Annotated in this window: 52 protein-coding genes (2 of these 52 cut by a window edge); 35 read left to right on the top strand and 17 right to left on the bottom strand. The window is 67.2% G+C overall.

Annotated features, from left to right (window positions below; translation table 11 throughout):
• The 6 genes from ABIE57_RS05080 to ABIE57_RS05055 all read left to right on the top strand — a co-directional run.
• On the top strand, window positions 1-697 hold the 3' portion of the coding sequence (locus ABIE57_RS05080) for a PDZ domain-containing protein (RefSeq protein ID WP_354537927.1). Its footprint begins 110 nt before the window's first position; the window shows 697 of its 807 coding nt (coding positions 111-807); its start codon lies beyond the left edge, outside the window; it ends in the stop codon at window positions 695-697.
• A 552-nt stretch (window positions 698-1,249) separates the two neighbouring features.
• A complete protein-coding gene (locus ABIE57_RS05075) occupies window positions 1,250-3,142 on the top strand; it encodes a multicopper oxidase family protein (RefSeq protein ID WP_354537926.1) in 1,893 nt (630 codons plus the stop codon).
• 40 nt (window positions 3,143-3,182) lie between these two features.
• Complete coding sequence (locus tag ABIE57_RS05070) at window positions 3,183-3,971, top strand: SCO family protein (RefSeq protein WP_354537925.1); 789 nt, start codon at window positions 3,183-3,185, stop codon at window positions 3,969-3,971.
• Window positions 3,972-4,041: 70 nt separating this feature from the next.
• Window positions 4,042-6,147: a hypothetical protein gene (locus tag ABIE57_RS05065; protein ID WP_354537924.1), complete on the top strand. Its 2,106-nt coding sequence runs from the start codon at window positions 4,042-4,044 to the stop codon at window positions 6,145-6,147.
• Window positions 6,148-6,225: 78 nt separating this feature from the next.
• The gene (locus tag ABIE57_RS05060) at window positions 6,226-7,026 is read left to right on the top strand and encodes an SCO family protein (RefSeq protein ID WP_354537923.1); all 801 of its coding nucleotides are present in this window, start codon (window positions 6,226-6,228) and stop codon (window positions 7,024-7,026) included.
• Window positions 7,026-8,699: a c-type cytochrome gene (locus ABIE57_RS05055; protein WP_354537922.1), complete on the top strand. Its 1,674-nt coding sequence runs from the start codon at window positions 7,026-7,028 to the stop codon at window positions 8,697-8,699. The genes ABIE57_RS05060 and ABIE57_RS05055 overlap by 1 nt, the downstream gene beginning before the upstream one ends.
• A gap of 77 nt (window positions 8,700-8,776) precedes the next feature.
• Here ABIE57_RS05055 and ABIE57_RS05050 read toward each other — a convergent pair whose 3' ends face one another.
• The gene (locus ABIE57_RS05050; protein ID WP_354537921.1) at window positions 8,777-9,535 is read right to left on the bottom strand and encodes a prepilin peptidase; all 759 of its coding nucleotides are present in this window, start codon (window positions 9,533-9,535) and stop codon (window positions 8,777-8,779) included.
• 101 nt (window positions 9,536-9,636) lie between these two features.
• On the opposite strand from ABIE57_RS05050, the gene gspG reads away from it, so the two are divergent.
• From gspG to ABIE57_RS05015, 7 genes are read left to right on the top strand one after another with little or no spacing between them, the layout of a single operon-like run.
• Window positions 9,637-10,101 carry a type II secretion system major pseudopilin GspG gene (gspG, locus tag ABIE57_RS05045; RefSeq protein WP_354537920.1) on the top strand — a complete coding sequence of 155 codons (465 nt, stop codon included), beginning with the start codon at window positions 9,637-9,639 and terminating at the stop codon, window positions 10,099-10,101.
• Window positions 10,089-10,565 carry a prepilin-type N-terminal cleavage/methylation domain-containing protein gene (locus ABIE57_RS05040; protein ID WP_354537919.1) on the top strand — a complete coding sequence of 159 codons (477 nt, stop codon included), beginning with the start codon at window positions 10,089-10,091 and terminating at the stop codon, window positions 10,563-10,565. Before gspG ends, ABIE57_RS05040 begins: the two co-directional genes overlap by 13 nt.
• On the top strand, window positions 10,562-10,918 hold the full coding sequence (locus ABIE57_RS05035) for a hypothetical protein (RefSeq protein ID WP_354537918.1): 357 nt from the start codon (window positions 10,562-10,564) through the stop codon (window positions 10,916-10,918). Before ABIE57_RS05040 ends, ABIE57_RS05035 begins: the two co-directional genes overlap by 4 nt.
• Window positions 10,915-11,523: a type II secretion system protein GspJ gene (locus tag ABIE57_RS05030; RefSeq protein WP_354537917.1), complete on the top strand. Its 609-nt coding sequence runs from the start codon at window positions 10,915-10,917 to the stop codon at window positions 11,521-11,523. The genes ABIE57_RS05035 and ABIE57_RS05030 overlap by 4 nt, the downstream gene beginning before the upstream one ends.
• Window positions 11,520-12,443, top strand: a complete 924-nt coding sequence (gene gspK / locus ABIE57_RS05025; RefSeq protein WP_354537916.1) for a type II secretion system minor pseudopilin GspK — start codon at window positions 11,520-11,522, stop codon at window positions 12,441-12,443. Before ABIE57_RS05030 ends, gspK begins: the two co-directional genes overlap by 4 nt.
• Window positions 12,440-13,624, top strand: a complete 1,185-nt coding sequence (locus ABIE57_RS05020) for a type II secretion system protein L (RefSeq protein ID WP_354537915.1) — start codon at window positions 12,440-12,442, stop codon at window positions 13,622-13,624. Before gspK ends, ABIE57_RS05020 begins: the two co-directional genes overlap by 4 nt.
• Window positions 13,621-14,130 (top strand): type II secretion system protein M, encoded by a 510-nt coding sequence (locus ABIE57_RS05015; protein ID WP_354537914.1) that lies wholly within the window; start codon window positions 13,621-13,623, stop codon window positions 14,128-14,130. The genes ABIE57_RS05020 and ABIE57_RS05015 overlap by 4 nt, the downstream gene beginning before the upstream one ends.
• A gap of 59 nt (window positions 14,131-14,189) precedes the next feature.
• Here the strand turns inward: ABIE57_RS05015 and ABIE57_RS05010 are convergent, their stop codons facing one another.
• Window positions 14,190-14,693 (bottom strand): hypothetical protein, encoded by a 504-nt coding sequence (locus tag ABIE57_RS05010; protein WP_354537913.1) that lies wholly within the window; start codon window positions 14,691-14,693, stop codon window positions 14,190-14,192.
• A gap of 186 nt (window positions 14,694-14,879) precedes the next feature.
• On the opposite strand from ABIE57_RS05010, the gene gspD reads away from it, so the two are divergent.
• The 4 genes from gspD (at window position 14,880) to ABIE57_RS04990 (ending at window position 21,116) form a co-directional block, all read left to right on the top strand.
• Window positions 14,880-16,823 (top strand): type II secretion system secretin GspD, encoded by a 1,944-nt coding sequence (gspD, locus tag ABIE57_RS05005; protein ID WP_354537912.1) that lies wholly within the window; start codon window positions 14,880-14,882, stop codon window positions 16,821-16,823.
• 2 nt (window positions 16,824-16,825) lie between these two features.
• Entirely contained in the window at window positions 16,826-18,274 is a 1,449-nt protein-coding gene (locus ABIE57_RS05000; protein ID WP_354537911.1) for a GspE/PulE family protein, read from the top strand.
• The gene (locus ABIE57_RS04995) at window positions 18,271-19,479 is read left to right on the top strand and encodes a type II secretion system F family protein (protein WP_354537910.1); all 1,209 of its coding nucleotides are present in this window, start codon (window positions 18,271-18,273) and stop codon (window positions 19,477-19,479) included. The genes ABIE57_RS05000 and ABIE57_RS04995 overlap by 4 nt, the downstream gene beginning before the upstream one ends.
• A 371-nt stretch (window positions 19,480-19,850) precedes the next feature.
• On the top strand, window positions 19,851-21,116 hold the full coding sequence (locus ABIE57_RS04990) for a glutamate-5-semialdehyde dehydrogenase (RefSeq protein ID WP_354537909.1): 1,266 nt from the start codon (window positions 19,851-19,853) through the stop codon (window positions 21,114-21,116).
• Between the two features lie 23 nt (window positions 21,117-21,139).
• Here ABIE57_RS04990 and ABIE57_RS04985 read toward each other — a convergent pair whose 3' ends face one another.
• The 4 genes from ABIE57_RS04985 to ABIE57_RS04970 form a co-directional block, all read right to left on the bottom strand.
• Window positions 21,140-21,748 (bottom strand): inner membrane-spanning protein YciB, encoded by a 609-nt coding sequence (locus tag ABIE57_RS04985; RefSeq protein ID WP_354537908.1) that lies wholly within the window; start codon window positions 21,746-21,748, stop codon window positions 21,140-21,142.
• Window positions 21,749-21,761: 13 nt separating this feature from the next.
• Window positions 21,762-22,664: an EamA family transporter gene (locus ABIE57_RS04980; RefSeq protein WP_354537907.1), complete on the bottom strand. Its 903-nt coding sequence runs from the start codon at window positions 22,662-22,664 to the stop codon at window positions 21,762-21,764.
• A gap of 127 nt (window positions 22,665-22,791) precedes the next feature.
• Window positions 22,792-23,823 (bottom strand): signal recognition particle-docking protein FtsY, encoded by a 1,032-nt coding sequence (gene ftsY / locus ABIE57_RS04975; RefSeq protein WP_354537906.1) that lies wholly within the window; start codon window positions 23,821-23,823, stop codon window positions 22,792-22,794.
• 65 nt (window positions 23,824-23,888) lie between these two features.
• Window positions 23,889-25,574, bottom strand: coding sequence for an NAD(P)H-dependent oxidoreductase subunit E (locus tag ABIE57_RS04970; RefSeq protein ID WP_354537905.1), 1,686 nt, complete (start codon window positions 25,572-25,574; stop codon window positions 23,889-23,891).
• 197 nt (window positions 25,575-25,771) lie between these two features.
• Between ABIE57_RS04970 and ABIE57_RS04965 the strand changes: the two genes are divergently transcribed.
• The 3 genes from ABIE57_RS04965 to ABIE57_RS04955 all read left to right on the top strand — a co-directional run bounded on the left by ABIE57_RS04965 (window position 25,772) and on the right by ABIE57_RS04955 (window position 28,780).
• A complete protein-coding gene (locus ABIE57_RS04965) occupies window positions 25,772-26,815 on the top strand; it encodes an alkane 1-monooxygenase (protein WP_354537904.1) in 1,044 nt (347 codons plus the stop codon).
• A gap of 4 nt (window positions 26,816-26,819) precedes the next feature.
• Complete coding sequence (locus ABIE57_RS04960) at window positions 26,820-27,218, top strand: hypothetical protein (protein ID WP_354537903.1); 399 nt, start codon at window positions 26,820-26,822, stop codon at window positions 27,216-27,218.
• A 164-nt stretch (window positions 27,219-27,382) separates the two neighbouring features.
• Window positions 27,383-28,780 carry a helix-turn-helix domain-containing protein gene (locus ABIE57_RS04955; RefSeq protein WP_354537902.1) on the top strand — a complete coding sequence of 466 codons (1,398 nt, stop codon included), beginning with the start codon at window positions 27,383-27,385 and terminating at the stop codon, window positions 28,778-28,780.
• On the opposite strand, the gene ABIE57_RS04950 is transcribed toward ABIE57_RS04955, so the two are convergent.
• From ABIE57_RS04950 to ABIE57_RS04940, 3 genes are all read right to left on the bottom strand, one after another.
• Window positions 28,765-29,643, bottom strand: a complete 879-nt coding sequence (locus ABIE57_RS04950; protein ID WP_354537901.1) for an inositol monophosphatase family protein — start codon at window positions 29,641-29,643, stop codon at window positions 28,765-28,767. The genes ABIE57_RS04955 and ABIE57_RS04950 overlap by 16 nt on opposite strands.
• 126 nt (window positions 29,644-29,769) lie before the next feature.
• A complete protein-coding gene (locus ABIE57_RS04945) occupies window positions 29,770-32,292 on the bottom strand; it encodes an ABC transporter permease (RefSeq protein ID WP_354537900.1) in 2,523 nt (840 codons plus the stop codon).
• A complete protein-coding gene (locus tag ABIE57_RS04940; protein ID WP_354537899.1) occupies window positions 32,289-32,972 on the bottom strand; it encodes an ABC transporter ATP-binding protein in 684 nt (227 codons plus the stop codon). Before ABIE57_RS04940 ends, ABIE57_RS04945 begins: the two co-directional genes overlap by 4 nt.
• A gap of 49 nt (window positions 32,973-33,021) precedes the next feature.
• On the opposite strand from ABIE57_RS04940, the gene ABIE57_RS04935 reads away from it, so the two are divergent.
• On the top strand, window positions 33,022-33,651 hold the full coding sequence (locus ABIE57_RS04935) for an arylesterase (protein WP_354537898.1): 630 nt from the start codon (window positions 33,022-33,024) through the stop codon (window positions 33,649-33,651).
• 45 nt (window positions 33,652-33,696) lie between these two features.
• On the opposite strand, the gene ABIE57_RS04930 is transcribed toward ABIE57_RS04935, so the two are convergent.
• The 7 genes from ABIE57_RS04930 to tsaD form a co-directional block, all read right to left on the bottom strand.
• Entirely contained in the window at window positions 33,697-33,903 is a 207-nt protein-coding gene (locus ABIE57_RS04930; protein ID WP_210879028.1) for a cold-shock protein, read from the bottom strand.
• Window positions 33,904-34,079: 176 nt separating this feature from the next.
• A complete protein-coding gene (locus tag ABIE57_RS04925; protein WP_354537897.1) occupies window positions 34,080-34,646 on the bottom strand; it encodes a L,D-transpeptidase in 567 nt (188 codons plus the stop codon).
• A 300-nt stretch (window positions 34,647-34,946) separates the two neighbouring features.
• Window positions 34,947-36,164 (bottom strand): multidrug effflux MFS transporter, encoded by a 1,218-nt coding sequence (locus tag ABIE57_RS04920; RefSeq protein WP_354537896.1) that lies wholly within the window; start codon window positions 36,162-36,164, stop codon window positions 34,947-34,949.
• A 318-nt stretch (window positions 36,165-36,482) separates the two neighbouring features.
• Window positions 36,483-36,902 (bottom strand): EVE domain-containing protein, encoded by a 420-nt coding sequence (locus tag ABIE57_RS04915; RefSeq protein ID WP_354537895.1) that lies wholly within the window; start codon window positions 36,900-36,902, stop codon window positions 36,483-36,485.
• Window positions 36,902-37,171, bottom strand: a complete 270-nt coding sequence (locus ABIE57_RS04910; protein WP_354537894.1) for a YciI family protein — start codon at window positions 37,169-37,171, stop codon at window positions 36,902-36,904. Before ABIE57_RS04910 ends, ABIE57_RS04915 begins: the two co-directional genes overlap by 1 nt.
• Entirely contained in the window at window positions 37,171-38,124 is a 954-nt protein-coding gene (locus ABIE57_RS04905) for an NAD(P)H-dependent glycerol-3-phosphate dehydrogenase (protein WP_354537893.1), read from the bottom strand. The genes ABIE57_RS04910 and ABIE57_RS04905 overlap by 1 nt, the downstream gene beginning before the upstream one ends.
• Entirely contained in the window at window positions 38,121-39,200 is a 1,080-nt protein-coding gene (tsaD, locus tag ABIE57_RS04900; RefSeq protein ID WP_354538186.1) for a tRNA (adenosine(37)-N6)-threonylcarbamoyltransferase complex transferase subunit TsaD, read from the bottom strand. Before tsaD ends, ABIE57_RS04905 begins: the two co-directional genes overlap by 4 nt.
• A 73-nt stretch (window positions 39,201-39,273) precedes the next feature.
• Here tsaD and ABIE57_RS04895 point away from each other — a divergent pair, with 73 nt between their 5' ends.
• The 14 genes from ABIE57_RS04895 (at window position 39,274) to ABIE57_RS04830 (ending at window position 55,207) form a co-directional block, all read left to right on the top strand.
• A complete protein-coding gene (locus ABIE57_RS04895) occupies window positions 39,274-40,002 on the top strand; it encodes a uroporphyrinogen-III synthase (protein ID WP_354537892.1) in 729 nt (242 codons plus the stop codon).
• Between the two features lie 156 nt (window positions 40,003-40,158).
• The gene (locus ABIE57_RS04890; protein WP_354537891.1) at window positions 40,159-41,475 is read left to right on the top strand and encodes a COG4223 family protein; all 1,317 of its coding nucleotides are present in this window, start codon (window positions 40,159-40,161) and stop codon (window positions 41,473-41,475) included.
• Between the two features lie 19 nt (window positions 41,476-41,494).
• A complete protein-coding gene (locus tag ABIE57_RS04885; RefSeq protein WP_354537890.1) occupies window positions 41,495-42,997 on the top strand; it encodes a heme biosynthesis protein HemY in 1,503 nt (500 codons plus the stop codon).
• Window positions 42,998-43,025: 28 nt separating this feature from the next.
• Window positions 43,026-43,856, top strand: a complete 831-nt coding sequence (locus tag ABIE57_RS04880; protein WP_354537889.1) for a cache domain-containing protein — start codon at window positions 43,026-43,028, stop codon at window positions 43,854-43,856.
• 24 nt (window positions 43,857-43,880) lie between these two features.
• Window positions 43,881-44,759, top strand: a complete 879-nt coding sequence (locus ABIE57_RS04875) for a sensor histidine kinase (RefSeq protein ID WP_354537888.1) — start codon at window positions 43,881-43,883, stop codon at window positions 44,757-44,759.
• On the top strand, window positions 44,756-46,096 hold the full coding sequence (locus ABIE57_RS04870) for a sigma-54-dependent transcriptional regulator (RefSeq protein ID WP_354537887.1): 1,341 nt from the start codon (window positions 44,756-44,758) through the stop codon (window positions 46,094-46,096). The genes ABIE57_RS04875 and ABIE57_RS04870 overlap by 4 nt, the downstream gene beginning before the upstream one ends.
• 121 nt (window positions 46,097-46,217) lie before the next feature.
• On the top strand, window positions 46,218-47,237 hold the full coding sequence (locus tag ABIE57_RS04865; protein ID WP_354537886.1) for a C4-dicarboxylate TRAP transporter substrate-binding protein: 1,020 nt from the start codon (window positions 46,218-46,220) through the stop codon (window positions 47,235-47,237).
• A 67-nt stretch (window positions 47,238-47,304) separates the two neighbouring features.
• Entirely contained in the window at window positions 47,305-47,937 is a 633-nt protein-coding gene (locus ABIE57_RS04860) for a TRAP transporter small permease subunit (protein ID WP_354537885.1), read from the top strand.
• A 12-nt stretch (window positions 47,938-47,949) separates the two neighbouring features.
• Entirely contained in the window at window positions 47,950-49,350 is a 1,401-nt protein-coding gene (locus ABIE57_RS04855; RefSeq protein WP_354537884.1) for a TRAP transporter large permease, read from the top strand.
• Between the two features lie 80 nt (window positions 49,351-49,430).
• Window positions 49,431-50,267 carry a flagellar motor protein MotB gene (locus ABIE57_RS04850; RefSeq protein WP_354537883.1) on the top strand — a complete coding sequence of 279 codons (837 nt, stop codon included), beginning with the start codon at window positions 49,431-49,433 and terminating at the stop codon, window positions 50,265-50,267.
• 100 nt (window positions 50,268-50,367) lie between these two features.
• Complete coding sequence (locus ABIE57_RS04845; RefSeq protein WP_354537882.1) at window positions 50,368-51,669, top strand: flagellar hook protein FlgE; 1,302 nt, start codon at window positions 50,368-50,370, stop codon at window positions 51,667-51,669.
• 27 nt (window positions 51,670-51,696) lie between these two features.
• Complete coding sequence (locus ABIE57_RS04840) at window positions 51,697-53,088, top strand: FlgK family flagellar hook-associated protein (protein ID WP_354537881.1); 1,392 nt, start codon at window positions 51,697-51,699, stop codon at window positions 53,086-53,088.
• Window positions 53,089-53,090: 2 nt separating this feature from the next.
• Entirely contained in the window at window positions 53,091-54,095 is a 1,005-nt protein-coding gene (locus tag ABIE57_RS04835; protein ID WP_354537880.1) for a flagellin, read from the top strand.
• A complete protein-coding gene (locus ABIE57_RS04830) occupies window positions 54,092-55,207 on the top strand; it encodes a flagellar basal body P-ring protein FlgI (protein ID WP_354537879.1) in 1,116 nt (371 codons plus the stop codon). Before ABIE57_RS04835 ends, ABIE57_RS04830 begins: the two co-directional genes overlap by 4 nt.
• An 81-nt stretch (window positions 55,208-55,288) precedes the next feature.
• Here ABIE57_RS04830 and pncB read toward each other — a convergent pair whose 3' ends face one another.
• Window positions 55,289-55,890, bottom strand: partial view of a nicotinate phosphoribosyltransferase gene (pncB, locus tag ABIE57_RS04825; RefSeq protein ID WP_354537878.1) — the 3' end only. 691 nt of this gene lie beyond the right edge of the window; the window shows 602 of its 1,293 coding nt (coding positions 692-1,293); the start codon falls outside the window, past its right edge; it ends in the stop codon at window positions 55,289-55,291.

The raw sequence follows: 55,890 nt of genomic DNA, 5'->3' as shown, positions 1-55,890 counted from the left end.
CGAAATCGGTGCCGAGCTTGAGGAGGTGGCGCGCGCCGCCCTGCCCGAGACTGCGCCGGACTGGCCACCGCTCTTTGACGCCTATGTGCCCGATCCACCGCAAGCTGCGGCTCCCAAGCGCACGCCGGTCACATATCGCCTTGTCGGGTTGGTCGCGGGCGGGGCGGATGGCTGGGCGATCCTCGCGGGCAGCGGCGGAGACCGGATCGTGCGGGCGGGCGACCGTCTGGCACCGGGCGAGGAGGTGCTGGCCATCGAGGGGGACGGCGTGCGCCTGTCGCGCGACGGCGAGGTGATCCTCATTGGCTTTGACAAGACCGCGCAGAGCCTTCTGGCGGGGGTGCTCAGCAATGACGACGGCGCGCCGTTGAGTGCGGATGTGCCGTTCAGCCTCTTTGCCGGGCGCGACATGCGCCGGGTGCTGGGACGCGCGGGCAGCGTGCGGATGGTGGCCCCCAATGGCGGCCAGGGAGAGCTGGTGCCCGAAATCCTCTGGGTGCGCGAGGGGCAGGTCTATGACCTCGTCGGGCTGCGTCGCGGCGACAAGATCCTGGAGGTAAACGGCCATGCCGTGCTCGATGCCGAGATGCTGGCGCGCGCGCAGGACATGCTGGCCGAGGCCGAGGAGCTGACAATCCAGATCCTGCGCGCCGGTCAGCGGCGAACGATCACGGTGCGGATCACCGGTCGCGGCTGAGTGACCATGTCACTTGACATGCGCCAATGGCGGATGACCTGAAACATAACGTGTCAAACCGCGTGATCAGTGAGTTTCCTACAATCTTCCAAATTAAAAAATCACTTTCATAATAGGTATTTTGTGCGGTAACGCCGCCGTGATTGGTCTGAAAAAAGATGATCACATGCGATCACGAAAAAGTTACCGTTGAAAGGTGCGACAATATGTGGTGCATTATTGGCGTAAGGCGGGTTGTTCGAGTGTTCTTTCGCCGATCATGAAGGCCGCCTTGCGGACATAAAAGGAGCGCGAGCTCACAGAAGATTGATCAAAAATCAGTGCGCCCATGGGCGTGCGCGGGCCACACATTACTCACCCTACCGGCCTGTCCCCACCTCTCGAGCGCTTGCTCGATCTGTAAATAACAAGCCCCGGCGCTGGAGCAGGGGGTTGTGGTCTAAATGGGGCTTCGGCCCTTCTCTCTCGCGGCATGTCTGGCGCGGGGCGGGTGGCGGTTTGCCGTTGCTCTTGGTTCATATTTCAAACGCTTTTTCTGCTGGAGGACAAAGCATGAAACGAAGAGATGCATTGAAGCTGGGCTTCGGTGCGGCTGGCGCGACCGTTGCGGCAACGCAAGCTGGCGCGGTCGAGATCGAACAATGGCCGGACAGTGCCGAAGAGGGGCTGCCGCAAACGGGCCTTGTGTTCCCCGACACGTTCCAACCGAGCATCGTGGTGGAGCCGAGCCCCTATGTGGAGCCGTTCACGGCACCGCTCAACATCATGCCCGTGGCCCAACCGATCGACCCGGCGACGTATGATCCGCCGATCGATCCGGAGCGCCACCAGCGCTTTGACGAATTTACCCCGCAAAAGCATTACCAGGAGACGATCAGCGAATTCCGCTGGAAATATCACTGGCAGCCCCCTTACGGCGATGGCACGCCCGGTGTGGTCGGTCGTGGCGGTGATCCCGAGGTAGGGTCGTGGCACTGGGGTTTCAATGGCATCACGCCGGGTGAGACCTATCACGCCCGCTATGGCGAGCCGGTTTTCCTGCGCCGTAACAACATGCTGCCGCCGGTCGGTAGCGGCCAGATCAAGTTTGCCGTGCCCTCGCCGACGATCCACCTGCACAACGCGCATACCGCGTCCGAATCCGACGGAATTCCGCAGGATTTCTTCAACCCCGGCGAATTCTGGGATCACCATTACGCCAACTTCCCGGCAGGCTCTCCGGGTGGCTGGAGCTATGACAACACCGAGATCATGAATACCCTCTGGTATCACGATCACCGGCTCGATTTCACGGCAACCAACGTTTATGCCGGGCTTTCGGGGTTCTATCTGCTCTTCGACGAGCGGGACTCGGGCGACGAGACCGATCCCAACCCGCGCGCCTTCCGTCTGCCCTCGGGCAAATACGATGTGCCGCTGATCATCCATGACGTGATGTTCACGTCCGAGGGTCAGGCACGGTGGGATTTCTTCCTGCCGGACGGCACGCCGCCGACGGTCGCGGCACGGCCCGCACCCGTGGATGTGGGCAACTCGCAGGACACGCCCGACAGCTACGACTCGAACCGGCTGCAATACACCACGCAAGGCATGATCGGCGACCGGATCACCGTGAACCGCATCATCCAGCCCTATCTTGACGTGGACCGGCGCAAGTATCGCTTCCGCGTTCTCAACGGCGGGCCATCGCGGCTCTATCGCATCTATCTGCGGGTCATTCCCGGCGATGGCAGCGCGCCCTATAACGACACCTTCACCGTGCTGACCAATGACGGCAACCTGCTCGAGCGGCCGCTCGTCATGGACGAGGTGCTGATCTACGTGGCCAACCGGTTCGACATCATCGTCGATTTCTCGCGCTACGAGCCGGGCGACAAGGTCCGGTTCATGAACCGCATGGAAATCCGTGACGATGGCGCGGGGCCGACCGGCTACACCCTCTCGGAAGACGAGGCCATGGGCGTGATCGAGTTCCGGCCGCAACCGGGCGACGTGTACGATCCTTCGCTTATCCCGTCGACGATGCGCAAGCTGCCGGAAATCCGCATGTCCGAAGTGCGCCGCAAGCGGCTCTTTGTCTTTGACTACGACAACGGGCTCTGGACGGTGAACGGGCGGCTGATGGATCCCAACCGCGTGGATGCCAAGATCGAGCAGGGAAGCGCCGAGATCTGGACCTTCCGCAACGAGGGCAGTGCCTGGGCGCATCCCGTGCATACCCATTTCGAAGAGTTCCAGATCCTCGAGGTCAACGGGCGTCCGCCCTCGGCCATCGAGCGGTCGCGCAAGGATGTCGTTTCGCTCGCACCGGGCGACGAGGTGACCTTCTTCGGCCGCTGGCGCGACTTCCTGGGTAAATACGTGATGCATTGCCACAACGTCGTTCATGAAGACCACGCGATGATGATCCGCTGGGACATCGTCGAGCCGGGTCAGGGCGACTGAGCAGGCCTTAGGGATTTCTCTGATAGAGAGAGGACAAGACATGACCAACAGACGTCAATTCATGGCGAGCCTGCCGGTCGCGGCGGCTGCGGGGATGACGGCGGGGTTCTACACCACGCCCGGATCGTCGCAGGAACGCGCGGCAGCAGCCGCCGAAGAGGCCCGTGCGCGCCTTCGGGCGGTCGCGGCCAATATCGGCCCCAACGACACCCCAATCCTGTGCAACCCCGTCGACAGTGGCGGCGTCATCAACCCGGATATGCGCCACGCGTTTCCGAATGTGATGATGGTCAACCAGGACGGTCTCGGCATGGCCTTCTACGAGGGCTTCATCGAGAACAAGGTGGTGATGCTCCACTTCATGAGCCTGCGCGATGAGGGCCATCTGCCGATCACGCGCAATGTGGGCAAGATGGTCGAGGCACTTGGCGACAAGGTGGGCCGCGATGTGTTCGTGTATTCGATCACCCGCGATCCCAAGCACGACACGCCTGCCCGCATGGCGGCCTATGCGCGCGAGTTGAACGCGCCCGAGGGCTGGCATTTTCTCACCGGCACGCCGCAGCATTGCGCCGATCTCGCCTTCCGGATGTATCGCATGAGCCATGCGACGCTGCCGGGCAAGCGCAAGGTCGATGTGGTGTTCTACGGCAATGGCGGCGTGGGTCTTTGGGGCACCATGCCTCATGACATCCGCCCCGACGATGCCGCCGAGCGCGTGACCTGGGTGATGCCGGGGGCATTGCCGGAACCGGGCGCAAAGCCGCGCCGGGCCGGGCCTCGCGTGCTGAATGCCAGCGATCCGCGCAGCCACAACCGCGATGTGTGATTGCGGGCCCCGGATTTTCGGGGCCTGAAAGCCATTTGAAACGGAGACAAACCAAATGTTTCGCAAATCCATGAGATGGACCGCGGTGATGGCTCTGCCCGCCGTGGCCACGATCGGGGGCCTTCCCGCCTGGTCGCAGGACCTCGGACCGGTGCCCGCTCCGGCGCTGAACCCGTCGATGCTCAATGCGGCCTGCATCGACATGTTCAATTCCGGTCAACAGCCCCGGTTGCAACTTGAATCGCGCCGCGACAACGCGGCCCGCGATCCGGTTACGTATGAGTTGCTGAGAAACCCGGACGACACGCCTGTGCGCGCGGCCACGGTGACCGAGATCACGACGGCAAGCGGGGGGCACGTGTTTCCCGTAAATCCGGATTATCCGAACGGGGACAGCTTTTCGCCGAACCCGTCCAACCTGCTCCCGACGGTGTATGAGAACGCGCGCAGTTGCAGGGGCAACGAGATCCCCAACACGCTGCCCTCGACACCGGAAAATCCCTACAACCTGCACGACGATCCGGTGGTCACGACCATCGACAAGACCTCGCCGACCGATGATCTTGACTGGATCCTCGACCAGATCGAGGCCATGTCAGAGCCGCGCCGCATCTGCCGCAGCACGCCGCGGTTCAGTTTCTGCTACGAGATCCCCGCGCGCGTGAACACAGGCCAGCTTCGTCAGCTTGCCCGGCACGCGGTCGATATCATCGAGGGCAACACGCTGCGCGGAGAGCTTCGGGGCCGGGAATATGAGGGCTTTCCGCTGCTGAACTATCTGGGCGGGCTCAAGACCAAATCGGTTGATCCGGTCACCAAGACGGTCGAGATCAACCAGCTCTGGTTCGACACGCATGTCCTGTCGGACACGGCCTATGTCGATCCGACCGTGGTCAACGACGAGGAATGGACGATCAAATACAACGTAAAGATCCTCAACCGTGGCCACGAGGATTTCGCGCCGTTCACGATGTTCTATGAAGATCCGTCCGAGCTCAACCTTTCGGATATCGGCGGCCCTGACCTGACCATGGGCGGCACCGTTGTACCGCGCGTCGCCAATGTGGGCATGGACCAGACCTTCTTTCCGATGGAAGAGGGTCAGGAATACACGCTCAACATGAAGATGCCGCCGGCGCGGTTCTGGAACCTCAGCTATCACTGGGGCTGGCGGATCCACCCGCCCAGGGTTCAGGTGACCGAGAACGTGCTTGCACCTCTGGCCGATGGGCGTCCGCGCAACGCCGAGGAAATCCGTGTCTTTGGTGAAAACCCGCGTCAGAACCAGAAGACCAAGCTTAATGCCATCGCCCAGATCGGTGACACCGCTCCTGCCAAGCGCATGTGGCGGATGTTCAGCGAGTTGGGTGGCGTGAACGGCCAACGCCCGAGCTTTGGCCTGATCAACGGCTCTTCGGTGCGTGCGCGTGCTGAGTTGATCCGTCAGGCCTTCGAGGACTGGCAGAACCGCAACCGCCTGCCCACCGGCTATGACATGGACCCCGATTACGATCTGACCGTGGTCTACCTCAACAACCGGATGTATGGCCAGCTCAGGGACCATGACGGCCGGGCCGAGGTGCGCATGAAGGATGAGCAGTGGAGCAAGCGCGGCGATCAGCTCAAGATCAAGCTGCTCAACGGTGACTACTTCCTGCACACCTATGTTCTGGTGGATTTCGGCGGGCTGCGCGGGTGGGAAAATACCTTCCACAACACGCTGCCTGTCGGCGGGGCGGGGCCGCTCTTTACCTTCGGTCGGGTGCACTGGTGGGTGCATACTGCGGGAAGTGGCCCGGTCGCCGTGCCCCCGGCGCAGCGTCCATCGGCAAGTGTCGGGCCGCTCGCGTCCCGTGCCACGGGCAACAGCGCGGTTGTAAATGCCAAGGCCAATGCCGTGCTTGCGAAGGGCAACGCCGGACAAGCCAAAGGCAACGCCCAAGCCAAAGGCGCCGCCTCGCTCTTCCGGGGCCAGGCAGGCAACCCGCAAGGTCCCGGCCCGCACCAGTTCGGTGCCTGGGGCGGGCTGATGATCCCGACGGCGGATTACGTCAATACCGACGGCGTGGGCGAGCATGACGTGATTGTCAACTTCACCTACGAGCCGTCGCGCCGCCTTCGGATCTACCAGTTCGACGCGCTGCATCACGATCAGGCCGTGTGGTCGGTCCACTGATCTTTGATCCCGGCACCGGCGGTCCTGCCGCCGGTGCCAACCGCCGACAAATTACTCATCGCCACCATGGAGGTATCCATGACCATTCTGAAACCGATTTCAGCCACAGTCCGCATCGCCGCCCTGGCGCTTGTCGGGACGGGTTTTTTCGCGCCGTTGAGCGCGCAGGCCCATGACGGCCACAATCACGGCGCGCCCAAGACCAGCGCTCATTCTGGCCAGGATCACAGTGGCCATTCCGCGCAGCAGGATCATTCCGGCCATCAGGATCATTCGGCCCATCATGGCCATGCCGCCGCCGACCACCGGATGCCCGGCCATCTTGGCATGGACGAGGGCAATTCCGAGCGTGCGATGCGCCCTGACGGCTTTCAATACAAGCGCGGCAGCCACGCCTATAGCGCCCCCGCCATCACCCTGCGCAACCAGAATGGCCAAAAGGTCGCCTTTGACGAGCTTCTCGCATTCGACGGCCCGGTGCTCTTGAATTTCATCTTCACAAGCTGCTCCACCATCTGCCCGGTGCAGAGCGCCACCTTCGGCCAGACGCAGGAAGACCTTGCCGCCATCGACCCCGATTACCTGATGGTGTCGATCTCGATCGACCCGGAATACGATACGCCCACAAGGCTGCGCGAATATGCGGAGTTGCACGCGGCCAAGGACAACTGGGTGATGCTGACCGGAGGGTTCGACGATATCTTCCAGGTCGTGCGCGCCTTTGACGCCGTCTACAAGGGCGAGAACAAGATGTATCACCGCCCGCTGACCTTCCTGCGCGCCAATGGCGATGCGCCCTGGCTTCGGATCGAGGGGCTTCTCGGATCCGAGGAACTTGCCGGGGAATATGCCCGGCTTGTGCGCCCCGAGGTGAACTGATGCAAGCAGGGTTCATGCGGGTTGCGGCTCTTGCGCTGACGCTTGCACTTGCCCCGCTTGGCGCGGGCGCGGGGCAGGCGGGCGATGCTGCGGCGGGCAAGCGGCTCTACTGGGAGGGGATCGGTGCCGATGGCGCGCCCGTTCGCGGGGTGACCCAGGGCGACGTGGCCGTGTCCGGTGCTCAATTCTCCTGCGTCTCCTGCCACCGTCCAAGCGGGTTCGGCACCTCGGAGGGGGGCAATTACATGCCGCCCATCATCGGCAGCGTGCTGTTCGAGAAGAAGGCGCTCGACCGCAACCGCAATTTCAAGGAGCTTTACCAGGAGGTGCAGCCGCCCGGTTTCTGGGCGCGGGTGCGACAGCCCCGGATGCGGTCCGCCTATGACGAGGCTCTGCTCGCGCGCGCGCTGCGCGAGGGTGTCGATCCGGGCGGGCACGACCTTGACCCGATCATGCCGCGCTACGAGCTTTCGGCGCAGGACGTGGCCAATCTCGTCGCCTTTCTGCGCACGCTCTCGGCCGAGATTTCGCCGGGGGTAGAGGCGCAGGATATCCACCTCGCCACCGTCATCGGCCCCGATGCCGACCCGGACGAGGCCGCGGCGATGCTGCGCACGATGGAGGCCTATGTCGACTGGATGAACAAGGATACGGCGGTCGACACGCAAAACCCGACCTTTTCACCCAATTACCGGTCGAACTTCATCCCGGCCTATCGCTACTGGAAACTGCATGTCTGGCGTCTGAGCGGTCCGCCCGAAACATGGCGCGCACAGCTTGACGCGCTCTATGCCGAGCGGCCCGTGTTCGCGACGGTGAGCGGTCTGGTCGAGGGGCCGTGGGACGAGATCGGGGCGTTTTGCGATGACATGCGGATGCCGTGCCTCTTTCCCAACACCGAATTGCCGACACCGGGTGAAGGGCGCTACGGCTATTCGGTGTTCTTCAACCGTGGTGTCGCGCTGGAGGCCGAGGCGCTCGCCATCCATCTCAGCGATGAGGAGCAACCGCCCGCCCGCGTGGTCCAGCTTCATGCCGACGCGCCGAAAGGCACTCGCCCCGCCGAGGCGTTTTCCGCGACGATGGCGCGGATGCTGCCCGATGTGCCGGTCGAGACGCGCGGCTTTGCGGATGCCGCAGGCCTGAGGGCTGCGCTCGCGGGGCTTGGCGCGGATGATACGCTGGTGATCTGGCCCGAGACTGCGGCCGAGGCCGTGGCAGTGCTCGCCGATACCCGGCCACCCGCACGGCTGTTCCTGCCCTCGGCAGTGCAGATGGAGGCCGCGTCGGGCCTGCCCGAGACGATGATCCCGCGCACCCGCGTGGTCTGGCCTTACGAGCAGCCCGGTGCCTATCACCCGCGCAAGTTCCGCGTGCGCGCCTGGATGAATTCGCGCCGTCTGCCGATCACCCATTCGCATACGCAGATGCAGACCTATTACGCGATGACGATGCTGGAGTTTGGCCTCATGCATGTCATCACCGATTTCTACCGCGATTACGTGATGGAAATCGTCGAGCACCTCGCCGAAAGCGAGTTGAATGTCGGCACCCATCCCGAGCTTGGTCTCGGGCCGGGACAGAGGATCGCCTCCAAGGGCGCCTTCATCGCCGAACTGGCCCCCGAGACGCGGCTGGGCTACCGCGTGGTCAGTGACTGGATCGTTCCCTGAGGTTTTGAGTAATGGGCCACAGGGGACGTAGCGGGCGGTGGGGCAACCTGCCGCCCGTGCCTTTCGGGGCCCTTGTCTCAGTAAACGCTGCCCCTCGCCGCGAGCAGCCAGACCGCGCCCGCCGCCGCCGCGAGATACGCCCCGAAGGGAATTTCTTCGGCACCGGTCACGTCTTTGGCCACGGCGCGCCGCCGCAGCACCGTCAGCGTCATTGCCGCGAGCGCGGCAATGAGGGCGACAAGCGGCAGCGCCACCCATCCGAGCGCCGCGCCGAGCCCGGCCATGAGCTTGACATCGCCAAGACCCAGCCCCTCGCGTCCGCGCAATGTGGCATATCCAAGCCGGATCGCCAGAAATGCGCCCGCGCCGGCACCTGCGCCGATCAGCCCTTCGGCCAGCGCGCCGCCCTGCGAGGCCATCGCCAGCCCGACCGCCAGCAGCGCCGCGTTGAGCGGATCGGGCAGGCGAAACGCCGCCAGATCGCACAGCGCCAGCCCCATGAGCAGCCACAGAAAGAGCGCCCCCAACACCATCTCCCACGGGGTGGCCGCGACCCATATGGCCACGGACGCCAGCGCGACACCGGCAAGTTCGGCGTAATAAAGCCGTTTCGGGATAGCCGCCCCGCAGGCACGGCAGCGCCCGCCCAGCCGGAGCCACGAGAGCACCGGCACCAGATCGCGCCAGCCGATCCGCGCTCCGCAGGTGCCGCAGGCCGAGGATTGCGCCACGATGCTTTGTCCGCGCGCCAGCCGATCCGCCCACGCGGCGAAGAACGACCCCAGCGCCGCCCCGCTCAGACAGAGGAAAACCGCGAGCGGAAAGGTCTCGGGCATCACGGCCCTCCTGAAAAATGACCGGCGCGGCGATTGCCAGTGACGCGCCCGTGACGTATGATTCCCGCAAGAGCCTAGCGCATTTCAAAGGCAGAATTACCATGCAAATCAATAACTCCTCCATCCCGTGTGCAAACCGCCCCGCCGCGCGCGATGCGGGCTTTTCGCTGCTCGAACTGATGGTTGTCGTGGTGATCATGTCGATCCTTGCGCTTGTCGTGATGCCGCGTATCATCGACCGGCCCGATCAGGCGCGCGTGGCGCGCGCGCAGGCCGATATTTCCTCACTTTCCAGCGCGGCCAAGCTCTACAAGCTGGACAATTTCCGCTATCCGACCACCGAACAGGGGCTTGCTGCCCTCGTCACCCGCCCCGCGACCGAGCCGGTGCCGACCAACTATGCGCAAAACGGCTATATCGACCGCCTTCCCAAGGACCCCTGGGGCAACGATTACCAATACCTCTCTCCCGGCGTGCATGACGAGTTCGACATTTTCACGCTTGGTGCGGATGGTGTCGCGGGCGGCACCGGGCTTGATGCGGATATCGGGTCATGGGACGGGTGAGGCACGGCGGCGCGGCAGGGTTTTCGCTTCTTGAAATGGTCGTGGTGGTCGCGGTCATGGCGACGCTGACGCTGGCCGCGACGCTCTCGGTCGGGCGGCGGTCCGGGCCTTCGGACGCGGCGCATTTCGCGGAGGCCTATGGCGCGTTGATGGATGCCGCCCTGCTCGGGCAGGAGGCGCGGGGGCTGCGCGTAATGTCCGGGGGCTGGCAGGTCCTGCGGCCCGTGAGGGCCGGGCAGGGCTGGCAAACCTCTGGCCCGGTTCAGAAATTCCGCGATGCGGTGGTGTTTGAGGGAACGGATGGGCCGATCCTTGCGCGCGAACGTCCTGATCCGCCCGTGCCCGATCTGGTGTTTCTGCCGGATGGCAAACTGACCCCTGTCACCGTGCGTTTCACCACCGGGGGCGTGGTCACGCTCTGCCGTGCGGTGCCGCTCGCGGGTCTTGACTGCGGGGCGCAATGAGCGGCGCGTCCACACGCGGCATCACGCTTTTGGAGGTTGTTGTGGCCGTGCTCGTGCTGGCCATGGCGACCATGGCCGCGCTGCGCAGCACCGAAAGCGCGACGCGCGCGCTTGGCGGTGAAAGCGCGCGCGCGCTTGCGCTTCAGGTCGCGCTCAACCGGGCCGAGGAATACCGCCTATACGGCGCGCGCGTGGCGGGCGCGCTGCCGCGCGACCTGTCTGGCGGCTGGCGACTTGAGATCGACGAAGAGCCGACGCGTGCGGGCTTTGTTCAGGCCACGATCCGCGCCCGCGGGGCAAGCGGGCCGGGCGCGCAGGTCATCGTCATCGCGCGCCTTGACGTGACGCCATGAGGGGCGAGCGTGGCCTGACCCTGCTGGAACTGGTCGCTGCCATGGCGATTTTCGCGCTGGTCGCGGTGATGGGGCTGCAAACCCTCAGCGGCATGTTGCGCGCCCGCGACAGCACCGGTGCCGCCGCCGAGAACGCGGCCGCACTCGCCCGCGCGCTGGTGCTTCTGCGCGCCGATCTGAAATCCGCCGCCGATCTTCGGTTCTGGCCGCCCGAAGGGTTCGAGCCCGAGCCACCGCTCTTGGATCGCAGCGCCGAAGAGGGCTGGTTCGCCCTTTCGACCGAGGCCCGTGCGGTGCTGCCCGAGGCGCAGACCGCCGGGACCGAACGCGTCATCTGGCGGCATGACCGGGCAGAGGAGCGGCTCTTGCGGGCGGTCTGGCCGGTGATGCGCCCGGCCTCCGACCTGGCCCTGTCGCCCGAAACGGGTGTCCTTGACCATGTGTCCGGGCTGCGCCTGCGCGCCTATGCGGGGCCAGAGGACGGGTGGATCGCGGGGTGGGGCCAGCCGGGCGAGGAGGCCCGCCAGCGCCTGCCGCGTGCTATTGAAGTCACCCTCGAATCAGAGCTTTACGGACCGATCGCGATCCTGGTGGCCCTGCCATGAGGGGGGATCGCGGCATCGCGTTGCTCAACGCGCTGATCATGGTGGCGGCGATTGCGGCGCTGGCGGCTGGCCTCATGCTGCGCGCCAGCGCGAGCCTTGATCGCGCGGCGCACCTTCAGACCAGCCAGCAGGCCGCGCTTCATCTTGATGCGGCGGTTCTGCTTCTGGACCCGGTCTTGCGCGCCGACTGGCTGCGCGCGCCCGAAATCGACCACCTGAACGAGCCATGGGCGCGCCAGCCCATCGAAGCGCAGATCGACCGGGGCACGCTCACCGGCCAACTTTCTGATCTTCAAGGGCGCTTCAACGTCAACAGCCTTGCCAATGCCACTGATGGCGCCGCCGCGCGCGCCTTTGAGCGGCTGTTGCGGCGGCTTGGCCTGCCGGTGGTGCTCGGCTCCGAGATCGCGGGTTTCGTGCAGCCGCGCGGGCCGGTGCGCGCCGCCGATTACGTCAACCGCCCGGTGCCGGTGAAGGTGGGCACCGGGGCGGTGGACCGGGTCGAGGCGCTGCGCCTTGTGCGCGGTATGACAGAGGCGCATTACCTAGGCCTTGCGCCTTACGTGGCGGCGCTTCCGCCGGGCACGCCGCTCAATGTCAACACCGCCCCGGCCGAGGTGCTGGCTGCCGTGCTGCCCGCCGCCAACCCCGCCAATATCGCGCGGCTGCTGGACGAGCGGGCCCGTGCGCCCTTCACCAGCCCCGCCGATTTCGCGGCCCGCGCAGAGCGCCTCATTCACCCGCGCGTGATCGCGCAGGCCGAGGCCGCGGCGGGCGGTTTCGCCACCCGCACCCGCTGGTTCGAGGCGCGCTTCGATCTGGCGCTTGACGGGCGCGTGCAAAGCCGCATCCTGACGCTGGAACGCGCGCCCCTCGATGGGGCGGTCACAATAGCTCACCGCCGGATGATCCTGCCATGACCCTGCCATTCCGCCGCAAGGCCCGCCCCGAGACGGCCCTTGTCCTGCACGATCTGAGCAGGGATGCGCCGCTGCCGGAGCGGGCTTTCGTGTTGCGGGTGCCGGGGGCCGAGGTGCCGCTCTTGCCGCTCGATCTGCCGCCGGGCCTCAAGGGGGTGGCGCGCGAGCGTGTGGCGCGGCGTCAGGTGCGCGATGCGATCGGGGCCGGGCCCGAGATGCGCCCCGCCCGGCTTGGTCCCGCGCCAGAGGGCTGGCGGCGCATGCTGGTGGTGGAGACGAAGGCGCGCGGGGCCTGGGCTGCGCGGGTGGCCGGAACCGCCTGCCGCGCGGTGCTGCCCGATTATCTCTGCCTGCCTGCAGCAGCGGGGCTGTGGGTGATCGAGACCGAGGGCGAGGGCGAGGGCGTGCGCGCGCGCCTTGGTCCCGAGGACGGGTTTGCCGCCGAGCCGGATCTGGCACTGGCACTTCTGGAAGAGGCGGGGAAGGCCGCGCCGCCGCGCGCGGTGCTGCGGCTTGGTCCGGCCCTTGCCGCGCTTGATGCATGGCTCGCGGGGCAAGGCTGGCCGGTGGCGGCGACACCCGAGGCGCTTGCGCCGGATCTTGCGCCCGCGCGCTTTGCCCATGGCGAACTGACGCTCGATCTTGCCCGCGACCCCGAGGCCGAGCGCTCGGCGATGCGGCGCGGCCTTGGGCACATTGCCGCCGCGCTGGTGCTGGCGCTGACGGGCTTTGGCCTCTGGGCGGCTTCGGTGCAGATCGAGACCGAGCGGCTTGCGGCGCAGGGCCTTGCCTACCGGCTCAATGCCGAACGGCTGGCGCGCGCCGGGCTGATCCCGTCGGGGCCGATCCTCGATATCCGCGCGCAGGTCGGTCTGGCGCTCGAGCGGGCCGCCGCGCGCGCGACGCAGATCACCGCCGAGCCCCGCCCGCTCGAGGCGCTGCGCCTTGCGGGGGCGGTGCTGGCCGGGCATGAGCTTCGCGTCACCCGCGCGGGCTATCAGCCCGGCGCAGGGCTGGTGATCGACCTTGAAATCGGCGATTTCGCGGCGCTTGATGCGCTCATGGCCGCGCTTGCCGCCGCCGGGACCGAGGCGCGTGTAACGCAATCGGTCGCGCGCGAGGGGGCAGGGGTCGAGGCGGTGCTGGCGCTTGACGCGACTGTGCCGGGGGCTGGGCCATGAGCGCGCTTTTCGACCGTCTCGCCGGTCTGATGCTGGAACGGAGCCGCCGCGAGCGTCTGGCGCTGCTGGCGCTTCTTGTCATCGGTCTGCCGCTTTTGTTGCTGCAAAGCGTGGCCCTGCCGATGCTGGAGCGCCAATCGGCGGCGCGCGCGGCGCTGGCCGAGGCGCGCATGACCGAACTTTGGGTCGCCGAACAGGCCCTCACCCATGCGCGTCTTGCCCGCGACGCGGGCACGTCGCGTGCGCGGGCCACGACCGCCATCGGCATCAGCGGGATCGAGGCGGGGCTGCGGGCGGCGGGATTGCGTGAGGTGGTGAGCGAGCTGGCCAATACCGCTGATGGCGGCATAACGCTGCGCTTTGACGCCGTCCGCTTTACCGCGCTGGCCGAATGGCTCTCGGGGCAGAGCGGCGTCTGGGGCTACGATCTGGCCGGCTTCGCCTTCGAGCGCGGCGCGCGTGAGGATGTGGTGGCCGCCGACCTGCGGCTGGTGCCCGCGCGGTAGAACCTTGTCGCACTGTCGAACCGAACAAGTTCATCACCTTCCTCTGAAATTGCCTTGTATCACCCCCGCCGCAGGCTGCCCGCGATCTCGTCGCGGCGGCTCTGCATCGCGCCCAATGGGTCAAGCGACGGGTCGAGTCGCAGCATCTCGGCGAGCGCCGCCTCGGCGCGGCGCAGTTTGTCGGGCGCGGCGCGGCCTGCGCGCATATCGGCGAGCGCACTCTCGTGCAGCGCCGTGCCCTCCACCGCGAGCGCCGCCGCTCGGTTGCTGCCCGATTGCCCGCGCGCCACGGCCCCGGCCTCCGCTGCCGCCTCGTCATGGCGATCGGCGCGCAAGAGCGCATGGGCATATTCAAGCCGCAGCCGCGGCTCCAATGGCCCCGCCGACGGCAGAAGTGCCGCGTAGTTGCGCGCGGCAAGATCGTAATTCCCGTCCTCCAGCGCCTTGCGGGCACCCTCATATTTTCTTTGAAAGTCAGCGCCCTGACTGATCGCCCCCGGCTCACAAGCGGCAAGAGCCAACAGGCTCAGCCCAAGTGCGATACCTCTTTTCAATCCATCCATCAAATTCGCCTGTCCGATCTTACCGGCGCAACCTATCACGCCGTCGTGAGGGCTGCCCATGGAAAAATCACCCCCGCCATCCCTTCGGTTTCCCGTGGCATGGACGGGGAGGATCGGCTATCCTCACACATATGTGAAGTCCTTGTGATCATCCTATTTGCGGCAACCGATTTCCGAAAGGCTCCCATGACGCTCCACCGCCTTTTATCCGTGCTCGTCGCTCTCTGGCTTCTTTTGCCCATGCCCGGCGCGGCGCAGGTCTCGCTCGATCTGCGGGACGCGAGCCTGCGCGACTTCGTGCAGATCGTGGCGCAATCGACCGGGCGCAACTTTATCCTTGATGATCGGGTGCAGGGCTCGGTCACGGTGGTCGCGCCCAATGCCGTGACCCCGGCGGCGATTTACGAGATTTTCCTCAACGTGCTGGAGTTGAACCGCCTCACCATCGTCGAGGGGACCGAGACCGACCGCATCGTGCCGCTCGACGTGGCGCGCGAGCTTGCCCCCGGTGATGCGCGCGCGCGGCGCGGCGGCGATTTCGAGACCCGCGTCATCACCCTGCGCAACAGCCCCGTCGAGGAGGTGGCCGAGGTCATCCGCCCGCTTCTGCCCGGCGAGGCGGTGCTCTCGACCGTGCCCGAGGCGGGGCTGATGATCCTGTCGGACCGGCGCGAGAATTTCCAGCGCATCGTGCAGCTTGTGGACCGGCTCGACACGCCGTCGCGCAATGCCATCGAGACCATTCCGTTGCGCAGCGGCAAGGCGTCGGAAATGCTCGGCGTGATCAATGCGCTCTCCATCGCGCCGCCGGGCGCGAGCCTCTCGGCCGATCCGCGCTCCAACGCGCTGATCGTGTCGGGCACGCCCGAATTCCGCGACCGCGTGCGCAGTGTGGTGGCCGAGTTGGACAAGCCGCAGCGCAGCATCGCCACCGAAGTGGTGCGCCTCAACTATGCCGATGCCTCCGACATGGCCGAGGTGATCCGCCAGAGTTTTGGCGGTGGCGGCGGCACGGCAGAGGGGGCCGTGACCTCGTCCGAGGGGATTACGGTGGTGGCCGAGACCTCGCAGAATGCGCTGATCGTCACCGCGCCCACCGACCGGCTTTCCGACATCGTTTCGGCGGTGCGCGGGCTGGATCAGCGGCCCGATCAGGTGCTGATAGAGGCGGTGATCTTCGAGCTTTCGGTGGAGAGTTTCTCGGATCTGTCGTTCCAGTTCGGCGGCGTCATTCAGGATGCGACTGTGGGCGGCGTCGAATTCGCCATTCCGGGCCGCCCGACGCTGACCAGCCTTGTGACGACCGTGCTTGCGGGCGGCCAGCCCACCGGCGGCGGCACCGGCGGCAGCATCGCGGCCTTCGACCGCTCCAACGGCATCGGCGGCTTCATCGCGGCGCTGGCCTCCAAGAGCTCCACCCGCTTGCTCTCGACCCCGTCGATCCTGACGCTGAACAACCGTGAGGCGGAGATCATCGTCGCGCAGAACGTGCCCTTCGTGACCGGCAGCTTTTCCACCGTGGGCGACAGCGCGGTGCCCAACCAGCCGTTCCAGACCATCCAGCGGCAGGATGTCGGCCTGACCCTGCGCGTGACGCCACAGATCACCCGCGACAAGACCGTGCGCATGGAGTTGCGACAGGAAGTGTCGAACCTGACCAATTCCGCCTCTGCCGCCGGGGGCGAGATCACCTCCAAGCGCGAACTTTCGACCAACGTTCTGGTGCGCGACGGGCATGTGATCATGCTGGGCGGCCTTCTGGAAAACGGCTCGGGATCGATCAACCAGCGGGTGCCGGGGCTGAGCGAACTGCCGCTGCTGGGGCGGCTCTTCAAGGGGCGCTCGACCTCGCAAAACCAGCGCATCCTGCTGGTGATGCTGCGTCCGCGCATTCTGTCGAGCGACGCCGAGGCCGCCCGCGAGACACGCCGCCTTGCACAGGAGGCGCGCCGCGCCTCCGCGCTCATCGCGCCGCCCGATGACGGCACCTGGCCGCAACAGTCCGACCAGCTCTTGCCGTTCGACGGGGTCAACCTCAACCAGCCGTTCGATGCAAATTTCATCGACCCGGCGGCGCGGGCGCGGCGGCTGCCGCCCTTGCCCTCGCGGCTCACCTTCGCGGATCGCTAGGCATGACCGCGCCGCCCTTGCCCTTTGCGCTGGCCCGAGACATGCAGGTGCTGATCGAGGGCGGGCGGCTCGTGGCCGGACCGGAGGCGGGCGCGCTCGGGCTCCGCGAGGCGCGGCGTCGCGCCGGGGGCGCGCTCGGCCTGGAAAGGCTCGGTGCCGAGGCGTTCGAGACGCGCCTTGCCGCGCTCTACCGCGACGACGGCACCGAGGCGGGCGAGGACGGGCTGGCCTTCGATCTGGAGGAGGGCACGGGCGGACAGGGGCCGCGCGACCTTCTGGAGGCCGACGAGGAGGCCCCGGTCATCCAGCTTGTGAACCAGCTTTTGCGCCGCGCGGTGCGCGCCAGTGCGTCCGATCTGCATGTCGAGCCGCACGAGGCGGGCCTGCGCGCTCGGATGCGGGTGGACGGGATGCTCCAGACCGTGCTCGACCGGCGCGACGTGCCGGTGCGGCGCGTGGTGTCGCGGCTCAAGGTCATGGCGGGGCTGGATATTTCCGAAACCCGCCTGCCGCAGGACGGGCATATCGCGCTGCGCCTTGGCGGGCGGGCCATTGATGTGCGCGTCTCTACCCTGCCGGGAAACTATGGCGAGCGGGTGGTGATGCGGCTGCTGGATCGCTCCGCTGGCCTCATGCCGCTGGAGCAGCTTGGCCTGCGCCCCGATCAGGAGGCGATCCTGACACGCATGGCCGAGCGACCCAACGGCATCATTCTTGCCACCGGGCCGACCGGCTCGGGCAAGACGACGACGCTCTATTCGCTCTTGCAACTGGCCAATGACGAGGTGCGCAACATCCTCACCGCCGAGGACCCGATCGAATATGATCTGCCGGGGATCAGCCAGACCCAGATCAATTCCGAGATCGGCATGACCTTCGCCGCCGGTTTGCGCGCGGCGCTGCGGCAGGACCCCGACATCATCCTCGTGGGCGAGATCCGCGACAAGGAGACGGCGAGCATCGCCGCGCAGGCCTCGCTCACCGGGCATCTGGTGTTTTCCTCGCTCCACGCCAATGGCTCGGTCGGCGCGGTGGTGCGGCTGCGCGATCTGGGACTGGACGATTTCCTGATTGCCGCGACGTTGCGCGGGGTGATCGCGCAGCGCCTCTTGCGCAAGCTCTGTCTGGAGTGCCGCCAGAGCGCGGCACCCGACCCCGAGGCCGCCCGCCACTTCACCGCCGCCGGTCTGCCCGTGCCCGAGCGGCATTATACCGCGCGGGGCTGCGACACCTGCAACGGCACCGGCTATGCGGGCCGCGTCGGCGTGTTCGAGATCCTCGAAGTGTCCGAGGAGTTGCGCGCGGCCATCGACGCCGGTCAATCCGAGACCGAGATGAAACGCGTGGCGCTGCCGCCCGAGCAGACGCTTTTCGGGCAGGCGCTGCATCAGGTCGCGGCGGGCAGGACCAGTCTGGCCGAGGCGCTCCGGGTGGTGGGTGACGCCCTGTGAGGGCCTTTGCCTATACCGCCTTCACCGCGACGGGCGCGCGCAAACGTGGCACGCTGGTGGCCGAGAGCGAGGCGCAGGCCGCCGATCTCCTGCGCGGTCAGGGCCTTTTCGCCGAGGCGATCACCGCCAAGGGGGCGCGCGCCCGCCGTCCAGCGTTTGGACGCCGCACCCGGCTCAATGCTGATATGCGCGCGGTCTTTACCCGCCAGATGGCGGTGCTTTTGTCGTCGGACCTGACCGCCGAAACCGCGCTCGAGACGATCCGCGCCTCGGGCACCGCCCCCGTGATCGAGGCGGCGGCGGCCGAGGCCAAGGCCGCGTTGATGGACGGCCAGCCGCTCTCGACCGCGCTCGAGATCGCCGGGGCGGGGTTTCCGCGCTTCTACATCGCGGCGGTGCGCGCGGGCGAAGGATCGGGCGATGTGGCCGCCGTGTTCGAGGGGCTGGCCGATTATCTCGAATCGGTGGGCGCGGACCGCGCGCAACTGGCCACGGCGCTGATTTACCCGGCCTTTGTCGCGGCGGTCTCGCTTCTGGTGGCGGGGGTCCTGATGGTGAATGTCGCGCCCGAGATTGCCGCCATGTTCGCCGTCACGGGGCGCCCGCTGCCGCCGCTCACGCAATTCGTCATGGGGATCAGCGATTTCGTCCAGGCCAATGCGCTTGCGCTTGGCTTTGGGACGGCGGGGCTGGTCCTTGGCATCGTTTTCGCGCTGCGCGTGCCTGCGATCCGCGACCGCTGGCACGGGGTGGCGCTGCGCCTGCCGGTGGTGGGGCGGCTCATGCGGCTGTCGGCGGCGGCGCAATACCTGCGCACGCTGGCGTTGGTCATTTCCAGCCGTCAGGCGGTGGTGGATGCCGCCGCCTCGGCGGGCGAGGTTCTGGTGATCCGCCGCTTTCGCGCCGAGGCCGAGGACCTGGCCGAGGCGGTGCGGCGCGGCGAAAGCCTGAGCCAGGGCCTTGCGCGGATGAGCCTTGTGCCGCCCGTTTGCCGCCAACTCATTGCCGCGGGCGAACAATCGGCGCGGCTGGGACGGATGACCGAACGCGCGGCGGTGCTGGTGGAGTCGTGGCTCACCAACGAGCGCAAGCGCGTCTCGGCGCTCATCGACCCGCTCCTGATGCTGGTGGTGGGGGCGATGGTGCTGGTGATCGTGCTGGCGATCCTCTTGCCGATCTTCGATCTGCAATCGGCGGTGGGTTGAGGGGCGGTTTTTGGCCTTGAGGGGACGGTCGCCTCCTGTCCCCCGCGCGGAATCAAGGCGTGCTTGCACGCCGCCGCGCGAGCGCCCGACCCCCGGGCGGGCGCTTTTGCAACGAGGCACACCCGCGCAATTGTTCAAGTATTTGGCACCATAAAGCGCTCACCAAAACCGTTGCAGCGCCCACCTGCGGTCGGGCCCTCGCGCGGCTCCCCCAATATCCGCTCAAGGCAATCATTACCCCCGCGCTCTCCCGACCCGGCACGCCCCTGTGCAGCCGGAAGGCCAAGTCCCGATCCCGAACGCAAGCGGGGCGTTGCGGGCGGGTGCGGGGCTGCGGTATAAGGGGACCTCAGCAGCGGAAGGCCAAGCCGATGAAGGATCTTACCGACATTCCCGCCGTCATGGCCGAAATCGGCGCGCGCGCCCGCGTTGCAGCGACGGAACTGGCGACAGCGACGCCCGAGGCCAAGCAGGCCGCGCTCGAGGCCGCTGCCGATTGCGTCTGGATGCGGCGTGACGACATCCTTGCCGCCAATGCGCAGGACATGGCGGCGGGGCGCGACAAGGGGCTGACGCCCGCCATGCTCGACCGGCTGGCGCTTGACGAAAAGCGGCTCTGGGGGATTGTCGAGGGGCTGCGCGCGGTGGCCGCGCAGGAGGACCCCGTGGGGCAGGTCATCGCCGAATGGGACCGGCCCAATGGCCTGCATATCCGCCGGGTGCGCACGCCTTTGGGCGTGATCGGCGTGATCTATGAAAGCCGTCCCAATGTCACCGCCGATGCGGGCGCGCTCTGTCTCAAGGCGGGCAACGCGGTGATCCTGCGCGGCGGGTCAGAGAGCTTTCACTCCTCCGCCGCGATCCATGCCTGCCTTGTCGAGGGGCTGAGCGCCGCCGGCCTGCCCGAGGATGCCATTCAGCGCGTGCCGGTGACCGACCGCGCGGCGGTCGGGCTCATGCTGGGCATGACCGACCATATCGACGTGATCGTGCCGCGCGGCGGCAAGGGCCTTGTGGGCCTCGTGCAGCGCGAGGCGCGGGTGCCGGTCTTTGCCCATCTCGAGGGCATCGTGCATATCTATCTCGACGCCGAGGCGGACCCGGAAAAGGCGCTGAAGGTGGTGCTCAACGCCAAGACCCGGCGTACGGGGATTTGCGGGGCCGCCGAGTGCCTGCTCATCCACCGCGACATTGCAGATACCATCGGGCAGGGCGTCATCCGCGCGCTGATCGACGCGGGCGTGGAGGTGCGCGGCGATGCGGTGCTGCAATCCGTCCCCGGCGTGACGCCCGCCAGCGACGAGGATTGGGGGCGCGAATATCTCGACAGCATCATCGCGGCGCGGGTGGTCGATGATCTTGACGCCGCCATTGCCCATATCCGGCGCTATGGCTCGAACCACACCGATTGCATCGTGACCGAAGACGCGGCGGCGGTGGCGGGCTTCTTTGCCCGACTCGACAGCGCGATCCTGATGCACAATGCCTCGACGCAATTCGCCGATGGCGGCGAGTTCGGGATGGGCGCGGAAATCGGCATTGCCACCGGCAAGATGCACGCGCGCGGGCCCGTGGGTGCCGAGCAACTGACCAGCTTCAAGTATCTGGTGACGGGCGACGGGGCGGTGCGGGACTAGCAGGCGCGCGCAAAGGCTATAGGCTAGTCCTTGGGTGCATCCTCGGGCGGGGCGTGGTCCCGGAACAGACGGCCCTGCGTCATGAAGAACACGAAAATCGCCGCCGTCAGGCCGAATGTCTTGAAATAAACCCAGATTTCCTCGGCCTGCGTGCGCCAGATCGCCTCGTTGAGCACCGCGAGCGCGAAGAAGAACAGCATCAATCGCCTCGTCAGGATCATCCAGCCCCGGTCGGTGAGGGGCATCACCCCCTCCATCACCACCTGAAGCCAGGATTGCCCGCGCAAAAGGCCGATTCCCAGCACCCCGCCGAACAAGAGGTAAATCAGCGTCGGTTTCATCTTGAAGAAGCGTGGATCGTTGAACCACACCGACAGCCCGCCAAAGACCACGATCAGAACCGCCGTGACCACCTGCATCCGGCTCAGATGTCCGGTCAACCGCCACAGCAGCCCCATTGCCAGCAGAAACACCGGGATGAACCCCGCGGTGACGACGATGAACCCGGCATATTCGGTCCCCGCGATTTCGAACGTGCGATCCTTGAGCCAGAGGTAGGCCGCGAAAAAGCCGAGGATCGGGCCGAATTCCAGCGCCGGTTTCGCCCATTTCGGGGCAGGGGTCTCGGTCATGCGATGTCCTTTCTCAGCCACCAAACTCAACTATCACCGCGCCCGCCGCGATCAAGCCCATAAGGGCGATGCGGCGCGGCCCCACGGTTTCCTTCAGCACCAGCCAGCCGATGAGCGCGGCAAAGACGGTCGAGGTCTCGCGCAGCACGGCGGCTTGTCCCACCTTGTCGAGCCGCGTGGCCAGCATGATCGAGCCAAACGAGAAGAACGCCACCACACCCCCCGTCACGCCGCGCGCCATCAGCGGCCCGAGCGCGGGGCGCGCCGCCATGGCGCGCCAGCGGGCATAGGCGATGGGCAGGATCGACAGCCCGTCGAGCATGAAGAACCATGCCAGAAACGTGAACGGATCGGCGCTCGCACGGATGCCATAGGCGTCATAGGTGGTATAGAGCGCGACAAAGATGCCGGTGGCCACGGCAAGGCCAAGCGCAAGCGGCATGGTCTCGCGTTGCAGCACGTAATGGCGCAGGTTGTAGAGGGCGAGGCCATAGATGCCGCAGAGCAGCACCGCGACGCCGCCCCATTGCACGGGTGTGAACCGCTCGCCGAAGATGAGCCATGCCCCGATCACGGTAAAGAGCGGCCCGGTGCCGCGCACCACCGGATAGACCACCGTATAGGCCCCGCGCGAATAGGCCATGGCCTGAAGCACCTTGTAGCCGATATGGATCAGCACGGCACCCGCGAAGATCGGCCACATATGCGGCTCGGGCCAGGGCACGACAAAGAGCGCGAAAGGCGCGGCCATGAGGCAATAGCTGGCATCGATCGCGCCGCGGCTGAGCCACGGATCGTGCCGCCCCTTTTGCAGCGCGCCGAAGATGGCGTGGAGCAGGGCCGCGAGAAGCGCCAGCGCTGTGGCGAGCGTGCGCCCCGCTTCGGTGCCTTCGAGCGAGATCAGCCAGGCGCTCATTGGATGGCGAGGCCCCCGGAGCGTATGTCGAAATGGGGGGCCAGCCCCCCAAACCGCTGGGTAAGATGGGGGGCCAGCCCCCCAAACCCCCCGGGATATTTCTGGCCAGAAGAAACGGGGGCGGATGTCATTCTTTGTCAAGGCCGGTCAGGGCGGCGGCGAATTCTTGCGGGTCGAAGGGGGCCAGATCGTCGATCTGCTCGCCCACGCCGATGGCATGGATGGGCAGGCCGAACCGGTCCGCGAGCGCCACGAGCACGCCGCCGCGCGCGGTGCCGTCGAGCTTGGTCATGACAAGGCCCGTGACGTCGGCGAGTTTCTGGAAGATCTCGACTTGGGACAGCGCGTTTTGACCGGTGGTGGCGTCGAGCACCAGCAGCGTGTTGTGCGGTGCCTGCGGGTCCTTCTTGCGGATCACGCGGACGATCTTGGCCAGTTCCTCCATCAGGTCGGCACGGTTCTGCAAGCGCCCCGCCGTGTCGATCATCAGAAGGTCCGCGCCCTCGGCCTCTGCTTTGGTCATCGCGTCAAAGGCAAGGCTCGCCGGGTCCGATCCCTCGGGCGCGGTCAGCACGGGGACACCGGCACGCTCTCCCCAGACCTGCAACTGTTCGACGGCCGCGGCGCGGAACGTGTCGCCGGCCGCGATCACCACCGATTTGCCGGCGGCCTTGAACTGGCTGGCGAGCTTGCCGATGGTCGTGGTCTTGCCCGAGCCGTTGACGCCCACCACCAGCACGACCTGCGGGCGTGAGGGGTAAAGCGGCATGGGCCGCGCCACGGGGGCCATGATGCGGGCGATCTCGGCCGCCAGCAATTCCTTGATCTCGCGCGTCGAAAGCCGTTTGCCCATGCGCCCCTCGGCGAGGTTGGCGATCACGCGCTGCGCGGTTTCCACGCCCATATCGGCCCCGATCAGCAGGTCTTCGAGGCTCTCGAGCATGGCATCGTCGAGCACGCGGCGCGGGGCCTCGGGCCGGTCGCGTCCGACCAGACGCCCCAGAAGGCCCGGGCGCGCGGGGGCGGGGGGTTCCGGCGCGGACGGGGTATCATCCCCGGGGGTGGGGTCCGCCGCCTCTTCGACAATCGACTCAAGCCCTTCGTCGATTTTGGACGAGGATTTGAACAGCCGTTCCTTGAGCTTCGAGAAAAACGCCATGCGACCTCCCTGCCGATGGTTCGATCCCTACTGTGGATCGGCGGCGGATGGAAGATGCGCGCGGCTCAGATTTCCCCCGCGAAATGGCGCATGGTCAGGCGGATCGGGTTGGGTGCGGCCTGTCCCAGCCCGCAGATCGAGGCGTCGGCCATGGCCTGGCACAGCTCCTCCAGAAGCGGCTGGTCCCAGTGCTCGGCCTGCATGAGTTTCACCGCCTTCTCGCAGCCGACACGGCAGGGCGTGCATTGTCCGCAGCTTTCATCCTCGAAAAACCGCAGCATGTTGAGCGCCGCATCGCGGGCGCTGTCGTGATCCGAGAGCACCACGACCGCCGCCGAACCGATGAAAGAGCCATGCGGCTGCAACGTGTCGAAATCGAGCGGAATGTCGGCCATCGACGCGGGCAGAAGGCCCGAAGAGGGGCCGCCCGGCTGATAGGCTTTGAACGTGTGGCCATCGGGCATTCCGCCCGCCGCGTCGATGATGTCGGTTATTGTCGAGCCGGCCGGCAGCAGGTGCACGCCGGGATTTTTCACCCGCCCCGAGACGGAATAGGAGCGCAGACCCTTGCGCCCGTTCTTCTCGACCGTGTTCAGGATTTCCGGCCCCTCGCGCAGAACGCGCGTGACCCAGTAGAGCGTTTCCACATTGTTGACGAGCGTGGGGCGGTTGAAGATGCCGACCTGAGCGACGAAGGGCGGACGGTGGCGCGGCAATCCGCGCTTGCCCTCGATCGATTCGATCATCGCCGATTCCTCGCCGCAGATATAGGCACCGGCCCCGCGGCGCAGCTCGATATATCCCTCGGCTACAATAGCTTCATCTTCTAGCGCCCTGATTTCACGTCGCAAAATTTCCAGAACGGCAGGGTATTCGTCGCGCATGTAGATAAAGCAGCGCTCGGTTTCGACGGCCCAGGCGGCGATCAGCATTCCCTCAAGGAAAACATGGGGTTGCCGCTCGAGGTAAAAGCGATCCTTGAACGTGCCCGGCTCGCCTTCGTCGCCATTGACGGCCAGATAGCGCGGCCCCGGCTCGGCCCGCACGAAGCCCCATTTGCGCCCCGAGGGAAAGCCCGCGCCGCCAAGCCCGCGCAGCCCCGCATCAAGCAGGGTCTGTTGCACGGTCTCGAAATCGCCGCCCTGCCGCAGGGCGCGCAGCGTCTCGTAGCCACCGCTTGAGGTATAGTCCACAAGCGTTTGATATTCTGGAATATGTGTGTGGGTCTCGCCCGCCTCGATGGCGGCGCGCACCTTTGCCGGCGTGGCGTGGTCGATATGGTTGTGGCCCAGTTCCAGCACCGGTGCGGTATCGCAGCGGCCCATGCAGGGCGCGCGCAGCACGCGCACCTTGGCCGGGTCCATCCCGTCTTCCAGCGCGGCCTTGAGCGCCTGCGCGCCCGCCAACTCGCAAGACAGCGAATCGCAGACCCGGATGGTCAGCGCGGGGGGCGGCGTCTCGCCTTCCTTGACCACATCGAAATGGGCGTAGAACGTCGCCACCTCGTAGACTTCGGCCTGACTGAGGCGCAATTCCTCGGCCAGCGCGCGCAGATGCGCCGCCGAAATATGGCCGAACCGGTCCTGGACAAGATGGAGATATTCGATCAGCAGATCACGCCGGTGAGGGCCGTCGCCCAGAAGCGCGCGCACCTCGTCCCAGGCCGTGTCGTCAAGCTGGCGCCCCTTGGGCGTATGGCGCCCCTTGCCCTTGCCCGATTTCCACACGCCCTTGCGTTCGTCGAGTGCCATGCGGTGTCTCCCTGCCTGTGTTGTCCGAAGTCATAGAACGAGGCGCGCCGGTCAGGCGGATCAAAAGCGACATTTGCCGCGCTGGATGCGTTTCGCCGCGACGGATGCCGCCAAGGCTGACCGATTGCGTCATGGAACCGCCATGGCTTCTGGTATACCATATCAGGCCAGACAGCCCTGACAAGTGAGCCTTACGTATGTGCCTGTTTGCCTTTGCCACAAGTCTGCCGCTGGTGCTGACCCTGCTTGCCGCGCTTTTCGGTGGGCTCTGGGGGGCGCTGGCGGTCGGTTATGTGACGGTGCTGGTGTTCTGGCTTGACCGGCTGGTTGCGCGGGCGGCGGGCAACCCCGATCCCGAGGCAGAGTTTCCCGCCGCCGACCCGCTTCTGGTGGCACTCGGGCTGGGGCATTTCATCGTGTTGGGGCTGGCGTTGGCCGGGGTGGCAGGGGCGACGGGGCTGAGCCCGGTCGAACGGCTCTTGCTGGGCATCGCGGCGGGGCTGGTGGCGGGGCAGATCGCGCATCCCGTGGCGCATGAGCTCATTCATCGCGGTGCCCGGGGCAAGCGGCGGTTGGGGCGGCTGATCTATACCTCGCTGCTTTTTGGTCACCACGCGAGCGCGCATCTTCATGTCCATCACACCCATGTCGCCACGCCCGCCGATCCAAGCAGCGCGCGGCGCGGCGAGGGGTTCTACCGCTATGCCTTGCGCGCCTGGCCGGGGGCCTTTCGCGCCGGCTTGCGGGCCGAGACGCGGCGGCATGGGGGCACGGGGCTGCGGCACCCCTATGCGCTCTATCTCGGCGGGGCAGCGGCGATGGTGGCGGGGGCGGCGGCGCTTTGGGGGTGGCAAGGGCTTGGAGCGCTTGGATTTATCGCCGGATATGCACAGGTGCAGATTCTTCTGTCGGATTATGTGCAGCATTACGGCCTCAGCCGCGCGGCGCGCGATGACGGGCGGTATGAGCCGGTGGGGCCCGCGCATTCGTGGAACGCGCGGCAGTGGTATTCCTCTGCGATGACGCTCAACGCGTCGCGCCACTCGGATCATCATGTGACGCCGCAGCGTCCCTATCCGGCGCTGCAACTCCGCCCCGATGCGATGCCGGTGCTGCCGCAGTCCCTGCCGGTGATGGCGGTGCTGGCGCTGGTGCCGCCCGCCTGGCGGCGGGTGATGGACCGGCGCGCGGCGCGCTGGCGCGAATCCTCTGGCGAGGGAACACGCGATCTGGCAGGGTGAGGCCATGCGCCTGATATCCCTTGCCCTTATGGCCGCGTATGGTCTTGCCTCGCCCGCCCTTGCCGAGATGGGGGCCGAGGCGTTTGACGCCCTGACGCAGGGGCAGACCTTCTATTACGGTGTCGACGGGGCCGAGGCATACGGGGCCGAGGAATATCTCGACAATCGCCGGGTGCGCTGGTCCTTTCTGGATGGCGAGTGCATCGAGGGGTCCTGGTATGAGGACGCCGGGCGCATCTGTTTCGTTTATGAAAATCGCCCCGAGCCGCAATGCTGGGTCTTTGCGCAGCAGGATGGGAGGCTGGTGGCGCGGTTTGACGGCGAAACGTCGACGACAGACCTCTATGAGCTGCGCCGCTCGCGCGAACCGCTGTGGTGCCTGGGGCCACGGATCGGGGTTTGATTGTGAAATTTCGTCCATAATCTCAATGGGCACACAGATTATCCCGACATGATTTTCATTTTGCAATCCGGTCGGGTTTCTTCGCGGCCTTGGCAAATCTCTTGCCCGCAAGGGTTTGCAAATGTATCCTTCCAGAAGAAGAATTTGCAAACAGGAGGCCCCGCATGGCCACGCGCAAACTCTATGCCGGGGCCAAGCTGCGCGAGACGCGGCAGCGGCTTGGGCTCACGCAAAAGGATTTCGCGGCCAAGCTGGGCGTGTCTCTGCCCTATCTCAACCAGATGGAGAACAACAACCGGCCCGTCAGCACCACCGTGGTGCTGGCGCTGGCGCAGGAATTCGGCTTCGACGTGACCGAACTTTCCACCGGCGATGCCGAGCGGCTTGTCTCGGACATGCGCGAGGCGCTGGCCGATCCGGTCTTTGGCGACGATCCACCGCCTCTGGCCGATCTGCGGCTGGCGGCGTCGAATGCGCCTGCACTGGCGCGCGCCTTTCTTGATCTTCACAGCGCCTATCGCCAGACGCATGAACGGCTGGCGAGCCTTGATGAGGCCCTGGGGCGCGAGGATGCGCGCAGCCAGTCGAGCCCCTGGGACGAGGTGCGCGACTTCTTTCACTATTGCGACAACTATATCGACGCGGTGGATCACGCCGCCGAACGCTTTGCCGCGGGCGCTGCGCGCGGCGGGGTGGAGGGGCTGGCGATCCGGCGGCTCTCCGAGATGGGCATCAGTGTGGCCGAGGCCGATACGGCCGTGTTGCGCCAGTTCGACCGGGCCGGCGGCACGCTCACGCTCTCGGTGCGCGCGGCCCCCGAGACGCGGCGTTTCCAGCTTCTGTTGCAACTGGCGCTTCTCACGCAGGACCCGCTTCTGGAGGCGACGCTCGATCTTGCGCGGTTCCAGTCCGAGGCCGCGCGCGCCATCGCCAAGATCGGGCTGGCAAACTACTTCGCCGGGGCCGCCCTCATGCCTTACGGCGCGTTTCTGGCCACGGCGCAGGAGGTGCGGCACGATCTGGAAGTGCTGGCGCTGCGCTTCGGCGCCTCGATCGAGCAGGTCTGTCACCGGCTCTCGACGCTGCAACGGCCCGGTGCCAAGGGTATTCCGTTCTTTTTCGTGCGGGTCGATCAGGCGGGCACGATCACCAAGCGCCATTCCGCCACACGGCTGCAATTCGCGCGGTTCGGCGGCGCGTGCCCGCTGTGGAACGTGCACCGCGCGTTCGAGACGCCGGGGCGGTTCCTGCGGCAACTGGCCGAGACGCCGGACGGGGTGCGCTATATCAGCCTGGCGCGCGATGTCAGCAAACCGGGGGGCAGTTTCGGAGCACCGGTGCGGCGCTTTGCCATCGCGCTTGGCTGCGAGGTGCGCCATGCGGGCGATCTGGTCTATGCTGACGATCTCGACGTGAGCAATGCCCGCGCGTTTGAACCCATCGGGATTTCCTGCCGCATCTGCGAGCGGGCCGAGTGTCATCAACGCTCGGTCCCGCCGCTGGAGCGCCGTTTGCAGGTCACGCCGGATGAGCGCGGAGTGCTGCCCTACCGGGTCGGCTGACCTTCGGTGATCGGTGCGAAATGCGCGGCGAGGCGCTGCCAGGCGGTGTCATTTGCGGCGGCAAGCAGGATGCCGTCGGTGATCGCGGTGCTGTAGTCGCGCCCGTCGAGCATCCGCGCCACGCCCCCCGCCTGACGGCAGATCAGCACCCCCGCCGCGTGGTCCCACGGATTGAGCTGGCCCGACATGACGAAATCCACCGCTCCTTGCGCCAGAAGCCGGTATTCGTGGCACGAACAGCGCAACGCGGTCAGCCGGGCAAGCGCGGGGATGAGGGGCACAAGCCGTTCCTGCTGCGCCTTGGGCATGAGCGAGACATGGGCATAGCCTTGCATCTCGGCCAGGGTTTCGGTGCTGGCCGTGGCGATGGGGCGTTCGGCCCCGATGGCGGGGGCGAGACGGGCGGGTGTCGTCTCGTCGGCGAGAATCCAGTCATCGGCGATGGGATCGTAGAGCAGGCCGAGCACCGGGCGGCCAAAGCGCGTCACCGCGATGATCACACCGAAGAGCGGTAGCCCATGGACGAAATTCCACGTCCCGTCCACCGGGTCGATGATGATCGCCAACTCGGCCTCGGAAACCTTGTCGCGCAGCTCCGGTTTCGCGGCCACCGCCTCTTCGCCGATGATGAGCGCATGGGGGAAGAGCCGTTGCAACCCGCGTGCGATCATCGCCTCGGCGGCGTGGTCGGCCTCGGTCACCAGGTCATGCGGCCCGGATTTGATCGCGGCGTCGGCGCGGGTGATCGAGCGGAAGCGCGGCAGGATCTCGGCACGCGCGGCGCGGCGCACGAGATTGACCAGGGCCACCTGCTGTGCGGGGCTGAGCGGCGGGGAAAGCGGGATGGGCAGCGAATCGGTCATGGCCTCTCCTTTCGGGGTCGGGGTCTCAGTGCCACCGTGGCGTGACGATTTCAACGCGGCGTGCCGACCGGACGGCCGGGGGTTCCACCCCCGGACCCCCGGAGTATTTGGCGAACAGTGAATGGGCTATTCGCGGCCCCGCAGCACGCGGGCGGGGCGGGTGGCGAGCGGGCCGATGGCATAGGCGAGCCCTGCAAGGAGCGTCACCGCGATGCCGCCCGCGACGATGGCCAGCGCCGAGGGCCAGATCACGGTGAAGGGTGTCTCCATCACGAAATGGCTGACGGCCCAGCCCCCGCCGATTCCGGCACCGAGCGCCACAAGCCCCGCCGCCGCGCCCAGGATGAGCGCGCGCAGCGCGAGGCCCCAGAGGATGCGGGCGCGCGTGGCCCCCAGGACCTTGAGGATCGCGGCCTCGTAGCTGCGGGCGCGTTGATCGGCGGCGGCGGCCCCGATCAGCACCAGAAACCCGGTCAGAAGCGTGACCGACGCCCCCCAGGAGGTGGCCGAGGCGAGGCTGGCCAGAAGGTCGGTCACGCGCAGGAGCGCATCGCGCACGCTGATGGCGGTCACGTTGGGGTGGCGGTCGGTCACGTCGCGCAGGATCGCCTCTTCGGCCTCGGCACTGTCGGCGTAGACGGTGGCGATGAAGGTATGCGGCGCGCCGGCCAGTGCCGAGGGGTTCATCAGCATGACGAACCCCATGCCGACGCTGGAAAAATCCACCTCGCGCAACGAGGTGATCGGCGCGGTGAAATCGCGCCCGAGGATGTTGACGGTGATCTCGTCGCCAAGCCGCAGGCCCATTTCCGCCGCTTCCTCTGCGGCAAAGCTGATCTGCGGCGGGCCGTCATAGCCCTCACCCCACCATGTGCCTTCGGTGATCTCGGTGCGGGCGGGGAGCGCGCCTGCATAGCTTACCGCGCGGTCGCCCTCGACCACCCAATGGCCGGGGGCGACCTCGCGGGCGGGGCGGTCGTTGATGCGGGTGATGAAGCCGCGCAGCATCGGCGCGTGGTCGACGCGGCTGACCGCCGGGTCGGTGGCGAGGCGGTCCAGAAACCATGGTATCTGGTCCTGTTGCAGATCGACGAAGAAGAAGGACGGTGCGCGGTCGGGCAGGTCGCCCGCGATGGCGCGGCGCAGGTTGCCGTCGATCTGTCCCACGGCGGCCAGCACCGAAAGGCCGAGGCCGAGCGAGAGCATGACCGGCGCGGCCGTGCTGCCGGGACCGCCGATGGCACCGAGCGCCCAGCCGAGCGCGGGCCGCCCGGTGAGGCGCGGCCGCCACGCGCGCGCGGCGCGGGTCACAAGGAGCGCGGCGAGGCTCAGGGCCGCGAGCGCGCCGAGGATGCCGCCCGCTGTCCAAAGGGTGAGCCGCAGATTGCCGGAAAACGCCGCCGCCGTGCCGATGAGCAGGGCAAGCAGCGCCAGCGTCACGCCGACCCATGGCCAGCCCGGCCAGCCATGGCGCGCGCCTGCGGCCTCTCGGTACAGGGCGGCGGCGCGGACCTCGCGCGCGCGGGCGAGCGGCCAGAGCGTGAAGATCAGCACCGAGAGCACCGAGTAGAGCGCGGCCTCGATCATCGGCGCGGGGTAGGGTGCAAAGACCGCAGGCACCGGCAGGCGCGCCGAGATGAGCGGCCCGAGCGCCACCGGCAGGCCCACACCGAGCAGGAGCCCGCCGAGGATGCCAAGAAGCGCAAGCAGGCCCACCTGAAGGAAATAGGTCAGAAAGATCGTGCGCTGATCCGCGCCGAGCGTGCGCAACGTGGCGATGACCTGCACCTTGGTGGCCAGATAGGCGCGCAAGGCGGCCGAGATGCCGACGCCGCCGACCGCAAGCCCCGAAAGACCCACGAGCACGAGGAACGCCCCGAGCCGGGTGACGAACTCGGCCACGCGCGGGCTGGCGTTACGGGCGTCGTTCCAGCGCGCGCCGGTGCCGTCAAGCGCGGCCTCGGCGCGGGCGGCGAGCGCGTCGAGATCGGCGGCAGCGGGCAGGTCGAGCCGGTAGCGCGAGGTGAAGAGCGAGCCGGGGGCCAAGAGGCCCGAGCCGTCAAGCGCCGTGCGCGCCACGATCGTGCGCGGCCCGAGGCCAAAACCCGCGCGCGAGGGGTCAGGCTCACGGGTGATCAGCGCCATCAGGCGGAAGCCTTGCTCGCCGAGGCGGAAGCTGTCACCGGGGGCGATGCCGAGGCGGTTGGCAAGCACAGGCTCCATCACCGCGCCGGGCAGGCCGCCCGCCCCCGCCAGCGCCGTGGCCAGCGGCATGTCGGGCGACAGGCCGACCGCGCCCACGAGAGGATAGGCCGCATCCACCGCCTTCACCTGGGTGAGTTCGCGCTGCCCCTCACCAGTCACCGCCATGGACCGGAAGTCGGCGATTTCCGAGACGCGGGTGGCGTTTTCCGCCATCCAGACGCGCTCGGTCTCGTTGGCGAAGCGGTAGGTGATCTCAAGCTCGGCATCGCCGCCCAAAAGTTCGGCCCCCTGGGTGGCCAGCCCCGCGCGCACGCTTTCGCGCAGCGTGCCGACGGCGGCGATGGCGGCCACGCCCAGGATCACGCAGCCCAGAAAGATGCGAAAGCCCTTGAGGCCACCGCGCAATTCGCGCCGCGCGAGCCGTGCCGCGATGCGCAGACTCATGCCGCCGCCGCCGTCTCGAGCCGCCCGTCGCGCAGCGCGATCACCCGGTCGCAGCGCGCGGCAAGATCGGGATCATGCGTGACCAGCACGAGCGTCGCGCCGTGCCGGTCACGCAAGCCAAAGAGCAGGTCGATGATCGCCGCGCCGGTGGTGCTGTCGAGATTGCCCGTGGGTTCGTCGGCAAGGATGAGCGCGGGGCGTGGGGCGGCCGCGCGGGCAAGCGCCACGCGCTGCTGTTCACCGCCCGAAAGCTGCGAGGGGTAGTGGCCCGCGCGCGCCGCGAGACCCACGGCGTCAAGCTCTTCGAGCGCGCGTGTGCGGGCGTCGGGGCGACCGGCCAATTCCAGCGGCGTGGCCACGTTCTCGAGCGCGGTCATGGTGGGGATAAGGTGAAAGGACTGGAACACCACCCCCACATGCGCGCGCCTGAGCCGCGCCAGCGCATCCTCGTTCATGGTGCCCAGGTCCTGGCCCATGGCGCGCACCGTGCCCCCCGTGGCGCGCTCCAGCCCGCCCATCAGCATCAAGAGCGAGGATTTGCCGGAACCGGAGGGGCCGACAAGGCCCACCGTCTCACCGCTGTGGACATCGAGCGTGATCGAGTGAAGTATCTCGATGAGACCGGCATTGCCCTCGAGCGCAAGGCACGCGCCGTCGAGGGACAAAAGGGGAGAGGTCATGGGTTTGCGCCTGTTTTGCAATGGTTTTCGGACATATGGGGCCGCGCGGATGCTGGGCAAGGTGGTGGCATGTTTTCTGACCCTTGTCAGCCCCGCGCTGGCCGAAGATCCGGTGACGGTGCTGGCGCTTGGCGACAGCCTCACGCAGGGCTACGGGCTGCCGCAGGAGGATGGGTTTGTGCCACAACTGCGCGGCTGGCTTGCGGCGCGCGGCATCGCGGCGGAGGTGATCAATGGCGGCGTGTCGGGCGACACCACGGCAGGCGGGGCGGCGCGGGTCGCCTGGAGCCTGAGCGAGGAGGTTGACGCGATGATCGTGGCGCTTGGCGGCAATGATCTCTTGCGCGGGATCGACCCGGCGGAAAGCCGCCGTAATCTCGCGGCCATCCTGCAAGAGGCAGAGGCGCGGGATGTGCGGGTTCTGCTGGTCGGATTGCGCGCGCCGGGAAATTACGGGGCGGATTACAAGGCCGCGTTCGATGCGATCTATCCTGACCTGGCCGAGGCGCATGGCGCGCTTTATGCGCCGGATTTTTTCGAAGGTCTGGGCGAGGGCGATCCGGCGGAGTTGCAGGCCTATTTTCAGCCTGACCGTATCCACCCCAACGCTGGGGGCGTGGTCCGAATCGTCGAGGGGCTGGGGCCCTATGTGGCGGCGCTGATCGAGACGGCCAAATGAAACGGGCCCCGAAAGGGGCCCGCATCCGGCGTGTCGGGGCGAAGCTCAGGCGAGCGAGAGATTGCTTGCCGACTGGCGGCCATCACGGCCGGCTTCGATGTCGAAGTTCACCTTCTGGTTGTCGGCGAGGCCGGTGAGGCCAGCGCGCTCGACTGCGGAGATGTGGACGAAAACGTCCTTGCCGCCGCCATCAGGTGCGATAAAGCCGAAGCCTTTGGTGGTGTTGAACCATTTTACAGTGCCAGATGCCATTGCTCTGAACTCCTCTAGATGTGCTGCCCGCGTCAGTGCGGCAGCCCGGCCCGTCAAGTTAGATCGAGTGACTGAGCCGTAGGAGGACAGAGAGTCGATAGCTTTAACGTTAGCGATGGCAATATGGGGCCACCGCGCGCAAAACGCAAGAGGTCATTGCACGCAGCGGTGACAGGTCAGAGAACCGTGACAACGGTGCCGATGGGCACACGCTCATAGAGATCCTGCACATGCTCGTTGATCATCCGGATACAGCCGTTGGAGACCGATCTCCCGACGGATTGCGGTTCGGTCGTGCCGTGGATCCGGTAATAGGTGTCGCGCCCGTTCTGGAAGAGATAGAGCGCGCGGGAGCCGAGCGGGTTTTCGGGGCCGCCGGGCTGCACATAATCGTTGTCGATGAACTTGGAATAGGCGCGGGGGTCGCGTTCGATCATCTCGTTGGTGGGCCGCCAGGTGGGCCATTTTTTCTTGACGTCGATGGTGGCGTTGCCGGTGAATTCCAACCCTGCACGCCCGACACCGACGCCATAACGGCGGGCCACTCCGGGTGCGGTGACGAAATAGAGGAAATGCGCGCGTGGCACGACGACCAGATGACCGGGCCCGTAGGCCCCGGCAAAGCGCACATCCTGCGGCGCGAATTTGGGGTCGAGTGTAAATGCGTTGGCGCGGGCCGGGATCAGCGCGGGCGCGGCCAGTGCCGCAAGTCCGGTGGCAATCAAGGAACGGCGATCAATCATGGTGTTACCCTCCGATAGTCCTTTTCCTTATAAGGGGTGCGCGGCGCGGGTGCAAAAGTCAAAACGCCGTGAGGACGCCTGAAATGCGCGGGCTGTGGTCTTTGCGTTCAGATCGCGGCCCAATCGGTAAAGCGGAAGGGCAGCGGGCGGCGATGCCAGGGCGGGCGGGGAAAGCGCGGGTCGGTCTTGCGGCGGGACATGGTCTTGCTCCTGTTGCGGGGTCCGTTCACAGGACGTGGGGTGTGCCGCGGCCCGCGGCCAGAGCGGATGCTGTGAACGTGAGCGCGCGTGAGCGCCCGGTCACGCCATCCGCAACCGCCGTTCGCGCCGGATCACCAGAAGGATCGTCCCCACCGCCGCCAGCCCGGTGAGAAACATCAGCCACAAAAGCGGGAATGCGCCGCTGCCGGGGGTCAGCAGCAGTCCGGCCAATGCCGAGAGCGCCGCGCCGATCCCGATCATGAGCGCCCCCGAAAGGCCGCTAGCCGTGCCCGCGAGATCCGGCCGGATCGACAGCGCGCCGGCGGTCGCATTGGGAATGACCATGCCATTGCCAAGCCCCATGAAGGTCATCAGCCCGAAGAAGCTGAGCGGGGTGCCGTATCCGAGGTAAAAGAGCGTGAGGTTGAGGCCGATGCCGCCCGCGTTGAACATTGACCCCCATAGGACCATCCGGTTGACGCCGATCCGTGTGGAAAACCGCCCCGAGGCGAAATTTCCCAGAAAGTAGCCAATGGCGGGGGCACCGAAAAAGAGGCCAAGAAGGGCAGGGGGCATCCCGAAAACCTGATCACCCACGAAGGGCGCGCCGCCGAGATAGGCAAAGAACGACCCCGAACTGAGCCCCGCCGCAAGCGCATACCCCCAGAAGCGCCACGACCTGAGCAGCGCCGGGTATTCGCGGAACTGTTGCACGAGGCTGCGCCCCGAGAGCGGTGCCGTCTCCCCCAGATCGCGCCAGCACAGCCAGAAGAGCGCGCCACCCAGCACGAAGAGCGCCCAGAAATTCGCCTGCCAGCCAAACGCCTCGTCGAGCAGCCCGCCAAAGGCCGGGCCGATCATCGGCACCACCGCCATGCCCATGGTCACATAGCCGATCATCGAGGCGGCGCGGTCCTGGGGCACCATGTCGCGCACGATCGCGCGCGAAAGGACCATCGCCACCACCACGCTTGCCTGGATCATGCGAAAGCTCAGAAAGACCGTGACAGTGGGCGCGAAAATGCAACCGAGCGTGGCGACAAGAAACAGCCCCACCCCCCAGAGCACCACCGGTCGCCGCCCCCAACGGTCCGAAATCGGACCCATCAGCAGTTGCAACCCGGCATTGACCGCCAGATAGAGCGCGACCGAAAGCTGGATGAGCCGGTATTCGGTGTCGAAATGCGCCACCATCCCCGGCAGCGAGGGCAAAAAGATGTTCATCGCCAGCGCCGAAAGCCCTGCCATGAGGATCAGCGTTGCGATATGCGGCGGTGAGGTTCGGTCGAGAAAGCGGACCGGGCGGTCGGTTGTCATGATGCATGGCTAGGCATGTGACGCGGAAAAGTCCAGCGAGCCGAGTTCAATTGTCGGAACAAGATAGGGACCATTGCTCCACAACGCTTGAGCCGCGTTATCCGCATGGATGATGGTGCATCGGACTCTCGGGTGCGATCGGAAATATTTGAAACGAATCAAGCACAGTGCGTGCTTGGCGCGCGGGTCGGGCCGGGGTATGGTGTCTGTGTTCGGGCCAGGATGGCCGGGGCCTTCCAGAGAGAACACGTGTGGTGCGTAGGGAGCACGTGGGGTGGCGGGGGGTGTCGGCGATGGCGCGGATGCCCCCCGTTTCTGCTATGGCGTCAGCCCCGCCAGATCGCAGACGATCCGCCATTCCTCGGGCGTGACCGGCTGCACCGACAGGCGCGAATTCCTGACCAGAACCATCTCGGCCAGACGAGGATCGGCCTTGATCTCGTCCAGCGTCACCGGGCGTTTCGTCGCCTCGAGCGCGCGGATATCCACACAGTCCCAACGCGGATCGCCCGCCTTGCTGTCGGGATGGGCGGGGGCGATCACCTCGACCGTGCCCACCACGGCCTTTTCGCTCTGTGAATGGTAGAAGAACCCGCGATCCCCCACCGCCATCTCGCGCATGAAGTTGCGCGCCTGATAGTTGCGCACGCCGTCCCATTCCTCGCCCGCCGCACCCTTGGCCACCTGATCGGCCCAGGACCATGTGGCGGGTTCTGACTTGAACAGCCAGTAGCGCATCAGATGACCTTTTTCCACGCGATGAGATCGACCGACGCGAAGAGCCCCGCCCTGGCATAGGGGTCATTTGCGGCCCAGTCGCGCGCCGCGGCCATGTCGGGCACATCGAGCACGATGAGCGAGCCGGTCATGCCGCCCTCCTCATCCAGCAGGGGGCCGGCCTGAGAGACCACGCCGGTCTCCTTCAGATAGGCCAGATGCGCCTCGCGGTTGTCGAGACGGGTTTGCAGCGCGCCGGGCTTGTCGCGGGCGATCAGGGCAATCAGCATCATTCCTCCTTGAGTGGTCTGGAAAGCAGCATATCCATCGCCTGCGCCACGCGCAATTCGCCTGCGACCAGGGACGCCACCGCCGTCGTCACCGGCAGGTCGAGGCCAAGCGCGCGGGCGCGGGCAAGGGCGGCGCGCGCGGTTGCGGCCCCCTCGACGGTAATCGCGGGATCGAACGCGGCACCCCGCCCAAGGCTCTCGCCGTAGCGGTAATTGCGCGAGAGCGCCGAGGTGCAGGTGAGCGCCAGATCGCCCAAGCCCGACAGCCCCGCCAGCGTCTCGGGCCGCGCGCCAAGCGCCTGCGCCAGCCGGTTCATCTCGGCAAAGCCGCGCGTCATCAGCGCCGCGCGCGCGCTCTCCCCCAGACCTGCGCCCATGACCGCGCCGCAGGCGATGGCGATGACGTTTTTCAGCGCGCCGCCCAGTTCCGCGCCAATGGTGTCGGTGCTGCGATAGAGCCGCAGCGTCGGCGTGGTAAGGGCGCTTTGCAGCGCGCGGCCCGTCTGCGCGTCGGCGCAGGCAAGCGTCAGCGCCGTCGGCAGGCCGCGCGCGATGTCGGCGGCGAAACTCGGGCCGGTCAGGATCGCGGGCATCGCCGCAGGCACCGCGCGGGAAACAAGGGCTGTGGGGCCAAGGCCGGTTGTCAGATCCATGCCCTTGCAACAGGCCACCAGCGGGCGCGCGAGCGCCGTGCGATGCGCGGTCAGGAACCCTGCGAGGGTCTGCATCGGCATCGCCAGAAGGCAGGGGCCATCCCCCTCGGGTAGAGCGCCCGAGATGACCGTCACGCCCTCGGGCAGGGCGATGCCGGGCAGTCGCCGCGCGTTCTCCCGCGCCGCCTGCATGGTGGCCGCGTGACCCCCATCCCGCGCCCAGAGCGTCACCGGCCCGTTATGCGCCAGCGTGATCGCCAGCGCCGTGCCGAACGCCCCCGCGCCACAGATCAGCGTCATGCCTTGGCCCCCCGCTTGCCGTGGCCCAGCATCGCCGGGCTTGCCGCATCGAGCGGCCAGCGCGGGCGCGCGGCGAGGGTCATGTCGTCGCGACGGCCCGCGCGATAGAGTTCGGCCCCCGCATAGGCGATCATCGCGGCGTTATCGGTGCAGAGCGCCAGAGGCGGCGCGACAAAGCGCGCGCCCCCGGCCTCGGCCACCGCCATCAGGGCCGCGCGGATCGCGCCATTGGCCGCCACGCCGCCCGCGACCGCCAGCACCGGCGCGCCGGTTGCGGCCAGCGCACGGCGGGTCTTTTCCGCCAGCACATCGCAGACCGCGGCCTGAAATCCGGCGCAGAGGTCGGCCCGGTCCTGCCGGGTTATCCCGCCCTGCGCGCTCACCAGCGCATCGCGCGCCCGCAGCACCGCCGTTTTCAGCCCCGAGAACGACAGATCGCACCCTTCCCGGTCCAGAAGCGGGCGCGGCAGGCGAAACCGGTCCGCGTCACCGCTCTGCGCCGCGCGCTCCACTTCCGGCCCGCCCGGCTGCGGCAGGCCCAGAAGCCGCGCCACCTTGTCGAAGGCCTCGCCGGGGGCGTCGTCGATGGTGCCGCCAAGGCGGGTGAAATCCTCGGGTCCCGCGACGGTCAGAAACTGGCAATGCCCGCCCGAGACCAGCAGCATGAGATAGGGATAGGCCACGCCGTCGGTCAGGCGCGGCGTGAGCGCGTGACCGGCCAGATGGTTGACCCCGATCAGCGGCAGGCCCGCGCCCGCCGCGATGCCCTTGGCGCACATCACCCCCGCGAGCACGCCGCCGATCAGCCCCGGTCCGGCGGTCACCGCCACCGCATCCACCGCCGCAAGGGCTGTGCCCGCCTGCGTCAGCGCCGCGCGCACGGCAAGGTCCACCTTCTCGGCATGGGCGCGTGCGGCGATTTCGGGCACCACCCCGCCAAAGGCCGCATGAAGCGCGTTTTGCCCCATCACCACCGAAGACAGGATTGCGGGGCCATCCTCCCCCATGCGCAGCACGGCAGCGGCGGTATCGTCGCAACTGCTCTCGATCCCGAGGATGGTCAGTGTCTGGTGCATCATGGCCCGGCATTGCCTCATGGGTGCGAGGCAGGTAACACCTTGTGAGCCGTCCAACAACTGCCGAGCGCCGATGCCCACGCTTCTCATCACCCGGCCCGAGCCAGAGGCGAGCCGCATGGCCGAACGCCTGCGCGCGAGGTGGCCAGGGGTGGGGATGGTCGTCTCGCCATTGATGCGGATCGCGTATCGCGGAGAGTTACCCGCGATGACGGGCCGCGAGACCCTGATCTTTACCTCGCGCAACGGGGTTGAAGGCTTCTGCCGCCTGACCCCCGGTCGCAACCTGCGCGCCTATGCGGTCGGCGAGGCGACGGCAGAGACGGCGCGCGCGCGCGGGTTCGAGGCCATTGCGGCCGAGGGCGACGCGGCCTCGCTTCTGGCCCTGATCGCGCGTGAGGGCGCGCGCGGCCCGTTCCTGCATCCGCGCGGGGAACACGTCGCCGCCGATATCGCCGGGGCGTTGCGCGCGCAGGGGTCTGAGGCGGCAGACGTGGTTGTCTACGCACAGGAGGCGCGGCCGCTCTCGCCCGAGGCGCGCAGCGTGCTTGACGGCGACGCGCCGGTGATTTTGCCGCTGATGTCGCCGCGCAACGGGCTGTTGTTTTTTGCGGATGCCGGGACGATCCGCGCGCCGCTTCTTGTCGCGGCAATGAGCCGCAATGTGGCCGATACCGTGCCCGAGGGGGCCGCAACCCGGCTCATTGTGGCGAAAACCCCTGATATGGCCGCGCTCTGCGCCGCGCTGCACGATCTGGTGAGCCACGCCAAGCGGGTTGAGGGGAGAGATGGCGCACAGTAAGGTCAGCTTGACAGGTTGGACGAACAAGATTCGAAAGGTTGGCGTGCCGTGGCGAGAAAAAAGACGACCCGCTCGAAAAATACCGACGCGCCCATAGCCGCCGAGGACGGCCTTACAGCCGCTTCCAGTGGGGACACGGACCTGTCTCAGGCACCAGTGACCGGTGACGCCCCGCGCGAAGACGACGCGCCACTCGCAGTTGCGTCCAGCGAGGAGCCGCCAAAGGCGGAGACGGAGGGGGTGCAGGACGGTCCTGCCCCGGACACCGAAGAGGGGACGACAGAGGAAACCGCCGCCCCCGAGACGGACACCCCCGACACGGAGACCACCGGGATGGGCGCGCCGCCTGACACGCCCACTTTGCAGCCGGAGGCGGCACCGGAGGCCGAGGCCGTCGAGACCCGCGACGAGGAGATGATCGCACAGGACACCGGGACGGCGGAAGAGACCGGGGCCGGCACGCCCGAACGCCCCGCCCCCGTGGTGCGCACCGAACAGGTGACGGTGCGGCAAGGCGGGTTCTGGTCGATGCTTCTTGGCGGGATCGCCGCCGCCGGGATCGGCGTCTTCGCCGCGCCCTATCTCCAGCCTCTTCTGCCGCCCGGTTGGGGCGTGCCGGGCGGGGCGACCGTGGATCCGGCACGGATCGACGCACAGGCCGGGCGGATCGAGGACCTTGAAAAGCAGATGTCCGGCCTTGCCATCCCGCCCGACCTGAGTGGCGAGTTGGAGGGGCTGAGCCAGACCCTGACCGGCCTGACCGGACAGATCGCCGATCTGGAGAACCGGGTCACCGATCTGGCCCAACGGCCTGCGACAGCGGCCCCCTCCGGCGGGGCCTCGGATGAGGCAATCGCGGCGTTTGAAGATCGGCTTGCCGCGCAGCGCGCCGAGGATGCGTCGCAACAGGATGCCATCGAAGCCCTGCGCGCCGAGATTGCCGCCCTGCGCGGCGAGGCCGAGGCACAGGAGGCCGCCGCGCGCGACAGTGCCGTGTTTGCGCTGCGCCGTGCCGCGCTCATCCGGATCAGGACCGCGCTCGACACCGGCGAGGCATTCGCGCCCGCGCTGACCGATCTGCGTGAGACCGGTGCCGATGTTCCCGAACCGCTGACGGTCCTGGCCGAGACCGGTGCGCCGACGCGCGCGAGGCTCGTCGAGGGCTTTCCCGAAGCGGCCCGCGCCGCATTGGCCGCTGCCCGCGCCGAGGCGGGTGAGGGCGCTTCGGTCACGGGCTTCTTGCGCTCGCAACTGGGGGTGCGCTCGCTCACCCCGCGCGAGGGCGATGACGCGGATGCGGTGCTGTCGCGCGCTGAATCCGCACTATCGCAGGGCCGGATTTCCGATGCACTGGCCGAGATAGAGGCGCTGCCGCAGGGCGCGCGCGCGGCCATGGCCGACTGGGCCGCCGAGGCCAAAAGCCGGGCCGATGCGCTCGCCGCCGCCGAGGCGCTCTCGGCAGCGATGAATTGAGGTTGAAAGGGCGTATGCCATGCTTTGGTTGATCATTAAGGTAGCCGTTTTCATCGCCCTCGTGGGGGCCGTGACGTTCGGTGCGTCTTTCCTGCTGGAACTGGAGGGCGGGGTGCGCATCGTCATGGCGGGGGTGGAGATCAACCTTACGCCGATCAAGGCGGTGATTGCGCTGACGGTCCTCATTCTGGTGATCTGGCTTCTGCTGAAGCTCGCGGGGATGCTGGTGGCGGTGCTGCGTTTTATCAACGGGGACGAGACGGCGCTGTCGCGCTATTTCGACCGCAACCGGCAGGATAAGGGCTATCGCGCGCTGGGCGAGGGCATGCTGGCGCTGGCCTCGGGTGAGGGCGCGCGCGCCATGGCCGAGGCGTCGAAAGCCGAGAAATACCTGCGCAAGCCCGCGCTCACCGATCTGATCACCGCGCAGGCGGCGGAGCTTGCAGGCGACAAGACCCGCGCCGAAGCGGCGTTCAAGCGGCTGCTCACCAATCAGAAAACCCGGTTTGTCGGGGTGCGCGGCCTGCTTCGCCAAAAGCTCGAGGCGGGCGACACCGACACCGCGCTCAAGCTGGCCAAGACCGCTTTTGCGCTCAAGCCCCGGCATTCCGAGGTGCAGGATACGCTGTTGCAGCTTCAGGCCGACAAGGGCGACTGGAAAGGCGCGCGCGCCACGCTTGGCGCCAAGCTGAAATACGGCGCGCTGCCGCGCGATGTGCACAAGCGGCGCGACGCGGTGCTGGCGCTCTCGGAGGCGCGCGACGTGCTCGACGAGGGCAAGAGCATCGAGGCGCGCGAGGCGGCAATCGAGGCCAACCGCCTCTCGCCCGATCTCATCCCGGCGGCGGTGCTGGCGGCACGCAGCTACATCGAGGCGGGCAAACCGGCCAAGGCGGTGCGGGTGATCAACAAGGCCTGGCTGATGCGGCCGCATCCCGATCTGGCGGCGGCCTTTGCCGCCATCGAGCCCGATGAGACACCGCACGCGCGGCTCAAGCGGTTTGCCAAGCTGCTCAAGGTGCATCCCGACAACCGCGAGACGCGGCTTCTGGAGGCCGAACTGAACCTTGCCGCCGAGGATTTCCCCGCCGCGCGGCGCGCGCTTGGAAATCTGGCCGAGGTGGGGCCGGATGCGCGGTCGTTGACGATCATGGCCGCGATCGAGCGCGGCGAGGGATCGTCCGATGCGGTGGTCAAGGGGTGGCTGGCGCGCGCGCTTGGCGCGCCGCGCGGCCCGCAGTGGTGCTGCGACAATTGCCAGCATGTCCATGCCGCGTGGCGGCCGGTCTGCGAAAGCTGTCATTCCTTCGACACGCTGAGCTGGCGCGCCCCTGCCGACGGGGTGGTGAGCACGCCCACGGGTCTGGAAATGCTGCCGCTTCTGATCGGGCCGGTCGATGAGCCGGAGGACGACGAGACCGAGGCGGGCGAGGACATCCCCGACGCGGAGGTGATCGAGGGTGCCCCCGTGACCGGCGAGGACACGGACGAGGCGCGCACCGAAGCGGCGGCGCGTCCGTGACCGGGCGCGTTCGGGTGATCCGGGCTGGATGGGCCTGACGCTGCGGACGCTGGCGCTGATGGCGGCGCTTGGCGTCGCCTTGGGCGTGTTTCTTGTCTCACTCGGCTTCTTTCGATCGGAGGAAGAGGCCAAGGCGGCGGGCCGGGTGTCGCTTTACCGCAGCATGGTTGTTTCCGAGGTCGAACGGTTCTCGCATCTCAGCTATGTTCTGGCCCGTGACACACGGGTGATCGAGACGGCGACGGGCGGGCCGGCGGCGGCGCTCGATGCGCGGCTGGCCGCCTTTGCCGCGCGTGCAGGCCTCGACGCGATTTATCTCATGCGGCCTGACGGCCTGACCATCGCCGCCTCCAACGTGGGCACGCCCGAGAGCTTTGTCGGGCAGGATTACGGCTTTCGGCCCTATTTTCAGGCGGCAATCGCGGGCGCTCAGGGCCGTTTCTACGGCATCGGCGCGACGACCGGATTGCCGGGCTATTTCATTGCCGATCCGGTGCGCGCGCCCGATGGCGGGCTTCTGGGGGTGATCGCGATCAAGCTTGATCTCACCGGGCTGGAAGAGACGTGGCGCGCGGCGGGCGAACAGGTGTTGCTGGCCAATCGGGATGGTGTCGTGATGCTGTCGTCAGAGCCGCGCTGGCGCTATCGCAGTCTGCGCGCGCTTGGCCCCGAACAGCGCGCCCGCATCGCGCAGGACCGGCAGTTTCCGGGCCAGCCGCTTGCGGCGCTCGACTGGCAGCCGCGCGACGGCGCGCGCGCGGTGATAGACGGGACCGAGCGTATCCATCTCACTGCCCCGATCGCGCCGCATGGCTGGGTGCTCCACTATTTCGCCGATGACAGCGCGGCACTGACCTGAAGTCTGCTCTCGACCGGTCTGGTCATGATCCTGACCGGTGCCGGGTTTCTCGTGGCACAGATCCGCCGGACGCGGCGCATGGGCGCGGCGCTGCGCCGCTCCGAGGCCGAAGAGGCGCAACTGCGCGAGGCCAACGAGCGGCTGGCGGTCGAGATCGAGGAGCGCCGCACCGCCGAGCGCCGGCTTGCGCGCACACAGGATGAGTTGGAGCGGGCGAGCCGACTGGCCGCCCTCGGGCAATTGGCGGCCTCGGTCACGCATGAATTGGGACAGCCCATCGCGGCGATGCGCAACCACCTGACGGCGGCCGAGATCGGCGGGCAACCGGCGGCGCGGATCATCCCCAGGATCACCGGCATCGTCGACCGGATGGAGGCGATCACGCGGCAATTGAAGTTCTTTGCCCGCAATGACCGGGAGGAGTTCGGGGCGGTCGATCTGCGCACGGCGGTGCAGGCGGCCTTGGCGCTGGTCGAGCCGAATATCGCGCGGGTCGGGGCCGAGGTCGTGCTCGACGTGCCCGATACGGCGGTTCCGGTGCGCGGCAATCAGTTGCGGCTGGAACAGGTGCTGACCAATGTGCTGCGCAATGCCGTCGACGCGGTGGAGGATCGGGCCGCGCGGCGGATCGACATCACGTTGGGGCAACGCGATGGCACGGGCTGGATCGAGGTGCGCGACACCGGGCACGGTCTGGGGCAGGCGCGCCTTGACGAGTTGCAGGAGCCGTTTGTCACCACCCGCGAGAGCGGGCGCGGCATGGGGCTGGGCCTTGCGATTTCCGCCAATATCGTCAAGGCACATCACGGCCGGTTGAGCGCCCATAACCTTGCAGAAGGCGGTGCCGTGTTCAGGATCGAGATCCCGCAAGAGGGGATGGATGAGGATCTGAGCGCGGCATGAGCATCCCCCACCCCCCTCGCATCCTGATCGTCGAGGATGACCGCGCGATGCGCCTGTCGCTGATCGACCTGCTGGAGGCGTCGGGCTGGTGCGTCGAGGCGCTGCCGCGCGCGGATCGGCTGGCCGGACGGCTGGAGGCGTTTCAGCCGGATGTGATCCTGTCGGATGTGCGCATGCCCGGCATGTCGGGGCTGGAGTTGCTGGACAGCCTCGACCGGGACCTCTCGCCGCCGCTGGTGCTGATTTCCGCACATGGCGACATTGCCATGGCGGTGGATGCGATGCAGCGCGGGGCCTACAGCTTTGTCGAGAAACCCTATGAGCCGCGCCGCTTGCTGAATATTCTGCATCATGCCGCCGATCAGCACGCGATGCGGCGCACGACCGAGCGGTTGAAATCGCGGCTGATGCAGCTTTCGGGGCTGGACCGGGTGCTGTTGGGCCAGACCCCCGAGACCGTTGCCCTGCGCGAGGAGGTGCTGGATCTGTCGCAGAGCGGGGCGGCGGTGATGGTGCAGGGCGAGACCGGCACCGGCAAGGAGCTCGTGGCGCGGGCGCTGCACGATCTGGGGGCGGATGCTGCGGGGCCGTTTGTCGCGCTCAATTGCGCCGCGCTTGCGCCCGAGGGGTTCGAGGCCGAGATGTTCGGCACCGAGGGCGGGGCGCGGGGGCGCCTTGCGGGGGCGGATGGCGGCACGCTCTTTCTTGACGAAATCTGCTCCTGCCCGATGCCGGTGCAAGCCAAGCTGTTGCGGGTGATCGAGGACAAGCAGGTGCTGCCCATCGGGGCCGAGGCACCGGTGCCGCTGCGTTTTCGGGTGATTTCGGCCACCAACGAGGACCCCGGGCAGGCGGTGCGCGAGGGGCGGTTGCGGGCCGATCTGCTTTACCGGCTCAATACCACGGTGATCGCCCTGCCGACGCTCCGGCAGCGGCGCGATGACGTGATTCTGCTCGCGGCGCGGTTTCTGGACGAGTTCGCGCGCGTCTACGAGACCCGCGCGCCGGACCTCGCGCCCGAGGACAGCGCCGCGCTTCTGTCGCATGACTGGCCCGGCAATGTGCGCGAATTGCGCAGCGTCTGCGAACGCCGCGTGCTGAGCGCGCGGCGCGGGGGCGGGTCGATGGTGCAGGCGCTGCGCCGCGATGCGCTGGCCGACGATGTGCCCGACACGCTGCGCGCCGCCGTGGCGGCCTTCGAGCGCGACCTCATCGCCAAGGCGATCACCGCGCATGAGGGCCGGATGGAGGCCGTGGCCGAGGCGCTGGGCATCGGGCGGCGCACGCTCAACGAGAAGATCGTCAAGCTGGGGCTGGACAAGGGGGCGCTGCTGTAGTCACCTTGCGGATATCCGCAGGGCGTTTGCCGGGGGGTGTGCGGTTTTCTTCCTAGTCAGGATGGCCGACATGCCCCAAGGTGGCACCCATAAGAATGGATGACATCTGGGAGGAGACACCATGAAGAAATATCTCAGCTATACCGCTGTTGCGGCGATCAGCCTTGCCTTTGCCGGCGAGGCGATGGCGACCGAATGGAACGTCTCGGTCTGGGGCAAGCGCCGCGCCTTTACCGAGCATGTCGAGAAACTGGCCGAGCTGGTGAGCGAAAAGACCAATGGCGAATTCACCATGAACATCAGCTATGGCGGCCTGTCGAACGAGCGCGAGAACCTTGACGGGATTTCCATCGGAGCCTTCGAGATGGCGCAGTTCTGCGCGGGCTATCACCCCGACAAGAACCCCTCGCTGACCGTGCTGGAACTGCCGTTCCTCGGGGTCGAGACGCTGGAACAGGAACGCGCGCTTTCCGAGGCGCTCTATGCGCATCCGGCCGTGAAGGCCGATCTGGCGCGCTGGAACGCGGTGCCGCTGATGCCATCGCCCATGCCGCAATACAATTTCGTCGGCACCGGCGACGCGCCGCGCACGCTCGACGATTACAAGGGCCTGACCGTGCGTGCGCTTGGCGGCATCGGCAAGGCCATGGAGGCTGTGGGCGCGGTGCCCACCTCGATGTCGGCGACCGAGGTGCGTCAGGCGATGGATAGCGGCGTGGTCAAGGCCGTCAGCTTCGCGCCCCACGCGCATATGTCCTTCTCGACCATCGAGAACGCGAAATGGTGGACCGGGAACCTCAATCCCGGCACGGTGAACTGCCCGGTGGTGGCCAATACCGATGCGCTCGATGCGCTGTCTGACGCGCATCGCGAGGCGCTTCTGGGCTCGATCGGCGAGGCGCTCGATCACTATGTCGACTACTATCTGAACGAGACGATGGCCGCCTGGGGCCCGGCGCTGTCGGAGCGGGGGATCGAGGTGATCACCTACGATCAGGCGACGCTCGACACCTTCTCCGGCACGGTCGCCGGTCCTGCCGCCGATGCGTGGATCAAGGACAATGCCGCGCGCGGCCTGCCCGCGCAGGAGATTTACGATTTCGCGACCAAGACGCTCGCGGATCTCAAGAGCGGCTCCTGACCCGTCCGGCCCGTCGCCGCAAAGGCGGCGGGCCATTCACGTTCCCCGGACATGAAGGAGGCAACGCATGGCCGGAGCCGCAACCGTCTTTTCCGATGACAGCCTGCTCAGCCGTGCCGACCGCGCGCTCTACCGCGCCGAGCGGTTTCTTGCCCTGCTGAGCGGGATCGCGGTGTTTTCGCTCATGGTGCTGGCCGTGGTCTCGGTCGGCGGGCGCAATTTCTTCGGTCAGCCGCTGCGCGGTTACGTGGACTGGATCGAACAGATCATGCCGCTCATCGCCTTCATGGGCGTGGCCTATACGCAGCGCGACGGCGGCCATATTCGCATGGATATCGTGGTGGGGATGTTGCGCGGGCGGGTGCTGTGGCTGGTGGAGCTGATCACGACCCTGGCGGTGCTGGTGCTGATGGTGTTGATGGTCTGGGGAAGCTGGGCGCATTTCGACCGGAGTTTCGACTGGAATGCGCCCCTCTGGAGCCGCGACAGCAGCATAGATATCGGCCTGCCGATCTGGCCTGCGAAGATCCTCGCGCCGATCGCCTTTGCCGTGCTGTCGCTGCGGCTTGCATTACAGGTCTGGGGGTTCGGGCGTGCGTTTGCCACCGGGGCGGAGCGCCCTGTGGCGGTGCCGTTGATCGAGGACGCCGCGACGCAGGCGGCCCGCGAGGCCGCGCATGTCAGCGCGCGAGAGCAATGAGAGGCGGGGCGCATGGATCCCATTGATATCGGGCTGGCGGTCACCGGCATCATGCTGGTTGTCGTGGTGCTGGGGATGCGCGTGGCCTATGCGGCCGCGCTGGCGGGGATGCTCGGGCTTGTCTGGATCTTCTGGTCGAAGAAGGGTTATGCGGGCGACGAATTCCTGTGGGCGCTGACCGTCGCGGTCAAGACCGCCGGGCAGGTGCCCCATTCCAAGGTCAGCTCACAGGCGCTCAGCCTCATTCCCACCTTCATCCTGATCGGTTATCTCGCCTATTACGCGGGGCTCACGCGCGCGCTTTTCGAGGCGGCGAAACGCTGGATCGCCTGGGTGCCGGGGGGGCTTGCCGTCTCGACCGTCTTTGCCACCGCCGGGTTTGCCGCCGTCTCGGGGGCGAGCGTGGCGACGGCGGCGGTCTTCGCGCGCATCGCCATCCCCGAGATGCTCAAGATCGGCTATGACAAGCGCTTTGCTGCGGGCGTGGTGGCGGCGGCGGGGACGCTGGCCTCGCTCATCCCGCCCTCGGCGCTTCTGGTGATCTATGCCATCATCGTCGAGCAGGACGTGGGCAAGCTCTTGCTGGCGGGGTTCATTCCGGGCGTGTTCTCGGCCTTTGTCTATGCCTTTCTCATCGTCGGGATGGCCATGACGATCAAGGGCTTCGGCCCGCCTGTGGGCGGCTTTACCTGGCGCGAGCGGTTCTCTTCCCTGCCCCCGGCCCTGCCCATCGTGTTCGTCGTCGTGACGATCATCTTCTTCGTCTACAACCCGTTCGGCGGCGATGCCTGGGGGACCCCCACCGAAGGCGGGGCAATCGGCGCGTTCGTGGTGTTTCTCATGGCGCTTTACCGCGGCATGCGCTGGCCCGAGTTGAAGGATGCGCTGCTGGAAACCGCGAAGCTCTCGGTGATGATCTTCACGATCATCTGGGGGGTGCTCATCTATGTGCGCTTTCTCGGCTTCGCTGATCTGCCCCATGCCTTTTCCGAATGGATCACCTCGCTTACGATGTCGCCGATGCTCATCCTCATCTGCATTCTGCTGGCCTATGCGGTGCTGGGCATGTTCATGGATGCGATCGGGATGCTGCTCTTGACGCTGCCGGTGGTCTATCCGGCGGTCATGGCGCTCAATGGCGGCGTGAACGTGGCGGCTGCGGACAGCACATTCGGCATGTCGGGACCCATGTGCGCGATCTGGTTCGGCATCCTCGTGGTCAAGATGGCCGAGTTTTGCCTGATCACGCCGCCCATCGGCCTCAACTGTTTCGTCGTGGCGGGCGTGCGGCCCGATATCAGCGTGCAGGACGTGTTCCGCGGCGTCATGCCCTTCTTCATTGCCGACGCGGTGACAATCGCGCTTCTGGTGGCCTTTCCGATGATCGTTCTCTGGCTGCCGAGCCTGGCGTGAAATCGTGAAAACTTGAGGTGTTAACGGCCCCTTAATCGCCTGCGTGCTATGCCTTGCGACGGGTGAGAGAGGTGGTGAGAATGGATGCGCGCAGCAATGCCGCGCCGGTCATCATCAAACGGAAAAAGATCGTCGCGGGCGGCGGACATCACGGCGGGGCCTGGAAAGTGGCCTATGCCGATTTTGTCACCGCGATGATGGCGTTTTTCCTGCTGATGTGGCTGTTGGGCGCGACGACCGAAAAACAACGCAAGGGCATTGCCGACTATTTCAACCCGACCGTGCCGGTGAACCGGGTGTCGGGCGGCGGCAGCGGTGCCTTTGGCGGCGATTCGATCTTTTCAGAGCAGAACCTTGCACAGAGCGGCACCGGGGCATCGAGCCTTCACGGCACCGAAAGCCGGCAGGCGCGGGGCGATCTGGGCGTGAGCAGCGAAGGCGCAGAGGCCGACGAGGTGACATTCGCCGAAGTGCAGGAGGCGTTTCGTGGCCGCAGCGGCGAGAGCCTCGCCTCTGAGGATATCCTGCGCCACATCGTGACGCGCGTGACCGATGAGGGGCTTATCATCGAGATTTCCGATCTCGATGGCGCGCCGCTCTTTCAGGGCGAAGGGCCGGACCCCACCGCCCTCTTGCGTGACATTGCCGCTCTTGTCGCCGAGGTTCTGGAGCTTGTGCGCAACGATCTGGCCATTGCCGCCCATACCCGTGCCCGCCCGGTGATTCTGATCGATAACCCGGTTTGGGATCTTTCTGCCGCACGCGCCAACCGGATGCGCCTCCTGCTGGAGGAGGCGGGCACGCGCCCTGCCCGGATGCGCCGGGTTACAGGCCATGCCGACCGCGCGCCCATAATCGCCAACCCGATGGATTCTCGGAACAATCGGGTGGAGGTGATCGTGCTGCGGTCAGGCTGAAGGACCGTGTCCTGACGCGTTCTGGCATTAGGTGCCTGTTAATCCGGAGCGCGTATGACTGGGCTGGAGACGGTGAACGATCCAGTTGAAAGGCGTGTCCATGACGATTTCTTCTTCCCTGAACGCAAGTGTCGCGGGGCTCAATGCCAATGCCTCGCGTCTTGCGGCGATTTCCGACAATATCGCCAATTCCTCGACCGCCGGCTATCGCCGGGTCGAGACAAGCTTTGATTCGCTGGTTCTTGCGGGCAACGGTGGCACCTATACGGCGGGCGGTGTGCGCGCCACAACCGAACGGCTTGTCGATCAGGGCGGCTCGCTCGTCACCACCTCGAACCCCACGGATCTCGCCGTGCGCGGGCGGGGCTTCCTGCCGGTCGCGCTCTCGAGCGAACTGGAGTTGGCGAATGGCAGCCCGCAAATGCTCCTGACCACGACCGGATCGTTTCGAACCGATGCGCAGGGGCGGCTTGTCACGGCGTCCGGGCTGACGCTTCTGGGTTGGCCGGCCGATGCCAGCGGCACGGTGCCCACTTTCCCACGCGATACCAGCGATGGCCTCGTCCCGGTGCAGATCAACGTCAACCAGCTTGTCGGCGAGCCGACGACAAGCATCAATCTGGGCGTCAACCTGCCCGCGACCGAGACAGAAGCCGGGGCTGCCGCCACGCCGCGTGATCTCTCGATCGAGTATTTCGACAACCTTGGACGATCCGAAACCGTCCTCGTCACCTTCACCCCGACCGTGCCCGCCACGGGCACATCCAATCTCTGGACCATGACGCTGCGCGACTCCGCCCAGGACGGGGCCGTGATCGGCGAATACACGATCGAATTCGACGATTCGCGGACGGCCGGCGGCACCTTGCTCGATGTCACGACGCTGAGCGGCGGGCCCTATGACCCCGCGACCGGACGCGTGCTCGTCTCGGTCGAGGGGGGGCCGATGGAGATCACGATCGGTCGCCCCGGCACCTCTGACGGGTTGACGCAACTCTCCGACAGCTTTGCCCCCCTGTCGATCTCCAAGGATGGCTCGCCCGTGGGCAACATGGTTTCGGTCGAAGTCGATGCCAACGGGTTCGTCCATGCCACCTTCGACACCGGCGCGACGCGGACCATCTTCCAGGTGCCGCTGGTCGATCTGCCCAATCCCAACGGCATGATTTCCCTCGACCGGCAGACATACCGCCCCTCCATCGACAGCGGCAGCTTCTTCCTGTGGGATGCGGGCGACGGGCCGACCGGTGACATGGTCGCCTTTGCCCGACAGGAATCGGCCACCGACGTGGCGCGTGAACTGACCGACATGATCCAGACGCAGCGGGCCTATTCCTCGAATGCGCGCGTGGTGCAGACCGTCGACGAGATGTTGCAGGAAACCACCAATATCATCCGTTGATCGCGGATCGCCTGAAGGAGCCGGACCATGAGCCTTTCATCCGCCCTTGGAAGCGCCCTGACCGGGCTCGTGGCGAATGCCCGCAGGACCGATGTCATCGCGGGCAATCTCGCCAACATGCTGACGCCGGGCCACGCCCCGCGCGAGCTTGGCGTCGAGGCGCGGCTTGATGGCGGGGTGCGCGTCACCGGGATCACGCGCCGTCTCGATCCGGTGCTTCTGGGTGACCGGCGGCTGGCCGACAGCGCCGCCGCCGGGGCCGAGGCGCGCGCGGTCTTCGCGGCGGCCCTCGAACGTGCGATTCCGGCGGCAGACACGCCCGGCAGCCTTTCGGACCGGTTGGGCCGGTTCGAGGCCGCTCTCGTGACGGCCACGGCCCGCCCCGAGGACGATCTGCGCCTTGCCGCTGTCCTGCGCGAGGCGGACGGTCTGGCCGTGGCCCTCAATACCGCGTCTGCCGGGATCGACAGCCTGCGCAGCCGCGCCGATACCGAGATCGCGCAGGCTGTCGACAGTCTCAACACCGGTCTGCTGCGGGTCGAGCAGATCAATGCCCGCATCGTCGCCGCGCAGGTCACGGGACAGGAGACCGCCACGCTTGAGGACCTCCGCCAAAGCGAGATCGACGCGCTGGCCACGCTTGTGCCGCTCCGGCAACTGGACCGCGCCAACGGGTCGGTGGCGCTTGTGACCACGGGCGGCGCGCTTTTGCTTGACGGGCGCGCGGCGCTTGTCGAATTCGACGCATCACGACGGGTGACCCCGGAGATGAGCCTGGAGGGCGGTCAGCTCTCCGGGTTGCGCCTTGACGGGCGCGACATCGCGGTATCGGACAAGGGTCCCTTGGCTGGTGGGCGCCTGAGCGCGCTTTTCGACAATCGCGACCGGCTTGGCCCAGAGGCCCGGGCCGCGCTCGATGCTGTGGCGCGCGATCTCATCGAGCGGGTCGAGGCGCTGACCCCGCGACCCGCTTTGGGCCTCTTCACCGATGGCGGCGCGCGCCTCGATCCGGGCATGATCACCGGCCTCGCGGGGCGCATCGCGGTCACTCCGCTGGTCGACCCCGAGCAAGGCGGCGCGCTCTTCCGTCTGCGCGATGGTCCCGACGCCGCAACGCCCGCCGCCCCTGCGGAGGCGCCTTATCTGACGGCCCTGATCGTGGCGCTGGCCGGGCCGCCCCCGCTTGCCGGCGACATGGCTCAGCTCGAAAGCGGGATGGCGCAGACCCGCCTCGCCACCGAAGAGGAGTTGAGCTTCACCTCCGGTCGGACCGGGTCGCTGCGCCTGATCGAGCTTGAAGGCGGTGTCGACAGCGATGCCGAGATGCAACGGCTCTTGCTGGTCGAGCAGGCCTTCGCGGCCAATGCCCGCATGATCCAGACAATTGACGACATGATGCAAACCCTTTTGAGGATCTGACCATGACCCTGCAATCCATCGGCGATCTGGCACAAGAGTTCGTTCTGCGCAGACAGGCGGTTTCGCTCACACGCGAGATGAACCGGCTCACGCAGGAGGTCTCGACCGGGCAGGCGGCCGATCTTGCAAGGCACCTGTCGGGTCATCTCGCGCCGCTTGCCGATATCGACCGCGCGCTTGTCCTGGCCGAGGCGCAGAGCGGCGCGGCGCGGCTTGCGGCCACGGACGCCGCGCTCATGCAAACCGCGCTCGAGCGCGTTCAGACCGAGGCACAGCGCCTTGCCGAGGTGGCCCTTGCCGTGCCTGCCGGGGGCGGGTCGACTTCGCTTCTCGTCGCAGAGGCACGCGGCGCGCTCTCGGCGATGATCGGCGCGCTCAATGTCGATGCGGCAGGTCGTGCGCTGTTCTCGGGCGACCGCTCGGATGTCGCGCCGATGGCCTCGGCCGAGACGCTTCTGACCGGATTGCGCGCGGCGCTTGCGGGGGCACCGGACCGTGCCGGGATCGAGACGGCGCTTGATGCGTTCTTCGACGCGCCGGGGGGGGGCTTCGAGGCGGCGGTCTATCGCGGTGGCACGGGCTCTGCTGCGGGCGTGTCGCTTGGCGCCGGAGAGACCGTTGCGCTGAGCATCCGGGCCGATGATGCGGCGCTCCGGAGCCAACTCAAGAGCACGGCCATGGCAGCGCTCGTCGACGACGAAAGTCTTTCCCTGAGCAGCGCGGACCGCCGGGCCATGGCCGGGGCGCTCGGCGAACGGCTGCTGGCGGGGCAGGAGGGCGTGATCGGGCTGCGCGCGCGGCTGGGCACCGCCGAGGCCCGCATCGACGCGGCTGCAAGCCGCATCGGGGCGGAGAAAACCGGTCTTGCCATCGCCCGCAACGATCTTGTCTCCGTGGATGTCTTCGCCTCTGCCACGGCGCTCGAGGGGGTGCAGTTCCAGCTCGAGGCGCTTTATACGATCACCGCCCGGACGGCGCGGCTCAACCTCGCGGCCTTCCTGTCATGAACCGCCTCGCACGGCTGCTTGCGACCGTTCTGGTGCTGGCGGGCCTGACCCTTGCCCCCGCAGTCGCTGGTCCGGTCCGCATCAAGGACCTTGTCGAATTCGATGGGGTGCGCGGCAATGACCTGCTGGGCTACGGCCTTGTGGTCGGGCTGAACGGCACGGGTGACGCGTTGCGCAATTCCCCCTTCACCGAGGAGTTGATGTCCAACATCCTCGAGCGCCTTGGCATCAATGTCACGGGCGAGCAGTTTCGACCCAAGAACGTCGCTGCGGTGCTGGTGACGGCGGAATTGCCGGCCTTTGCGCGCGCAGGCAGCCAGATCGACGTGACCGTATCGGCCATCGGCGACGCCAAGAGTCTTCTGGGCGGCACGCTGATCATGACGCCGCTCAACGCCGCCGACGGGCAGATCTATGCCGTGGCGCAGGGCACGATCATCGCCGGGGGCGTGGCGGCGGAGGGTGAGGCAGGCGGCGTCGTCCAGGGCGTGCCGACCTCGGGCACGATCCCCTCCGGCGCGCGGATCGAGCGCGAGGTGGATTTCGATTTCGCCGGGCTGGAGACCGTCCGGCTGGCGTTGCGCGAGCCGGATTTCACCACTGCGGGCCGGATCGAGCAGGCGATCAACGGTGCCGTCGGGCAACCGGTGGCGCTGATGCTCGATCCGGGCACGGTGCGGCTCGACCTGGCGCGGATGCGCGCACGTTCCCCTGCCCATGCCATCGGCCGTGTCGAGAACCTCATGGTCGAGCCGCAGCGCCGCGCGCGCGTCGTGGTCGATCAGCGCTCGGGCACCATCGTCATGGGGCAGGATGTGCGCATCTCTCGCGTTGCCGTCTCGCAAGGCAATCTCACGCTGCGCATCCAGGAAACGCCGCTTGCCGTGCAGCCCAACCCCTTCGCGCGGGGCGAGACGGTGGTGGTGCCGCGCACCGAGGCCGAGATCGAGGAGGAGCCGGGCATCGGCCTGGCCGAGGTGCCCGAAGGCACCTCGCTCGCCGAGGTGATCGCGGGGCTGAACGCGCTTGGCGTGGCCCCGCGCGACATGATCGACATTCTCAAGAGCATCAAGGCGGCGGGCGCGCTTCACGCCGAATTCGTCGTGCGTTGAGGGCGCGTGACACACCGTGCGGTCGCGCCCGCAAGTCACCGTGCATTGGGCGCGCCCGGGTTTCTTCCTGCAAGGTCTGTGTCAGACCACCACGTCGATCTCGGGCTGTGCCCCCACGCCGAAGACGCGACGATAACGGGCGATTTCATCGGCCGGGCCCATCGCCTTGCGTGGATTGTCCGAGAGCTTGACCGTGGGCCGCCCGTTGGCCGAAACCGCCTTGCAGACCAGCGAGAAGGGCGCGAGCACATCGCCCGTTGTCAGCCCGCGAAAATCGTTGGTGAGCAGCGTGCCCCAGCCAAACGAGGTGCGCACCCGCCCCGAAAAGCGTGCATGCAACTCTGCGATGCGCGCCACGTCGAGCCCGTCGGAAAAGATCACCATCTTCTCGCGCGGGTCCTCGCCGCGCGCCTGCCACCAGCGGATCGCGGTTTCAGCCCCGGCCTCGGGCGCGCCCGAATCGATGCGAATCCCGGTCCACCCGGCAAGCCAGTCGGGCGCACGCTCGAGAAACCCTTCGGTGCCGTAGGTGTCGGGCAGGATGATGCGCAGATTGCCATCATGTTCCTCGTGCCAGTCGGCGAGCACACGGTAGGGTGCCTGCGCGAGATCCTCATCGGTCTCGGCCAGTGCGGCGTAGACCATCGGCAACTCATGGGCGTTGGTGCCGATCGCCTCGAGAT

This window comes from Roseovarius sp. MBR-6 (genome assembly GCF_040547525.1).
GTDB lineage: Bacteria > Pseudomonadota > Alphaproteobacteria > Rhodobacterales > Rhodobacteraceae > Roseovarius.
The sequence above is the reverse complement of the archived record's forward strand: the minus strand, read 5'-3'. Positions and strand labels throughout refer to the sequence as shown.

What these genes read in the sequence shown, in the direction of transcription:
- ABIE57_RS05075 (WP_354537926.1), top strand. Translation starts at nt 1,250, where the DNA reads ATGAAACGAAGAGATGCATTGAAGCTGGGCTTCGGTGCGGCTGGCGCG.
- ABIE57_RS05070 (WP_354537925.1), top strand. Translation starts at nt 3,183, where the DNA reads ATGACCAACAGACGTCAATTCATGGCGAGCCTGCCGGTCGCGGCGGCT.
- ABIE57_RS05065 (WP_354537924.1), top strand. Translation starts at nt 4,042, where the DNA reads ATGAGATGGACCGCGGTGATGGCTCTGCCCGCCGTGGCCACGATCGGG.
- ABIE57_RS05060 (WP_354537923.1), top strand. Translation starts at nt 6,226, where the DNA reads ATGACCATTCTGAAACCGATTTCAGCCACAGTCCGCATCGCCGCCCTG.
- ABIE57_RS05055 (WP_354537922.1), top strand. Translation starts at nt 7,026, where the DNA reads ATGCAAGCAGGGTTCATGCGGGTTGCGGCTCTTGCGCTGACGCTTGCA.
- ABIE57_RS05050 (WP_354537921.1), bottom strand. Translation starts at nt 9,535, where the DNA reads ATGCCCGAGACCTTTCCGCTCGCGGTTTTCCTCTGTCTGAGCGGGGCG.
- gspG (WP_354537920.1), top strand. Translation starts at nt 9,637, where the DNA reads ATGCAAATCAATAACTCCTCCATCCCGTGTGCAAACCGCCCCGCCGCG.
- ABIE57_RS05040 (WP_354537919.1), top strand. Translation starts at nt 10,089, where the DNA reads ATGGGACGGGTGAGGCACGGCGGCGCGGCAGGGTTTTCGCTTCTTGAA.
- ABIE57_RS05035 (WP_354537918.1), top strand. Translation starts at nt 10,562, where the DNA reads ATGAGCGGCGCGTCCACACGCGGCATCACGCTTTTGGAGGTTGTTGTG.
- ABIE57_RS05030 (WP_354537917.1), top strand. Translation starts at nt 10,915, where the DNA reads ATGAGGGGCGAGCGTGGCCTGACCCTGCTGGAACTGGTCGCTGCCATG.
- gspK (WP_354537916.1), top strand. Translation starts at nt 11,520, where the DNA reads ATGAGGGGGGATCGCGGCATCGCGTTGCTCAACGCGCTGATCATGGTG.
- ABIE57_RS05020 (WP_354537915.1), top strand. Translation starts at nt 12,440, where the DNA reads ATGACCCTGCCATTCCGCCGCAAGGCCCGCCCCGAGACGGCCCTTGTC.
- ABIE57_RS05015 (WP_354537914.1), top strand. Translation starts at nt 13,621, where the DNA reads ATGAGCGCGCTTTTCGACCGTCTCGCCGGTCTGATGCTGGAACGGAGC.
- ABIE57_RS05010 (WP_354537913.1), bottom strand. Translation starts at nt 14,693, where the DNA reads ATGGATGGATTGAAAAGAGGTATCGCACTTGGGCTGAGCCTGTTGGCT.
- gspD (WP_354537912.1), top strand. Translation starts at nt 14,880, where the DNA reads ATGACGCTCCACCGCCTTTTATCCGTGCTCGTCGCTCTCTGGCTTCTT.
- ABIE57_RS05000 (WP_354537911.1), top strand. Translation starts at nt 16,826, where the DNA reads ATGACCGCGCCGCCCTTGCCCTTTGCGCTGGCCCGAGACATGCAGGTG.
- ABIE57_RS04990 (WP_354537909.1), top strand. Translation starts at nt 19,851, where the DNA reads ATGAAGGATCTTACCGACATTCCCGCCGTCATGGCCGAAATCGGCGCG.
- ABIE57_RS04985 (WP_354537908.1), bottom strand. Translation starts at nt 21,748, where the DNA reads ATGACCGAGACCCCTGCCCCGAAATGGGCGAAACCGGCGCTGGAATTC.
- ABIE57_RS04980 (WP_354537907.1), bottom strand. Translation starts at nt 22,664, where the DNA reads ATGAGCGCCTGGCTGATCTCGCTCGAAGGCACCGAAGCGGGGCGCACG.
- ftsY (WP_354537906.1), bottom strand. Translation starts at nt 23,823, where the DNA reads ATGGCGTTTTTCTCGAAGCTCAAGGAACGGCTGTTCAAATCCTCGTCC.
- ABIE57_RS04970 (WP_354537905.1), bottom strand. Translation starts at nt 25,574, where the DNA reads ATGGCACTCGACGAACGCAAGGGCGTGTGGAAATCGGGCAAGGGCAAG.
- ABIE57_RS04965 (WP_354537904.1), top strand. Translation starts at nt 25,772, where the DNA reads ATGTGCCTGTTTGCCTTTGCCACAAGTCTGCCGCTGGTGCTGACCCTG.
- ABIE57_RS04960 (WP_354537903.1), top strand. Translation starts at nt 26,820, where the DNA reads ATGCGCCTGATATCCCTTGCCCTTATGGCCGCGTATGGTCTTGCCTCG.
- ABIE57_RS04955 (WP_354537902.1), top strand. Translation starts at nt 27,383, where the DNA reads ATGGCCACGCGCAAACTCTATGCCGGGGCCAAGCTGCGCGAGACGCGG.
- ABIE57_RS04950 (WP_354537901.1), bottom strand. Translation starts at nt 29,643, where the DNA reads ATGACCGATTCGCTGCCCATCCCGCTTTCCCCGCCGCTCAGCCCCGCA.
- ABIE57_RS04945 (WP_354537900.1), bottom strand. Translation starts at nt 32,292, where the DNA reads ATGAGTCTGCGCATCGCGGCACGGCTCGCGCGGCGCGAATTGCGCGGT.
- ABIE57_RS04940 (WP_354537899.1), bottom strand. Translation starts at nt 32,972, where the DNA reads ATGACCTCTCCCCTTTTGTCCCTCGACGGCGCGTGCCTTGCGCTCGAG.
- ABIE57_RS04935 (WP_354537898.1), top strand. Translation starts at nt 33,022, where the DNA reads ATGCTGGGCAAGGTGGTGGCATGTTTTCTGACCCTTGTCAGCCCCGCG.
- ABIE57_RS04930 (WP_210879028.1), bottom strand. Translation starts at nt 33,903, where the DNA reads ATGGCATCTGGCACTGTAAAATGGTTCAACACCACCAAAGGCTTCGGC.
- ABIE57_RS04925 (WP_354537897.1), bottom strand. Translation starts at nt 34,646, where the DNA reads ATGATTGATCGCCGTTCCTTGATTGCCACCGGACTTGCGGCACTGGCC.
- ABIE57_RS04920 (WP_354537896.1), bottom strand. Translation starts at nt 36,164, where the DNA reads ATGACAACCGACCGCCCGGTCCGCTTTCTCGACCGAACCTCACCGCCG.
- ABIE57_RS04915 (WP_354537895.1), bottom strand. Translation starts at nt 36,902, where the DNA reads ATGCGCTACTGGCTGTTCAAGTCAGAACCCGCCACATGGTCCTGGGCC.
- ABIE57_RS04910 (WP_354537894.1), bottom strand. Translation starts at nt 37,171, where the DNA reads ATGCTGATTGCCCTGATCGCCCGCGACAAGCCCGGCGCGCTGCAAACC.
- ABIE57_RS04905 (WP_354537893.1), bottom strand. Translation starts at nt 38,124, where the DNA reads ATGACGCTGATCTGTGGCGCGGGGGCGTTCGGCACGGCGCTGGCGATC.
- tsaD (WP_354538186.1), bottom strand. Translation starts at nt 39,200, where the DNA reads ATGCACCAGACACTGACCATCCTCGGGATCGAGAGCAGTTGCGACGAT.
- ABIE57_RS04895 (WP_354537892.1), top strand. Translation starts at nt 39,274, where the DNA reads ATGCCCACGCTTCTCATCACCCGGCCCGAGCCAGAGGCGAGCCGCATG.
- ABIE57_RS04885 (WP_354537890.1), top strand. Translation starts at nt 41,495, where the DNA reads ATGCTTTGGTTGATCATTAAGGTAGCCGTTTTCATCGCCCTCGTGGGG.
- ABIE57_RS04880 (WP_354537889.1), top strand. Translation starts at nt 43,026, where the DNA reads ATGGGCCTGACGCTGCGGACGCTGGCGCTGATGGCGGCGCTTGGCGTC.
- ABIE57_RS04875 (WP_354537888.1), top strand. Translation starts at nt 43,881, where the DNA reads ATGATCCTGACCGGTGCCGGGTTTCTCGTGGCACAGATCCGCCGGACG.
- ABIE57_RS04870 (WP_354537887.1), top strand. Translation starts at nt 44,756, where the DNA reads ATGAGCATCCCCCACCCCCCTCGCATCCTGATCGTCGAGGATGACCGC.
- ABIE57_RS04865 (WP_354537886.1), top strand. Translation starts at nt 46,218, where the DNA reads ATGAAGAAATATCTCAGCTATACCGCTGTTGCGGCGATCAGCCTTGCC.
- ABIE57_RS04860 (WP_354537885.1), top strand. Translation starts at nt 47,305, where the DNA reads ATGGCCGGAGCCGCAACCGTCTTTTCCGATGACAGCCTGCTCAGCCGT.
- ABIE57_RS04855 (WP_354537884.1), top strand. Translation starts at nt 47,950, where the DNA reads ATGGATCCCATTGATATCGGGCTGGCGGTCACCGGCATCATGCTGGTT.
- ABIE57_RS04850 (WP_354537883.1), top strand. Translation starts at nt 49,431, where the DNA reads ATGGATGCGCGCAGCAATGCCGCGCCGGTCATCATCAAACGGAAAAAG.
- ABIE57_RS04845 (WP_354537882.1), top strand. Translation starts at nt 50,368, where the DNA reads ATGACGATTTCTTCTTCCCTGAACGCAAGTGTCGCGGGGCTCAATGCC.
- ABIE57_RS04840 (WP_354537881.1), top strand. Translation starts at nt 51,697, where the DNA reads ATGAGCCTTTCATCCGCCCTTGGAAGCGCCCTGACCGGGCTCGTGGCG.
- ABIE57_RS04835 (WP_354537880.1), top strand. Translation starts at nt 53,091, where the DNA reads ATGACCCTGCAATCCATCGGCGATCTGGCACAAGAGTTCGTTCTGCGC.
- ABIE57_RS04830 (WP_354537879.1), top strand. Translation starts at nt 54,092, where the DNA reads ATGAACCGCCTCGCACGGCTGCTTGCGACCGTTCTGGTGCTGGCGGGC.